This window comes from Rossellomorea sp. KS-H15a, from assembly GCF_024195245.1.
In the GTDB taxonomy this organism is placed as follows: Bacteria; Bacillota; Bacilli; order Bacillales; family Bacillaceae_B; genus Rossellomorea; species Rossellomorea vietnamensis.
In genome coordinates, this window is sequence record NZ_CP096886.1 from 600001 (window position 1) to 657671 (window position 57671).

The 57671-nt window shown below is 44.1% G+C and carries 56 protein-coding genes, 2 tRNA genes and 3 rRNA genes (2 of these 61 only partly in view); 58 read left to right on the forward strand and 3 right to left on the reverse strand.

Going from position 1 to position 57671, the window contains the following annotated elements:
- The 12 genes from M1J35_RS02905 to rsmI form a co-directional block, all read left to right on the forward strand.
- A 23S ribosomal RNA gene (locus M1J35_RS02905) occupies positions 1–2001 on the forward strand (it extends 934 nt beyond the left edge of the window).
- Between the two features lie 103 nt (positions 2002–2104).
- A 5S ribosomal RNA gene (gene rrf, locus M1J35_RS02910) occupies positions 2105–2221 on the forward strand.
- 561 nt (positions 2222–2782) lie between these two features.
- Positions 2783–2983, forward strand: coding sequence for a sigma factor G inhibitor Gin (locus M1J35_RS02915; protein WP_224522392.1), 201 nt, complete (start codon positions 2783–2785; stop codon positions 2981–2983).
- A 166-nt stretch (positions 2984–3149) separates the two neighbouring features.
- The gene (locus tag M1J35_RS02920; RefSeq protein ID WP_254652740.1) at positions 3150–4565 is read left to right on the forward strand and encodes an aminotransferase class I/II-fold pyridoxal phosphate-dependent enzyme; all 1416 of its coding nucleotides are present in this window, start codon (positions 3150–3152) and stop codon (positions 4563–4565) included.
- Between the two features lie 15 nt (positions 4566–4580).
- Positions 4581–5213 (forward strand): dTMP kinase, encoded by a 633-nt coding sequence (tmk, locus tag M1J35_RS02925; protein ID WP_224522390.1) that lies wholly within the window; start codon positions 4581–4583, stop codon positions 5211–5213.
- A 135-nt stretch (positions 5214–5348) separates the two neighbouring features.
- Positions 5349–5678 (forward strand): cyclic-di-AMP receptor, encoded by a 330-nt coding sequence (locus tag M1J35_RS02930; RefSeq protein ID WP_034762933.1) that lies wholly within the window; start codon positions 5349–5351, stop codon positions 5676–5678.
- Between the two features lie 17 nt (positions 5679–5695).
- Positions 5696–6136 (forward strand): YaaR family protein, encoded by a 441-nt coding sequence (locus M1J35_RS02935; RefSeq protein ID WP_229597134.1) that lies wholly within the window; start codon positions 5696–5698, stop codon positions 6134–6136.
- A gap of 17 nt (positions 6137–6153) precedes the next feature.
- Positions 6154–7137, forward strand: coding sequence for a DNA polymerase III subunit delta' (gene holB / locus M1J35_RS02940; protein ID WP_224522388.1), 984 nt, complete (start codon positions 6154–6156; stop codon positions 7135–7137).
- Between the two features lie 7 nt (positions 7138–7144).
- Positions 7145–7972, forward strand: coding sequence for a PSP1 domain-containing protein (locus M1J35_RS02945; RefSeq protein ID WP_098438567.1), 828 nt, complete (start codon positions 7145–7147; stop codon positions 7970–7972).
- A gap of 14 nt (positions 7973–7986) precedes the next feature.
- On the forward strand, positions 7987–8361 hold the full coding sequence (gene yabA / locus M1J35_RS02950) for a DNA replication initiation control protein YabA (RefSeq protein ID WP_061810606.1): 375 nt from the start codon (positions 7987–7989) through the stop codon (positions 8359–8361).
- Positions 8362–8610: 249 nt separating this feature from the next.
- Positions 8611–9372 (forward strand): tRNA1(Val) (adenine(37)-N6)-methyltransferase, encoded by a 762-nt coding sequence (locus tag M1J35_RS02955; protein ID WP_224522387.1) that lies wholly within the window; start codon positions 8611–8613, stop codon positions 9370–9372.
- 20 nt (positions 9373–9392) lie between these two features.
- Positions 9393–10265 (forward strand): 16S rRNA (cytidine(1402)-2'-O)-methyltransferase, encoded by an 873-nt coding sequence (gene rsmI / locus M1J35_RS02960; RefSeq protein WP_254652741.1) that lies wholly within the window; start codon positions 9393–9395, stop codon positions 10263–10265.
- A 56-nt stretch (positions 10266–10321) separates the two neighbouring features.
- Here rsmI and M1J35_RS02965 read toward each other — a convergent pair whose 3' ends face one another.
- Positions 10322–10603: a transition state genes transcriptional regulator AbrB gene (locus tag M1J35_RS02965; protein WP_034762946.1), complete on the reverse strand. Its 282-nt coding sequence runs from the start codon at positions 10601–10603 to the stop codon at positions 10322–10324.
- A gap of 491 nt (positions 10604–11094) precedes the next feature.
- Between M1J35_RS02965 and metG the strand changes: the two genes are divergently transcribed.
- From metG to M1J35_RS03100, 27 genes are all read left to right on the forward strand, one after another.
- Positions 11095–13056, forward strand: a complete 1962-nt coding sequence (metG, locus tag M1J35_RS02970; protein WP_254652742.1) for a methionine--tRNA ligase — start codon at positions 11095–11097, stop codon at positions 13054–13056.
- Between the two features lie 315 nt (positions 13057–13371).
- Positions 13372–14139, forward strand: coding sequence for a TatD family hydrolase (locus M1J35_RS02975; protein ID WP_061810601.1), 768 nt, complete (start codon positions 13372–13374; stop codon positions 14137–14139).
- 250 nt (positions 14140–14389) lie between these two features.
- Entirely contained in the window at positions 14390–15625 is a 1236-nt protein-coding gene (locus tag M1J35_RS02980) for a G5 and 3D domain-containing protein (protein ID WP_244886941.1), read from the forward strand.
- A 118-nt stretch (positions 15626–15743) separates the two neighbouring features.
- Positions 15744–16304, forward strand: a complete 561-nt coding sequence (gene rnmV, locus M1J35_RS02985; protein WP_229597140.1) for a ribonuclease M5 — start codon at positions 15744–15746, stop codon at positions 16302–16304.
- Complete coding sequence (rsmA, locus tag M1J35_RS02990; RefSeq protein WP_224522382.1) at positions 16297–17175, forward strand: 16S rRNA (adenine(1518)-N(6)/adenine(1519)-N(6))-dimethyltransferase RsmA; 879 nt, start codon at positions 16297–16299, stop codon at positions 17173–17175. Before rnmV ends, rsmA begins: the two co-directional genes overlap by 8 nt.
- A 231-nt stretch (positions 17176–17406) precedes the next feature.
- A complete protein-coding gene (gene yabG, locus M1J35_RS02995; protein WP_079534934.1) occupies positions 17407–18300 on the forward strand; it encodes a sporulation peptidase YabG in 894 nt (297 codons plus the stop codon).
- Positions 18301–18600: 300 nt separating this feature from the next.
- On the forward strand, positions 18601–18870 hold the full coding sequence (gene veg, locus M1J35_RS03000; RefSeq protein WP_032085220.1) for a biofilm formation stimulator Veg: 270 nt from the start codon (positions 18601–18603) through the stop codon (positions 18868–18870).
- A gap of 119 nt (positions 18871–18989) precedes the next feature.
- Positions 18990–19172: an alpha/beta-type small acid-soluble spore protein gene (locus M1J35_RS03005; RefSeq protein WP_034762960.1), complete on the forward strand. Its 183-nt coding sequence runs from the start codon at positions 18990–18992 to the stop codon at positions 19170–19172.
- A gap of 230 nt (positions 19173–19402) precedes the next feature.
- Positions 19403–20257 (forward strand): 4-(cytidine 5'-diphospho)-2-C-methyl-D-erythritol kinase, encoded by an 855-nt coding sequence (gene ispE, locus M1J35_RS03010; RefSeq protein ID WP_254652743.1) that lies wholly within the window; start codon positions 19403–19405, stop codon positions 20255–20257.
- A 71-nt stretch (positions 20258–20328) separates the two neighbouring features.
- Positions 20329–21165, forward strand: coding sequence for a pur operon repressor (gene purR, locus M1J35_RS03015; protein WP_224522381.1), 837 nt, complete (start codon positions 20329–20331; stop codon positions 21163–21165).
- 15 nt (positions 21166–21180) lie between these two features.
- Positions 21181–21555, forward strand: coding sequence for a RidA family protein (locus tag M1J35_RS03020; RefSeq protein WP_224522380.1), 375 nt, complete (start codon positions 21181–21183; stop codon positions 21553–21555).
- A 171-nt stretch (positions 21556–21726) separates the two neighbouring features.
- A complete protein-coding gene (gene spoVG, locus M1J35_RS03025) occupies positions 21727–22020 on the forward strand; it encodes a septation regulator SpoVG (RefSeq protein WP_032085215.1) in 294 nt (97 codons plus the stop codon).
- A gap of 413 nt (positions 22021–22433) precedes the next feature.
- Positions 22434–23807 (forward strand): bifunctional UDP-N-acetylglucosamine diphosphorylase/glucosamine-1-phosphate N-acetyltransferase GlmU, encoded by a 1374-nt coding sequence (gene glmU, locus M1J35_RS03030; protein ID WP_254652744.1) that lies wholly within the window; start codon positions 22434–22436, stop codon positions 23805–23807.
- A gap of 13 nt (positions 23808–23820) precedes the next feature.
- A complete protein-coding gene (locus tag M1J35_RS03035; RefSeq protein ID WP_034762970.1) occupies positions 23821–24780 on the forward strand; it encodes a ribose-phosphate diphosphokinase in 960 nt (319 codons plus the stop codon).
- Positions 24781–25024: 244 nt separating this feature from the next.
- Entirely contained in the window at positions 25025–25678 is a 654-nt protein-coding gene (locus M1J35_RS03040; protein ID WP_034762972.1) for a 50S ribosomal protein L25/general stress protein Ctc, read from the forward strand.
- 85 nt (positions 25679–25763) lie between these two features.
- Complete coding sequence (gene pth, locus M1J35_RS03045) at positions 25764–26321, forward strand: aminoacyl-tRNA hydrolase (protein ID WP_254652745.1); 558 nt, start codon at positions 25764–25766, stop codon at positions 26319–26321.
- 115 nt (positions 26322–26436) lie between these two features.
- Positions 26437–26667, forward strand: a complete 231-nt coding sequence (locus M1J35_RS03050) for an anti-sigma-F factor Fin (protein ID WP_034762976.1) — start codon at positions 26437–26439, stop codon at positions 26665–26667.
- An 85-nt stretch (positions 26668–26752) separates the two neighbouring features.
- On the forward strand, positions 26753–30283 hold the full coding sequence (gene mfd / locus M1J35_RS03055; RefSeq protein WP_224522378.1) for a transcription-repair coupling factor: 3531 nt from the start codon (positions 26753–26755) through the stop codon (positions 30281–30283).
- 295 nt (positions 30284–30578) lie between these two features.
- Entirely contained in the window at positions 30579–31115 is a 537-nt protein-coding gene (gene spoVT, locus M1J35_RS03060; protein ID WP_034762981.1) for a stage V sporulation protein T, read from the forward strand.
- Positions 31116–31271: 156 nt separating this feature from the next.
- Positions 31272–32888: a putative polysaccharide biosynthesis protein gene (locus M1J35_RS03065; RefSeq protein ID WP_254652746.1), complete on the forward strand. Its 1617-nt coding sequence runs from the start codon at positions 31272–31274 to the stop codon at positions 32886–32888.
- Between the two features lie 13 nt (positions 32889–32901).
- Positions 32902–34362, forward strand: coding sequence for a bifunctional methyltransferase/pyrophosphohydrolase YabN (gene mazG, locus M1J35_RS03070; protein ID WP_254652747.1), 1461 nt, complete (start codon positions 32902–32904; stop codon positions 34360–34362).
- Positions 34363–34384: 22 nt separating this feature from the next.
- On the forward strand, positions 34385–34651 hold the full coding sequence (locus tag M1J35_RS03075; protein WP_034763029.1) for an RNA-binding S4 domain-containing protein: 267 nt from the start codon (positions 34385–34387) through the stop codon (positions 34649–34651).
- A 98-nt stretch (positions 34652–34749) separates the two neighbouring features.
- The gene (yabP, locus tag M1J35_RS03080; RefSeq protein WP_034763030.1) at positions 34750–35046 is read left to right on the forward strand and encodes a sporulation protein YabP; all 297 of its coding nucleotides are present in this window, start codon (positions 34750–34752) and stop codon (positions 35044–35046) included.
- Positions 35043–35696, forward strand: coding sequence for a spore cortex biosynthesis protein YabQ (yabQ, locus tag M1J35_RS03085; RefSeq protein WP_034762986.1), 654 nt, complete (start codon positions 35043–35045; stop codon positions 35694–35696). Before yabP ends, yabQ begins: the two co-directional genes overlap by 4 nt.
- 43 nt (positions 35697–35739) lie before the next feature.
- Entirely contained in the window at positions 35740–36129 is a 390-nt protein-coding gene (locus tag M1J35_RS03090; RefSeq protein ID WP_034762988.1) for an FtsB family cell division protein, read from the forward strand.
- A gap of 74 nt (positions 36130–36203) precedes the next feature.
- The gene (locus tag M1J35_RS03095) at positions 36204–36629 is read left to right on the forward strand and encodes a S1 domain-containing RNA-binding protein (RefSeq protein ID WP_034762990.1); all 426 of its coding nucleotides are present in this window, start codon (positions 36204–36206) and stop codon (positions 36627–36629) included.
- A 164-nt stretch (positions 36630–36793) separates the two neighbouring features.
- Entirely contained in the window at positions 36794–37264 is a 471-nt protein-coding gene (locus M1J35_RS03100) for a DinB family protein (protein ID WP_254652748.1), read from the forward strand.
- 52 nt (positions 37265–37316) lie between these two features.
- Here M1J35_RS03100 and M1J35_RS03105 read toward each other — a convergent pair.
- Together M1J35_RS03105 and M1J35_RS03110 are read right to left on the reverse strand one after the other, a co-directional pair.
- Positions 37317–37388, reverse strand: a tRNA-Glu gene (locus M1J35_RS03105).
- Positions 37389–37397: 9 nt separating this feature from the next.
- Positions 37398–37474 (reverse strand) — tRNA-Met (locus M1J35_RS03110).
- A 290-nt stretch (positions 37475–37764) separates the two neighbouring features.
- On the opposite strand from M1J35_RS03110, the gene spoIIE reads away from it, so the two are divergent.
- The 19 genes from spoIIE to M1J35_RS03205 all read left to right on the forward strand — a co-directional run.
- On the forward strand, positions 37765–40251 hold the full coding sequence (gene spoIIE, locus M1J35_RS03115; protein WP_254652749.1) for a stage II sporulation protein E: 2487 nt from the start codon (positions 37765–37767) through the stop codon (positions 40249–40251).
- Between the two features lie 91 nt (positions 40252–40342).
- Positions 40343–41083 (forward strand): VWA domain-containing protein, encoded by a 741-nt coding sequence (locus tag M1J35_RS03120; RefSeq protein WP_034762994.1) that lies wholly within the window; start codon positions 40343–40345, stop codon positions 41081–41083.
- Positions 41052–42059 carry a serine/threonine-protein kinase gene (locus M1J35_RS03125; RefSeq protein ID WP_254652750.1) on the forward strand — a complete coding sequence of 336 codons (1008 nt, stop codon included), beginning with the start codon at positions 41052–41054 and terminating at the stop codon, positions 42057–42059. Before M1J35_RS03120 ends, M1J35_RS03125 begins: the two co-directional genes overlap by 32 nt.
- Positions 42060–42127: 68 nt before the next feature.
- Positions 42128–43531, forward strand: a complete 1404-nt coding sequence (tilS, locus tag M1J35_RS03130; RefSeq protein ID WP_254652751.1) for a tRNA lysidine(34) synthetase TilS — start codon at positions 42128–42130, stop codon at positions 43529–43531.
- Positions 43532–43534: 3 nt separating this feature from the next.
- A complete protein-coding gene (gene hpt / locus M1J35_RS03135; protein WP_034762998.1) occupies positions 43535–44083 on the forward strand; it encodes a hypoxanthine phosphoribosyltransferase in 549 nt (182 codons plus the stop codon).
- Between the two features lie 103 nt (positions 44084–44186).
- Entirely contained in the window at positions 44187–46148 is a 1962-nt protein-coding gene (gene ftsH / locus M1J35_RS03140; RefSeq protein ID WP_254652752.1) for an ATP-dependent zinc metalloprotease FtsH, read from the forward strand.
- A 398-nt stretch (positions 46149–46546) separates the two neighbouring features.
- Positions 46547–47314 carry a type III pantothenate kinase gene (locus M1J35_RS03145; protein ID WP_229597151.1) on the forward strand — a complete coding sequence of 256 codons (768 nt, stop codon included), beginning with the start codon at positions 46547–46549 and terminating at the stop codon, positions 47312–47314.
- 19 nt (positions 47315–47333) lie between these two features.
- Positions 47334–48215: an Hsp33 family molecular chaperone HslO gene (hslO, locus tag M1J35_RS03150; protein WP_254652753.1), complete on the forward strand. Its 882-nt coding sequence runs from the start codon at positions 47334–47336 to the stop codon at positions 48213–48215.
- A gap of 25 nt (positions 48216–48240) precedes the next feature.
- The gene (locus M1J35_RS03155) at positions 48241–49122 is read left to right on the forward strand and encodes a peptidyl-prolyl cis-trans isomerase (RefSeq protein ID WP_254652754.1); all 882 of its coding nucleotides are present in this window, start codon (positions 48241–48243) and stop codon (positions 49120–49122) included.
- Positions 49123–49353: 231 nt separating this feature from the next.
- Entirely contained in the window at positions 49354–50283 is a 930-nt protein-coding gene (cysK, locus tag M1J35_RS03160; protein WP_159360924.1) for a cysteine synthase A, read from the forward strand.
- 159 nt (positions 50284–50442) lie between these two features.
- Positions 50443–51843, forward strand: coding sequence for an aminodeoxychorismate synthase, component I (gene pabB, locus M1J35_RS03165; RefSeq protein WP_254652755.1), 1401 nt, complete (start codon positions 50443–50445; stop codon positions 51841–51843).
- Entirely contained in the window at positions 51840–52424 is a 585-nt protein-coding gene (gene pabA, locus M1J35_RS03170) for an aminodeoxychorismate/anthranilate synthase component II (RefSeq protein WP_254652756.1), read from the forward strand. The genes pabB and pabA overlap by 4 nt, the downstream gene beginning before the upstream one ends.
- Before the next feature lie 3 nt (positions 52425–52427).
- On the forward strand, positions 52428–53297 hold the full coding sequence (gene pabC, locus M1J35_RS03175; RefSeq protein WP_254652757.1) for an aminodeoxychorismate lyase: 870 nt from the start codon (positions 52428–52430) through the stop codon (positions 53295–53297).
- A 52-nt stretch (positions 53298–53349) separates the two neighbouring features.
- Positions 53350–54123: a dihydropteroate synthase gene (gene folP, locus M1J35_RS03180; RefSeq protein ID WP_254653678.1), complete on the forward strand. Its 774-nt coding sequence runs from the start codon at positions 53350–53352 to the stop codon at positions 54121–54123.
- Positions 54116–54475: a dihydroneopterin aldolase gene (folB, locus tag M1J35_RS03185; protein ID WP_224522366.1), complete on the forward strand. Its 360-nt coding sequence runs from the start codon at positions 54116–54118 to the stop codon at positions 54473–54475. The genes folP and folB overlap by 8 nt, the downstream gene beginning before the upstream one ends.
- 1 nt (position 54476) lies before the next feature.
- Entirely contained in the window at positions 54477–55001 is a 525-nt protein-coding gene (gene folK, locus M1J35_RS03190) for a 2-amino-4-hydroxy-6-hydroxymethyldihydropteridine diphosphokinase (RefSeq protein ID WP_224522365.1), read from the forward strand.
- Positions 54953–55177, forward strand: a complete 225-nt coding sequence (locus M1J35_RS03195) for a helix-turn-helix domain-containing protein (protein ID WP_254652758.1) — start codon at positions 54953–54955, stop codon at positions 55175–55177. Before folK ends, M1J35_RS03195 begins: the two co-directional genes overlap by 49 nt.
- 239 nt (positions 55178–55416) lie before the next feature.
- Positions 55417–56913 (forward strand): lysine--tRNA ligase, encoded by a 1497-nt coding sequence (gene lysS, locus M1J35_RS03200; RefSeq protein WP_229597157.1) that lies wholly within the window; start codon positions 55417–55419, stop codon positions 56911–56913.
- Positions 56914–57346: 433 nt separating this feature from the next.
- Positions 57347–57671: ribosomal RNA gene (locus tag M1J35_RS03205) — 16S ribosomal RNA — on the forward strand; it runs 1227 nt beyond the window's last position.

Consider the following 57671-nt stretch of genomic DNA (forward strand, 5'->3'; position numbering starts at 1 on the left):
TCATCGGGTTACCGAATTCAGACAAACTCCGAATGCCAAAGACTTATCCATGGGAGTCAGACTGCGAGTGATAAGATCCGTAGTCGAAAGGGAAACAGCCCAGACCACCAGCTAAGGTCCCAAAGTATACGTTAAGTGGAAAAGGATGTGGAGTTGCTTAGACAACCAGGATGTTGGCTTAGAAGCAGCCACCATTTAAAGAGTGCGTAATAGCTCACTGGTCGAGTGACTCTGCGCCGAAAATGTACCGGGGCTAAACGTATCACCGAAGCTGTGGATTGACACCTCTAGGTGTCAGTGGTAGGAGAGCGTTCTAAGGACTGCGAAGCTAGACCGTAAGGACTGGTGGAGTGCTTAGAAGTGAGAATGCCGGTATGAGTAGCGAAAGATGGGTGAGAATCCCATCCACCGAATGCCTAAGGTTTCCTGAGGAAGGCTCGTCCGCTCAGGGTTAGTCGGGACCTAAGTCGAGGCCGATAGGCGTAGACGATGGACAACAGGTTGATATTCCTGTACCACCTCTTTTCCGTTTGAGCAATGGGGGGGACGCAGGAGGATAGGGTAAGCGCACTGCTGGATATGTGCGTCTAAGCAGTTAGGCTGATGATGAGGCAAATCCCATCATCGTGAAGGCTGAGCTGTGATAGCGAGCGAATTATAGTAGCGAAGTTCCTGATTCCACACTGCCAAGAAAAGCCTCTAGCGAGGAAAAAGGTGCCCGTACCGCAAACCGACACAGGTAGGCGAGGAGAGAATCCTAAGGTGAGCGAGAGAACTCTCGTTAAGGAACTCGGCAAAATGACCCCGTAACTTCGGGAGAAGGGGTGCTCTGGTAGGGTGCAAGCCCGAGAGAGCCGCAGTGAATAGGCCCAGGCGACTGTTTAGCAAAAACACAGGTCTCTGCGAAGCCGTAAGGCGAAGTATAGGGGCTGACGCCTGCCCGGTGCTGGAAGGTTAAGAGGAGTGCTTAGCGCAAGCGAAGGTGCGAATCGAAGCCCCAGTAAACGGCGGCCGTAACTATAACGGTCCTAAGGTAGCGAAATTCCTTGTCGGGTAAGTTCCGACCCGCACGAAAGGCGTAACGATCTGGGCACTGTCTCAACGAGAGACTCGGTGAAATTATAGTACCTGTGAAGATGCAGGTTACCCGCGACAGGACGGAAAGACCCCGTGGAGCTTTACTGTAGCCTGATATTGAATTTTGGTACAGCTTGTACAGGATAGGTAGGAGCCTTGGAAACCGGAGCGCCAGCTTCGGTGGAGGCATCGGTGGGATACTACCCTGGCTGTATTGAAATTCTAACCCGCGCCCCTTATCGGGGTGGGAGACAGTGTCAGGTGGGCAGTTTGACTGGGGCGGTCGCCTCCTAAAGAGTAACAGGCGCCCAAAGGTTCCCTCAGAATGGTTGGAAATCATTCGCAGAGTGTAAAGGCACAAGGGAGCTTGACTGCGAGACCTACAAGTCGAGCAGGGACGAAAGTCGGGCTTAGTGATCCGGTGGTTCCGCATGGAAGGGCCATCGCTCAACGGATAAAAGCTACCCCGGGGATAACAGGCTTATCTCCCCCAAGAGTCCACATCGACGGGGAGGTTTGGCACCTCGATGTCGGCTCATCGCATCCTGGGGCTGTAGTCGGTCCCAAGGGTTGGGCTGTTCGCCCATTAAAGCGGTACGCGAGCTGGGTTCAGAACGTCGTGAGACAGTTCGGTCCCTATCCGTCGTGGGCGCAGGAAATTTGAGAGGAGCTGTCCTTAGTACGAGAGGACCGGGATGGACGCACCGCTGGTGTACCAGTTGTCTTGCCAAAGGCATCGCTGGGTAGCTATGTGCGGAAGGGATAAGTGCTGAAAGCATCTAAGCATGAAGCCCCCCTCGAGATGAGATTTCCCATCACGTAAGTGAGTAAGATCCCTAGAAGATGACTAGGTAGATAGGTCAGAGATGGAAGCATGGCGACATGTGGAGTTGACTGATACTAATCGATCGAGGACTTAACCACAAAGAGTCATTATTTTAATGAACAACAATTGGTCGATATTCGGCTTTCTTGACATCAATCCTTTATCTAGTTTTGAAGGAACAATCCTTCAACAGAATATTCGTCTGGTGATAATGGCGAAGAGGTCACACCCGTTCCCATGCCGAACACGGAAGTTAAGCTCTTCAGCGCCGATGGTAGTTGGGGGATCTCCCCCTGTGAGAGTAGGACGTCGCCAGGCAAATAGGAAAAAGAGTAGCTCTTAGGAGTTGCTCTTTTTTGGTTTGATTTGAAGTTCGAAGAACATGATTGTTTTATTAGATCTCTCCTGGACCGCAGTGCGAGGGTAGGGAGGAGCAAGAAGGTCGAGGACGCGAGGGAGAGAAGACCTTCGTTCAGGCTCCCACAGGAGGATCTGAACGAGTGAAGCGGACGAAGAGATTCGCCGCTCATCACTAGCCGCAGCCTTCAGTGCCGATGGTGGTTGGGGGCTCCCCCTGTGAGAGTAGGACGTCGCCAGGCAAATAGGAAAAAGAGTAACTCATTGGGAGTTGTTCTTTTTTTGTTTTAATTAAATTTGTTCGAAAAACCTCTCCATCTCTCAACCTAATACACTCATAATCTCAAGTCACCAATATACCAACATCTTTTCACAATCTTTTTTATAGAGACATACACAGACACGTTAACGGCAACATAAGATTAGAGTACACTTGATTATTCTGTCAGTTGAAATGTTTATAATTATGTATACAATTAGTGGTTTTGAGGCAGAATAGGTTGTATGGAGGTGGAGGGCCCGATGGTAAATCAGGAACGTAAGGCGGCTTTGGAAGAGTGCATCGTTTGTCACGTTGAGAAGAAGGTTGGAATCCATCTATACACATCGTTTATCTGCACAGATTGTGAAAAGGAAATGGTTCACACAGAAACGAATGATCCTTTGTACAAAACGTTCATACAAAGACTGAAAAAAGTGAATACTCCTCAAATCTACTCATAACCAGAAGGTATACATGGTTATGATTTTTTTTGCTTTCAGCGTTTCAATGGTTTATGAGTTTCGTTGATTCACCTTTATCCAAATAAGATTTGAATTCTCCGAAGCATGGTGCCGCATGGTTGTGATACGATATGGATGGATATTTTACTTTAAGGAGATAGATGGAATGAAGCGAGATCATACAAGAACCCCGCTGATTGAGGCGATCGAGAGGCATCGGTCTATACAACCCATTTCATTTCATGTACCAGGGCATAAGAACGGTTTGTTGGTCCAGGATCAGCCGTTTTATCAATCGGATCTTACAGAGTTAAGTGGTTTGGATGATTTACATGATTCCCATGAGGCGATTCGGGAAGCGGAGGAATTGCTTGGGGATGTATATGGGTCTTTAGTGAGTCATTTTCTGGTGAATGGAAGTACGGTAGGGAATATTGCAGCGATCCTTGCTTCCTGTGAACCTGGGGATACTGTATTTGTTCAACGGAATTGTCATAAGTCGGTGCTGAACGGCATCAGGCTAGCCAAGGCTGTTCCGGTTTTCATTGAAACTGAGTGGGATGAAATGGGGACCGCCCTTGGGATACGGTTGGAGGATATAAAGGAAGCGATGAACGTATTCCCTCATGTGAAAGCTTGTGTATTCACGTATCCGACTTATTATGGCTTTACATACAATCTTAAAGAAATCATAGATGAGTGTCATAAGCATGGTGTCATCTGTATCATTGATGAGGCTCATGGTGCTCATTTTAAATTGGGCATGCCTTTTCCCGAGTCTGCCATGGAGTGCGGGGCAGATATTGTGGTTCATTCCGCTCATAAGATGCTTCCGGCTATGACGATGGGATCTTATTTACATATTGGAAGTAGCCGGGTGGATGCGCATAAGGTAAAAGACTATTTAACTATGCTACAATCAAGTAGTCCTTCGTATCCGATTATGGCATCTCTTGATTACGCGAGATCCTATGTCGGGACGTTTTTAAAAGAGGACTTGGATCAAACACTTGAGCATATTCGCGAATTTATAGATGGGATTGAACGGATCCATCCTCAGCTCATTGTTCGACAGGCACATGATCCATTAAAGCTGATGATGAAGTTCGCAGGGCGGACGGGTTATGTTCTAAAGGAGCTGTTAGAATCTGTAGGTGTCTACCCTGAACTTGCTGATCCGAATCAGGTACTTCTGATCCTTCCTTTAGTAAAGAAGGGTTTTTCGTTTCCGTATAAGGAAGCGATCGCTAGGATAAAAAAGGCGCTCGAGGATGAGCCTGTGGTAGAAGTCCTTCCTATGGAGGGAATAATCAGCCCGAGAAGGACAACCCCTTTTTCCAGCCTTGCATTAACCCTGGAGGAAATGAACGGGAAAGTGGAAGTGTTGATTTCCCTGGACGATGCAGAAGGAGAAGTTTCCGCTGGAATGGTGACACCTTATCCACCGGGCATCCCCTTACTGGTGCCGGGGGAACGGATCACTGCCGATGTAATCCGGCGTTTGAACGAATATATAAGGAATAAGGCAAACATACAGGGGCACCACCGATTGGCTGACCACTGTGTGTATGTGTATCGATAAAGCGGAGGGAAACAGATGACAAGAGGATTGTTCATTACCGTTGAAGGCCCCGAGGGAGCCGGGAAGTCAACGATATTATCAGAGTTATATCAACAACTGCTGCAGGATGGCCTGGATGTTGTCCAGACGAGGGAGCCGGGAGGTATTTCCATAGCTGAGCAGATCAGGGAAGTCATATTAAATACAAAGAACACGGAAATGGATAAGCGGACGGAAGCACTGTTATATGCAGCTGCGAGACGTCAGCATCTGGTGGAGAAAGTGATCCCGGCCCTTGAGGCAGGCAGGATCGTCATTTGTGACCGGTTTATCGACAGTTCCCTTGCTTATCAGGGGAATGCCCGTGGAATCGGGATGGAAGAAGTCATGGACATCAATCAATTTGCGATTGAGGATAAGATGCCGGATCTCACGCTGTATTTTGACATTGATCCCGAAGAGGGGTTAAAGAGAATTGCCAAGCATAATGGCAGAGAAGTGAATCGATTGGATCTCGAATCGGTTGAATTTCATACTCGCGTCCGGGAGGGGTATCAGAAGTTGATCAAACAATATCCGGATCGCATTCAAGTCATCGATGCCAGTAAGAGTAAGGAAGCGGTATTTGCTGACGCGTATGAAATCGTGACGGGTTATTTAAACAGGTGAGACTAGTAGAAGAGACGGACTGCCGGGCAAAAATTCGCTGCCTGGTCCTCCGTCTCTTTTTTAGATGAAGCATTGGAGTCTTTTCAATGATATAATAGAAGGAAGTAAATGGCTTTATAACGGAGGAGTTCATTCATGAAGGTAATTATGGCAGTTGTACAGGATAAGGATAGCAATCGTTTGTCTAATGCCCTGATGGAACATAATTTTCGTTCGACAAAATTAGCGAGCACCGGCGGTTTTCTGAAGTCAGGAAATACGACGTTCATTATTGGTACTGAGGATATTCGTGTGGAAAAAGCCTTACAGGTCATTAAGGAAAACTGTCAGTCACGGGATCAAATGGTAGCACCGGTGTCCCCTATGGGTGGAAATGCAGATTCCTATGTGCCTTATCCCGTAGAAGTGGCTGTAGGCGGGGCGACGGTATTCGTTCTCCCTGTAGAACAATTCCATCAGTTTTAAAGTGAGGTTGGATCACGATGAAAATTAATCAGGACCACCGTGTGTCCTTGGATAGCGTGGCGAAAGATCAGAGAACTGGCAGTACCGGCCAAATGAAGTTCGGTCAGCTCGTCCAGAAACATGATCAGAAAATGCAGATGGATCAGCTTAATAAGCTTCTTGGGACGATAGAGGACGCCGGCACCCGATTAGCCCAGTCAAGGACATTCAAAGATCTTGCCAAATATAAAACATTGGTCAAGAAGTTTGTACGGGAAGCAGTCGACTTCGGAATGGACCTGAAGCAGTCCCATACCTGGAATCAATATGGTGAGGGACGAAAGCTGAATATCGTCGAAACGGTGGATCAGCATCTTGTCGGATTAACGGAAGATGTATTGGATAAAGAAAAGAAGTCAATTGATATATTAGGGAAAATCGGGGAAATAAAAGGTCTGCTTATTAATCTTTATATGTAAGAGAGTGATGTTAAGACATGTTGTTTGAAGAGATACAACCATTTCAGCCAGTCGTCCTTCAGATGCTGCAGAATAGTATATTGAAGGATCGTGTCGCTCATGCTTATTTATTCGAGGGTGAAAAAGGGACACGAAAGAAAGAAATGAGCATGCTGTTCGCCAAGGCCTTATTATGCCTGAACCGGGTAGACGGAAAGCCATGTGAAGACTGCTCCAACTGCAAAAGGATCAATCACGGGAATCACCCGGACCTACATGTAGTGGAGCCTGATGGTCTATCTATCAAGAAGGATCAGATTAAAAGTCTGCAAGAAGAATTTTCGAAAACGGGTGTAGAATCTAAGAAGAAAATCTACATTATCGTTCACGGAGATAAGATGACGGCGAATGCTGCTAACAGCCTATTAAAGTTTCTTGAAGAGCCGTTAGCGGATACAACCGCGATTCTCATCACAGAAAATATTCATCGGATCCTGCCGACCATTCTTTCCAGGTGCCAGACGGTTTCATTTAAACCGTTACCGAAAGAACAGCTGGCCAAACAGTTATTGGAAGAGGGGATCCCACCTCACTTTGCCACTCTTGCAGCCAACTTGACGAACCATTATGAGGAAGCTGTAGAAATATGTCAAAATGAGTGGTTTGCACAAGCAAGAATAATAGTGTTAAAATTATATGAAGTCCTCCAAAAAAGTCCCTTCCAAGCAATGGTCAAAATACAAGAGGATTTTGTACAGCACTTCAAAGAAAAAGATCAAGTCGATCGAGCATTGGATCTTTTACTTCTAATATATAAAGACTTACTTCATATCCAGTTAGGAAAAGAAGAGCAGCTCGTGTACCCGGACCAAAAGGAAAACTGGAAATCCAACGCACTTCAAGTATCAACCAATCGTCTTTCTACTAATATGACGGTGATCCTTGAAGCAAAACGCAAGTTAAACGCCAATATGAATTCGCAGCTGCTAGTAGAACAGCTTATGCTAAAACTGCAGGGGTGATGGTCCTTTGTACGATGTTGTAGGAGTTCGCTTTAAAAAAGCGGGTAAAATCTATTATTTCGATCCGGGTGATTTGGACATTCAAAAAGATTGTTATGTAATCGTTGAAACGGTCCGCGGAGTCGAATTTGGAAAAGTAGTCGTAGAGAGAAAGCAAGTCGGAGAAAATGATGTAGTTCTTCCGTTGAAAAAAGTGATTCGGATTGCCGATCAAAAAGATCGATTGATCGTGGACGAGAACAAGTCGTCTGCAACGGAAGCCTATAACGTATGTTGTGATAAAATTAATCAGCATCAATTGGATATGAAATTGGTGGATGTAGAATATACATTTGATCGTAATAAAGTCATATTCTATTTTACGGCTGATGGACGTGTTGATTTCCGGGAGCTGGTGAAAGATCTGGCCTCCATTTTCCGTACGCGCATTGAACTTCGTCAGATTGGCGTTCGAGACGAAGCAAAAATGCTGGGTGGTATTGGTCCTTGTGGCCGCATGCTGTGTTGTTCAACCTTTTTAGGGGATTTTGAACCTGTGTCCATCAAAATGGCGAAGGATCAAAATCTATCCCTTAATCCCACGAAGATTTCAGGTTTATGCGGACGTTTGATGTGCTGTCTGAAATACGAGAATGACGAGTATGAAGCAGCGAAAGAAGAACTACCTGATATCGGAGAAGTGATTAAGACACCTCATGGAAAAGGTAAAGTGGTAGGTCTTAATATTCTGGAACGTATTCTTCAGGTGGAAATCAAAGAAGAAGAGCGGGTTCTGGAATTCACATTAGATGAAATTATGAACGAAGGTGCCGTATCATTCCAAGCCACAGAGTAACGGGGTGTAGTGTCGTGGATAAGAAAGAGTTCTTTGATTCAGTCAGTAACATGGAACAACAAATTGGTGACTTGTATCATCAATTAGGTGAGCTCAAACAATGCCTAGCTGAAATGTTAGAGGAAAATAATTCTCTAAAGTTAGAAAATGAACATTTGCGCCGTAGACTGGAACAAACAGAGAACTCACCAAAAAAGGTACAAACAAACAACGATGCGGGTACGACGAGTGAGTCAGACTTAGAAGATAAAACACTGGATATTGGAGAAGGCTATGACAACCTTGCTCGACTATACCAGGAAGGATTTCATATTTGTAACATACATTTCGGAAGTCCCCGGAAGGATGAAGACTGCTTATTCTGCCTTTCTTTCTTAAATAAGAAATAAAGGTTACTTCATTCTTCTGAACAGAATACAGATAAAAAGGACTGATCCACGATATAGTGGGATTGGTCCTTTTTATTCGAAAAGCGCAGGCGGCTTGAACAGGCCCGACAAGCATAAGATGAATGGGCTGAGAAGGCGTTCTTTGCCTTCTTGGACCATTTAGCTTATGACCTCGAGGGACTAGCCGCCGGAGCTGGACAATCGAAAAGCAAAAACAACATATAATAGAAGAAAAAATGGAGGAAAGGCATGGTCGAGTTAAAAGAAGATGAGCGTTTAGATTATTTATTAGCTGAAAACATGAGGATCATTCAGAGTCCTTCCGTTTTCTCTTTTTCAACAGATGCGGTCCTATTGGCCCACTTCAGCTATTTGCCGATTCATAAGGGTAAGGTGGTTGATTTATGTTCAGGGAACGGCATCATCCCCTTATTGCTGAGTGCAAGAACCAATGTCCAGATAACAGGAGTGGAAATTCAAGAGCGGCTATTTGATATGGCACAGCGGAGTGTCGAGTATAATGACCGTCAGCATCAGATCACGATGAAAATGGGGGATGTAAAGGAAATTGATCAACTCCTCCATCATTCTCACTATGATGTGGTTACATGCAATCCTCCCTATTTCAATACGCCGCCAGGAGATAAACGAAATGTGAACGAGCACTATGCGATTGCCCGTCACGAAATCTTATGCACCCTTGAGGATACCATCAAAGCGTCCAGCTATTTGCTGAAACAGGGAGGCAAGGCTTCCTTCGTTCACCGCCCCGGCCGATTGATGGATATCCTTTCACTGATGAGAAAACATCGTCTCGAGCCCAAACGATTGCGCTTTGTGTATCCAAAGCCCGGGAGAGAAGCCAACACGATATTAATAGAAGGAATAAAAGATGGGAAACCGGACCTAAAGATCCTTCCCCCTTTATATGTATACGATGAGCAGAATGAGTACTCTAAAGAAGTACATGATATGCTATTTGGAAAACATAAAACGAACCACCAAACATGAACCAGGAGGTGATATTCACCATGAAGCAGCAGAAAAGTTTTCAGGACAGTGAAAAAGGAAGCCTGTATCTTGTCCCCACGCCGATCGGAAATCTCGAGGACATGACGTTCCGTGCCATCCGAATGATGAAGGAAGCGACGGTGATTGCAGCGGAGGATACGAGGAATACCAAGAAACTGTGCAATTACTTTGAAATTGATACACCAATCATCAGTTACCATGAACATAATAAAGAAACGAGCGGACAGAAACTGATTGAGCGAATGGAGAAGGGAGAGCTCGTGGCCCTTGTCAGTGATGCAGGAATGCCATCGATCTCAGATCCAGGTTATGAATTGGTGAAAGAAGCAATCGAACACAACATTGCCGTCATTCCACTGCCTGGGGCAAATGCCGCCCTTACGGCTCTCATCGCTTCAGGTTTAGCTCCTCAGCCATTTTACTTCTATGGTTTTCTGCATAGAGGAAAAAAAGACAAAAGAGCTGAGCTTGAAACCCTAAAATCCTTGGAGGATACATTTATCCTTTACGAATCACCCCACAGATTAAAAGAAACATTAAAAGAATTATATGCGGCTTTGGGAAATAGACAAATCGTCATCTGCCGAGAGCTCACGAAGAAGTTCGAGGAGTTTATACGAGGTTCAATCGAGGAAGTAATCGAATGGGCGAATGAGGGAGAAGTGCGGGGGGAATTCTGCTTGTTGATCGAAGGGGCAGGTCCACAAGAGAAAGAGGAGGAAGACGCTTGGTGGAGCAGTTACTCCCTGCAAGATCATGTCCAACACTATGTAGATGAAGAAAGCATGTCCTCAAAGGAAGCCATCAAACAAGTCTCCAAGGAGAGATCCCTCCCTAAACGGGAAGTATACCAGGCTTACCACGTGGAATAACTGCCAAACAAAAAGGCCTGAGTCGAATGGACTCAGGCCTGTCATATAGCAAAGGATTATTTTGATTGTAAAGATTCCTGAATTTCTTTCAGTAACTGATCTGCACCTTCACGGCTAAGAACTAATTTACCATTCGCAAGCTTGATGTTGTCATCAGAAACTTCACCAGTGATTTGGCAAGTCATGCTTGGCTTATATTTCTTTAAGATAATTCTTTCGTCATCCACATAAATTTCCAAAGCATCCTTCTCAGCGATACCTAATGTACGACGTAGTTCGATTGGAATAACGACACGGCCCAGTTCATCAACTTTTCTTACAATACCTGTAGACTTCATTTGAGAATCTCCTCCAAATAAATATGATTATTTATCTCTATCTGTTTCGTCAATATTCGACAAATTTCATTAACTGATACTATCATACCAACGATTAGGAATCTCGTCAATAATTAAATCTGTAAATTATTAATAATAAATGGATGTTTAAGTCTTGTTATAATAAGCTTTACGCTTTGTTGTAAAAAATTGTATTACCAATTGAATATTATTGTAATGAAAGTAATATTAAATAAGATTGTCGAATTTTCTTTACCTAATGCATAAGTTCGACATATTTCGACAAAATTCAATGTCGTTTTCGACAAAACTTACAATCAACATTGTTTAGTTGCAGAAACCCTTTATTTTAGGTATATTTTGATGAGATAAGAGGTTAAGATGATAGGTAAGGTCAAGGATGGATGTATATAACAGACCTGCCGCTATAAACCATACGGAGTCTGATTTGGGTTTATGGGGGTAAGTGAAAAAATGAGGAGGAACAGGAAGTGGAAGAAAAGTTGAACACCTTCTATATTACAACGCCGATTTATTATCCAAGTGGAAATTTACATATTGGACATGCATACACCACGGTTGCCGGTGATGCCATGGCCCGTTATAAGAGAATGCGTGGATTCGATGTCATGTACCTTACCGGGACGGACGAACATGGCCAAAAGATCCAAAGAAAAGCCGAGGAAGAAGGGATTACACCTCAGGCATATGTTGACGGAATTGTAAGCGGCATTAAAGACTTGTGGGAGAAGTTGGATATATCCTACGATGACTTTATCCGGACGACGGAGAAGCGTCATAAGGATATCGTAGAAAAAATCTTCAACCAGCTTGTCCAGCAGGGCGATATTTATCTGGATCAGTATGAAGGATGGTACTGTACCCCATGTGAATCCTTCTTTACGGAAAGACAATTAGAAAACGGGAATTGCCCTGATTGTGGACGCCCCGTTGAAAAAGTAAAGGAAGAGTCGTATTTCTTCAAAATGAGTAAATACGTGGATCGCTTACTTGCTTATTATGAAGAGAATCCTGAGTTCATTCAACCAGAATCAAGGAAGAATGAGATGGTGAATAACTTCATTAAACCAGGTTTGGAAGACCTTGCTGTTTCACGTACCACTTTTGATTGGGGAGTGAAGGTACCTGGTGATCCGAAGCACGTCATTTATGTTTGGATCGACGCCCTTTCCAACTACATCACGGCTTTAGGATATGGCAGTGAACAAGACGCAAACTACTTGAAATATTGGCCAGCCGATGTCCATCTGGTAGGAAAGGAAATCGTCCGTTTCCATACGATCTACTGGCCGATCATGCTGATGGCTTTGGATCTTCCGCTTCCAAAGAAAGTCTTCGCTCATGGATGGCTTCTGATGAAAGACGGAAAAATGTCCAAATCCAAAGGGAATGTCGTGGATCCTGTTACCCTTATTGATCGATATGGCCTTGATTCTCTTCGCTACTATTTATTAAGAGAAGTGCCATTTGGATCGGACGGTGTCTTTACGCCGGAAGGATTCGTAGAGAGGATCAATTTTGACCTGGCCAATGACCTTGGGAACTTATTGAACCGGACAGTGGCTATGATCAATAAATACTTCGATGGGGTCATTCCAACGTATGTTGATTCTGACGGTGAATTTGATCAAGCACTCCTGGATATGAACAATGAGACGGTGAAGAAATATGAAGAAGCCATGGAAAATATGGAGTTTTCAGTTGCACTGTCCAGCCTTTGGCAGTTAATCAGCCGTACGAATAAGTACATTGATGAAACACAGCCATGGGCCCTTGCAAAGGATGAAAGCAAGAAGGAAGAGCTTGGCAGCGTGATGAGTCACTTGGCTGAATCATTAAGAAGAGTGGCAGTCCTCTTACAGCCTTTCTTGACAAGAACACCTAAGAAGATCTTCGAGCAGCTGAATCTGCATGATGAAAACATGCACACATGGGAAAGCCTTGAGCGTTTCGGAGCCATTCCGGCAGGCACCGAAGTAGTCAAAAAAGGGGAGCCCATCTTCCCGCGTCTTGAACTACAGGAAGAGGTAGCCTTTATTAAAGAAAAAATGCAGGGATCTGCTCCTGTCGTGGAAGAGAAGAAGGAAGTTTCCGCACCGGAAGCTTCAGAGGAAATCGGGATTGACGATTTCATGAAAGTCGAGCTTCGCGTAGCCGAGGTGATTGGAGCAGAACCGGTTAAAAAAGCCGATAAGCTGCTAAAGTTGCAATTGGATCTAGGCTATGAAAAACGTCAAGTTGTATCGGGAATTGCGAAATTCTATCAGCCGGACGAGCTCGTTGGGAAAAAAGTGATCTGCGTAACGAATCTGAAGCCGGTAAAACTTCGCGGGGAACTTTCCCAAGGAATGATTCTTGCCGGAGAAGAAAGTGGAACGTTATCTCTTGCTTCCATCGATCAGTCTTTACCAAATGGAACAAAAGTTAAATAAATGATTCTTTGTGATAGATGAAATAAAGGGATGTTCCACGTGGAACATCCCTTTATTATATGCATATAATGAATTCGATGAATGGTAGTTTTTAATTAAGAAAATTAATTATATCAGTATAGTTAAAAAAGAGGGGTAAACAGATGATTTTGGTTCTGTCACTAAAATAGATAAAATGAAGTGTGACTGTAATGGGAACTCTGTAAATAAAAAATATCCAAGTAAACCATAATATGTAATATGAATGTTACATGAATGTGATGCTTGTCATGCGTTTTTATATTAAACTTATCTTTATTACAAGGAGTGTCTTATATGCTATTTGATACACATGTTCATTTGAATGCTGAACAATTTGACGAAGATCTGGAGGAGGTATTGTCAAGGGCAAGAGAAGCTGGAGTCGAAAAAATGGTGGTTGTCGGCTTTGACCGTCCGACCATTAATCGGGCCATGGAACTCATTGGTCAATATGATTTTCTATATGCCGCAATCGGGTGGCATCCAGTGGATGCAATTGATATGAATGATGAGGATTTAGCTTGGATAGAAGAACTTTCACAGCACCCTAAAGTCGTTGCTATAGGGGAGATGGGGCTTGACTATCATTGGGACAAATCCCCCAAGGATGTTCAAAAAGAAGTATTCCGAAAACAGATTCAACTAGCTAAGAAAGTAAAACTCCCGATCGTCATACACAACCGTGAAGCCACACAGGATATCGTGGATATTCTCAGGGAAGAAGGAGCGGAGGAAGTAGGAGGGATCATGCACTGCTTCAGTGGAAGTCCTGAAATCGCTCAAGAATGTGTAGAAATGAATTTCTATATTTCCCTTGGAGGTCCCGTAACGTTCAAGAATGCCAAGAAACCTAAAGATGTGGCTAAAGAAATCCCGCTTGAGAAGCTTCTAATTGAAACCGATTGTCCTTATCTCGCTCCTCATCCGTATAGAGGGAAGAGAAATGAACCGGCTTACGTGAAGCTTGTAGCGGAACAAATCGCGGAATTGAAAGAAGTGTCTTTGGAGGAAGTAGAAAGGATCACAACAGAAAACGCAATAAAATTATTCAACATAAACTGACATCAGATATTGTCGAGAATTGAGAGAGCTTGTCTTAATAGTTAAGTAAAACAAAAAGTTCTACATAGGAATCGTGTTTCATAGGATAAACGTGTCGATAACTCTCTCTTTTCTTTTTCTTGCATTTTCTGCATAATATGTTTTGTGTTCCCCGGGTTGTAATATTTTGCTAGATTAGGTTAGAAGAAGCAAGGGTTGACAGTCACTGGATAACTCTATATAATCACTCCGAGAAAAGGAGGCGTTTTTCATGAACTTTAAAGCCATGAAAAGCCTGTTTTCCAAGTCTTTGAGTCGAAGGAAATGGATTGTTACAATCGGAACCATCGTAACATCGGCAGCTGTATTCGGAATTCTTTTTTATGAAGGATCGAAGAACACTGTAGCATTGACCTTAGACGGCGAGCAAAAAGAGATTAGGACGCATGCAAACACGATTCAAGATATATTAAAAGAATTAGAGATTTCACCCCGCTCAGAAGACTATTTGTACCCCTCGGGGAATACGAAGGTTTCAAATAACATGAATATCGTTTGGGAACCGGCAAAACAGGTAGGGATAGCAGTAGGTGGCCAGGAGAAAAAAATCTGGACGACTGCTGAAACAGTAAAAGAGTTACTCTCCGAAAATGAAATCCAAGTAGGAGAACATGATAAGGTCCAACCCGGCTTATCAGAAAAAGTAACAGGGAACATGAATGTAAAGATTGATACCGCATTTTCACTTAAGCTTGTAAACGGTGGAAAAGAACAAAAGGTATGGTCTACTTCGACTACGGTCGCTGACTTTTTAAAGCAACAAGGAATTACACTAAAAGATTCAGACCGTGTTGAACCAAGTTTAGACAAAGTTGTTAAAGCAAATGATGTCGTAAATGTCGTTCGAGTTGAAAAAGTCACCGATGTAGTGGAAGAGACAAAGAATTTCACCGTTATTTCCAAGAAGGACTCCGACCTTTCAAAAGGAAAAGAGAAAGTCGTTCAAGAAGGCAAAAACGGAAAAGTTGAAAAGAAGTATGAAATCGTAAAAGAGAATGGTAAAGAGGTTTCCAGAAAATTAGTGAGTGAAAAAGTCGTGGAAGAAAGTCAGGATAAAATCGTCAATGTCGGAACAAAGGTTTTAGTGGCCCAGGTTTCACGTGGACGTTCTTCATCCTCATCATCCAGTGCAGAAGCATCAGCCGCTCCTAGTGGCGGACGGGAATTCTATGTCAGTTCTACTGCGTACACAGCTTCATGTAATGGATGCTCCGGCCATACGGCTACAGGCATCAATCTGAAATCGAATCCTAACGTTAAAGTGATCGCAGTCGATCCTTCCGTTATTCCTTTAGGTTCAAAGGTCTATGTGGAAGGCTATGGATATGCTGTTGCGGCAGATACAGGCGGAGCGATCAAAGGGAATAAAATCGATGTATTCTTCGCATCCAAATCAGACGCTTATCGTTGGGGAAGAAAAACAATCAAAGTGAAAATATTGAACTAGGAGCAGGGTGTTTTCCTGCTTTTTTTTATTTCTCGGTTAAAACCGTTATAATAGCTTTAGGTCTTCATTTATTAGACGAATTGAAGTGCAAAAATGTTTCAACTTTTTTGGAGGAATTATGAAAATCAAAGAAATCATTGTGGTGGAAGGAAAGGACGATACGGTAGCCATTCAGCGTGCCGTCGATGCAGATACGATCGAAACGAATGGTTCTGCGGTTTCTCCTGTTACTATAGAGAAAATTAAGCACGCCCAGGAAAAAAGGGGCGTTATCATATTTACGGATCCCGATTATCCGGGAGAACGAATTCGGAAGATTGTGAGTGAAGCGGTACCCGGATGCAAGCATGCCTTTGTACATAAGAAAGACGCGCTGCCGAAATCAGGCAGGGGGATAGGTGTCGAACATGCAAGCCCGGACGTCATAAGGGAGTCCTTGAAGGAAGCTCATTTATTGGATGTCGATCAGGTGGAAATCATTTCGAAAGAAGATCTGATCGATGCCGGTTTGATCGGAAGCCCGCAGTCGAAGGACAGGCGAATAGCCCTTGGTGAGAAGCTTAGAATCGGATACACTAATGGAAAACAGCTGCAGAAACGTTTACGGATGTTTAATATTCAAAAAGAAGAATTTAAAAAAGCGTTAATGGAAATCATTCAGGAGGAAGAACATGCATAAAGATATTGCAACCCCGATACGAACAAAGGAAATCCTTACAAAGTACGGATTTTCATTTAAGAAGAGTCTTGGTCAGAATTTTTTAATTGATCCCAATATTTTAAGGAACATAACGGAATATGCAGGACTATCCGAGAAAACAGCGGCTATTGAAATCGGACCTGGAATCGGAGCCCTGACAGAACATCTTGCCCGTACTTCGGGAAAAGTTGTAGCCTTTGAGATCGATCAGCGACTGATCCCGATCCTGGATGACACCCTGTCTCCTTATGATAATGTGAAAATAATAAATGAAGATATCCTTGAAGCGGATGTTGAAGCGATCATAAACAGAGAATTTGAAGGATTCGACGATATTATGGTGGTAGCCAATCTTCCGTATTACGTCACCACGCCCATCATCCTGAAATTATTAATGGAACGTCTCCCGATCAGGGGAATATGCGTCATGCTCCAAAAGGAAGTAGGGGACCGTATTTCAGCTCAACCGGGAACAAAGGCATATGGATCACTTTCCATCGCCATTCAGTATTATACAGAGGCTGAGATGGTCATGACTGTCCCTAAAACGGTCTTTATGCCCCAGCCGAATGTAGACTCTGCCGTCATCCGCCTGACGAAGCGTGAGAAGCCTCCTGTAGAGGTTATCAGTGAAGACTTCCTATTTACCGTTACACGCTCGTCCTTCGCTCAAAGAAGAAAGACGATTTTGAATAACTTAACGAGTCAACTCCCTCAGGGGAAGGAAAAGAAAGAGCTGATCCTGGAGGCATTATCCCAAGCTGGCGTCGAACCTACCCGCAGGGGGGAGACACTGACGATACAGGAATTCGGCCGCTTAAGCGATGAGTTGTACCCGAATTTCAACTAAAGCATGCATAAATGGCTAAACGTGAAGGAGCGTTTAGCCATTTTTTTGTATATGTTAACTGATCAGTCCACTCCCATTTTATTGACACGGAATATTCCGGGAGTGCATAGGTTATCACAGGGAATATTTACTTAATGGATGATAAGGAAGGGCTTTGAGAAGGGCAGGCGGATGCAGACCCTCCTCGGCTTGTTGATTTCCTATTTTGTTTTATCAACCAATGTTTAGCCCATGGGAGTGACTGATGTGAATATCGAAATCAATGATGTCGTAGGTCGCCTTTCATATCGATGTGATATTTTATTCAGGGTAATAGATATCCGCATGATAGATGGTCATAAAACGGCAGTACTGTATGGTGAAGATTTTCGATTAATAGCGGATGCTCCTTTTCATGATTTGAAGAAGATGGACCCTAGAGAACAGGACCGCATTGCGCAGGAATTTCGTTCGAAAGAAGAACAATCCCTCGACCTGTTCCGACAGGATATAGAGCTTCTCAAGTATAAGCAGGAATACAGGGTCACGAATGCTTATCGAGACGATTACAACTATTTCCAAGTCCCGGGGAAAGTGCTTCATCTTGATGGAGATCCCAGCTATTTAAGAAAATGCCTAGATCTTTATGAGAAAATCGGTGTCCCGGTTAAAGGCGTACACTGTAGTGAAACAGAAATGCCTAACCAAATCGGATCCCTTATCGATAAATATAGACCGAATATTATTGTATTAACAGGTCACGATGCCTACTCCAAGTCGAAAGGGGCCAAGGCTGATATCAACGCGTACCGCCATTCGAAGTATTTTGTTCAGGCAGTAAGGGAGGCCCGCAGCAAATCCCCCCACCTGGATCAGCTTGTGATCTTCGCCGGCGCCTGTCAATCCCACTTTGAATCTCTGATCCATGCAGGTGCCAACTTCGCGAGTTCCCCCTCAAGAGTCAATATCCATGCCCTCGATCCTGTTTATATCGTAGCAAAGATCTGTTTCACGGGATTTAAAGATTCGGTGAATGTCTGGGATGTCATCCGCAATACACTGACAGGAGACAAAGGATTGGGTGGAATCGAGACGAAAGGTGTACTTCGGACGGGAATGCCATACAAAATCACAGAAGAAGAATAGGGAAGGTTCGACAAAACCTTCTAAGACCTTACAATTACTTGTAGGGTCTATTTCCTTTTTAGGTGACATATACTGGTTGGGTGGTGATTTTTTAACCTTGTCGCGACTTGTCAAGCCGCCTCCGCTTTTATTGTTTACATAATTTTTCATTCATTGGGGAATGTTAGGGTTGTAGAAAAAACGTACTTTTTGTTGAATAAAATATATTGACAGGTGTTCATGATTCTTGTTAAAATAATAAATTTATTTGACTAAAATTACATAATGTGTTATATTTAATAACAGTGAGGTGGAAGCGAAATGCCAAAAACATTAGCCGACATTAAAAGATCCCTTGATTCTAATCTGGGGAAACGTTTAATGCTTAAAGCAAACGGTGGACGTCGAAAAACAATTGAGCGTTCAGGTGTTCTAGCCGAAACGTATCCTTCTGTATTCGTGGTTCAGCTGGATCAAGAAGAGAATGCGTTCGAACGAGTTTCTTACAGCTATGCAGATGTTCTCACTGAGACAGTTCAATTAACATTTTATGATGAAGCAACAGGAAATATCATCTTTAGCCAGCAGTAGACAATTGTTTGCTGCTTTTTTATTTGTTTATAAATACATGATTTACATATGATCTTTCAACATTATTTAACCTTTCCGTACACATACTAACCATGTGGTGCAACTAAAGGAGGTAGACAATGAGTAGAAGAAGAGGGATCATGTCTGACCAATTAAAAGAGGAAATCGCTCAGGAATTAGGGTTCTATGACGTTGTTCAGAAGGATGGCTGGGGTGGGATCACGTCCCGGGACGCAGGGAATATGGTAAAGCGTGCAGTTGAGCGCGCAAGCCGGCAGCTGTCCGAACATCATACTCACTAACTCTTTTACACATATGGATTACATCTTTTATCAGTACCATATACAAAAGGTCGCCTAAAAAGTGTCATGCTTTTCCGGCGGCCCTTTTTTATAAGAGGCAACGCCATCTTTCCTATCAGTACTTTACGTGATAAAATAACATACTTATATGAGTATGTTTAGAAGTTAACACTCTCTATAATAAGTGTATGATACAATATAACAAAGAGTATTGGTAAGAAGGTGATGATATGAGGTTATTAGTAAAGGCGCCGGCAAAAATTAACCTATCACTTGATGTTTTACATAAACGTTCAGATGGTTACCATGAAGTTGAGATGGTTATGACGACAATCGATTTAGCGGATAGAATTGAACTGACGAATCTTTCAGACGATACGATCAAAATTCTTTCCCACAATCGATTTGTGCCGGATGATGGAAGAAACCTTGCCTATCAGGCTGCACATCTGTTGAAAGAGAAATTAAACATCAAGAAGGGTGTAGCCATTTCCATCGATAAAGTGATCCCTGTGGCAGCAGGGTTGGCAGGGGGAAGCAGTGATGCGGCTGCGACCTTGAAAGGGCTGAATCGTTTATGGGATTTAGGTCTGAGTATGGACGAACTGGCAGAGCTGGGTGCTGAAATCGGTTCTGATGTATCCTTCTGTGTTTATGGAGGGACAGCCCTGGCGTCGGGAAGAGGAGAGAAGATCAAACATCTTCCTGCTCCCCCGAACTGCTGGGTGATCCTGGCCAAACCGACGATAGGCGTTTCAACAGCGGATGTGTATAAAAATCTGGACTTGAAAAACATACAGCATCCGGATACCAGCGCAATGGTATCAGCTTTAGAACATGGGAATTATCGTAATATTTGCTCCAATCTCGGGAATGTACTCGAATCGGTTACATTGGATATGCATCCGGAAGTATCCCAGATTAAAGATCAAATGGAGCGGTTCGGTGCCGATGCCGTTCTGATGAGCGGAAGCGGCCCGACAGTATATGGATTGGTGCAATATGAATCAAGACTTCATCGAATCTACAATGGTTTAAGAGGTTTTTGTGATCAAGTTTTCGCAGTGCGCATGCTTGGAGATTAAGAGCTCTTGCCGAAATCCGTATATTAATGATATATTTACTTTATAATATTCGGATTTAGGAGGTTTCTTTGGTGAAGTTTAAGCGCAGCGAACGATTGATTGATATGACGCACTATTTATTAGAACGGCCCCACCAACTTGTGCCCTTGACTTTTTTCTCTGAACGGTACGGTTCTGCCAAGTCTTCTATCAGTGAAGACTTGACGATTGTAAAGGAAACATTTGAGGGACGGGGTGTCGGAACGGTACAAACGGTTCCCGGGGCAGCAGGTGGAGTGAAATATGTACCAAAGGTAAACAGTCAGGAAGCGAAGGCTATGATTGAAGAGCTATGTGTCCACCTGGAAAGCTCCGATCGACTATTACCGGGCGGTTACCTTTATATGACCGATCTGCTTGGTAACCCTCAGCTCATGAAGAGTGTCGGCAAATTACTGGCATCCGCATTTGCTGAAAAAGATATAGACGTCATTATGACGGTCGCAACGAAGGGGATCCCGATTGCCAATGCGATTGCCTCATATTTGAATGTACCAGTGGTCATTGTCAGAAGGGACAGCCGTGTAACCGAAGGATCGACAGTGAGCATCAATTATGTGTCCGGTTCATCGAAGAGAATCCAATCCATGGTTCTTTCTAAAAGAAGTTTGAAGGAAGGGTCCAAAGTATTGGTTGTCGATGATTTCATGAAAGCTGGCGGGACCATCAATGGAATGAAAAACCTGTTGGAAGAGTTTTCTGCCACCTTGTCGGGGATCGGGGTTCTGGTTGAATCCAATAGCATGGACGGACGATTGGTGGATGATTATGTTTCATTGTTGAAATTGTCTGATGTAAATGAAAAGGATAAGCAGATTTCCTTAACGGAAGGAAATTACTTTCAATCCGATCTAACATTTTTACCATAAGGGGAGGCATTTACTATGCGTGTAGTTTCTACTAAGGAAGCACCGGCAGCAATCGGGCCATATTCACAAGGTATTGTCGTAAATAATTTGTTCTACAGTTCAGGACAGATTCCTTTAACGGCCGAGGGTTCAATGATCGAAGGAGATGTAGTGGAGCAGACGCATCAAGTGTTCCGCAATCTTCAAGCTGTACTATCGGAAGCTGGGGCTTCCTTCGAAACAGTGGTCAAAGCAACGGTCTTCATCAAGGATATGAATGATTTCGGGGCAATCAATGAAGTGTATGGGGAATATTTCAGCAACCACAAGCCGGCCCGTTCTTGTGTGGAAGTAGCCCGCTTACCTAAAGATGCTCAGGTTGAAATTGAAGTAATCGCACTCGTGAAGTAATCTTCACGGGTGTTTTTTTGTATCAAAAAAGAAGCGTAGTTCAAATGGAATGGTTGAATGAATGGAAAAAATAAAACTTTTCAAAAAATTTTACAATTTAAGAAGGAATATCTAAATAATTCGTTGAATACATAGAGTAGATTTCATCTAGGGAAAAAGGTGGTGAACAGAATGGAAGTAACAGACGTAAGATTACGCCGAGTAAACACCGATGGTCGCATGAGAGCTATCGCATCTATTACGCTGGATAATGAATTTGTTGTTCATGACATTCGCGTGATTGATGGGAACAATGGCTTATTTGTAGCGATGCCAAGTAAGCGGACTCCGGATGGAGAATTCCGTGATATTGCTCATCCAATCAATTCGGGTACCCGCGGCAAGATTCAAGACGCCGTTTTAGCTGAGTACCACCGTTTAGGAGAGCTGGAAGAAGTTGAGTTAGAAGAAGCTGGGGCTTCCTAATAGGATCTATAGCATCAAGAGCCTACTTTTTGTAAGGCTCTTTTTTTTTGTCTTCTGGAGCCCCTTTTTAAAAAGCGCTGGTTCTTACGTTTTTTGTATACCCAGGCTTATAGAAAGGCGAAACCTCTAAATGAACATTTTTTGTTTTTTTGTGGGAAAGAAAATTCGACATTGTGCCTTCCGCTTTTCTGCGCTGTCCAGCTCCGGCGGCTAGAGGCTCGAGGTCATAAGCTAAATTGACCAAAAAGGCAAAGAACGCCTTTCCGGTCAATTCATCTTATGCTTGTCGGGCCTGGGCAAGCCGCCTCCGCTTTTCTGTTTGTCAAATATATGTACTTTTACATGAATCCTTGAAATGGTAGAGTTTTTAGGATATATTCGTTATGGATAAAAAGGTTATTGGAGGACCAAAAATGACAAATCGATATGCCGTTATATTAGCTGCCGGGCAAGGTACGAGAATGAAGTCGAAGCTTTATAAAGTTCTTCATCCTGTGTGTGGCAAGCCGATGGTGGAACATGTGGTCGACCAAATTTCAACACTACATATAGAGAAGACTGTCACGATCATCGGTCATGGTGCTGAGCTTGTGAAGTCGCATTTAGAAGGCAAGAGTGATTTCGCTCTTCAGGCTGAGCAGTTAGGGACAGCTCATGCTGTGATGCAGTCTGAAGATGTCCTGGGTGACTTGGAAGGAACGACTTTAGTGGTATGTGGCGATACGCCGCTCATTAAAGGAGAAACGATGGAAGCACTGGTGCAGCATCATGAAGGACAGGGTGCCAAAGCGACCATTTTGACGGGCCATACGGAATTCCCTGATGGATATGGACGGATCATCCGTAACCAGGATGGATTAGTGGAACGCATTGTGGAACATAAAGATGCAAGTGAAGAAGAACGAAGCGTGAAAGAAATTAATACCGGAACGTATTGTTTTGATAATAAAGCGTTATTCGATGCCCTGAAGAAGGTTTCGAATGATAACGTACAAGGTGAATATTATTTGCCGGATGTCATTGAGATCCTTCAATCGGAAGGTGAAATCGTCAGTGCCTATCAGACAAGTGACTTTGATGAGACGCTTGGTGTCAACGATCGCGTGGCCCTTTCTCAAGCAGAGATCACAATGAAAAAGCGCATCAATGAATTCCATATGCGCAATGGTGTAACGATCAAAGATCCCAACAATACGTATATCGATGCAGATGTAACGATCGGAAGAGATACCGTGATCCTGCCTGGCACAGTGCTTCAAGGCAGCACATCGATCGGTGAAGATGCCATGATCGGACCGAACTCCGAGGTGAAGGATTGTCAGATCGGGGACCGTACAGTCTTGAAGCAGTCTGTGGCTCATGACAGTTCGATCGGAGCGGATGTTCAAATCGGGCCATTTGCTCATATCCGCCCTGCTTCTACCATTGAAGATGAAGTGAAGATCGGTAACTTTGTAGAAATCAAGAAAGCAACATTCGGTAAAGCGAGTAAGGCCTCACATTTAAGCTACATTGGTGATGCTGAAGTCGGACGTGACGTCAACATCGGGTGTGGATCGATCACCGTGAACTATGATGGGAAGAATAAGCACCTGACAAAGATTGAAGACGGTGTATTTGTAGGCTGCAATTCTAATCTGGTTGCCCCTGTCAGCATAGGGAAAGGTGCCTACATTGCCGCTGGTTCTACCATTACTGAGGATGTTCCCGGTGAGTCTCTTTCCATTGCAAGAGCTCGCCAAGTAAATAAAGAAAATTATGTTCAAAATCTAAATCATAAGAAATAATGGGAGGTCCACAATGCCAAACTCTTATATTAATTCCAAGTTGAAAATCTTCTCTCTTAATTCTAACTACCATCTTGCAAAGGAAATTGCAGATGAAGTAGGAGTGGAATTAGGTAAATCGTCCGTGAAACGTTTTAGTGACGGTGAAATCCAAATCAACATTGAAGAAAGTATCCGTGGTTGTGACGTATTTGTCATCCAATCCACTTGTCAGCCGGTAAATGAAAACCTGATGGAGCTTCTGATCATGGTGGATGCCCTGAAACGTGCTTCTGCCAAGACGATTAACATCGTGATGCCTTATTATGGTTATGCCCGCCAAGACCGTAAAGCTAGAGCGCGTGAGCCGATCACTGCTAAATTAGTGGCGAACCTTTTAGAAACAGCCGGTGCTACACGTGTCATCACACTGGATCTGCATGCTCCTCAAATTCAAGGTTTCTTCGATATCCTGATCGATCACCTCATGGGTGTGCCGATTTTAGCGGATTACTTTGAAGAAAGAGGATTCAATACGGAAGATCTTGTTATCGTATCTCCGGACCATGGAGGGGTGACGAGAGCACGTAAGCTTGCAGAACGTCTGAAAGCGCCTATCGCCATCATTGATAAGCGTCGTCCAAAGCCGAATGTGGCAGAGGTGATGAACATCGTCGGTAATATCGACGGGAAAATCGCGATCTTGATCGATGATATCATTGACACTGCCGGTACGATTACACTGGCAGCCAATGCATTGGTTGAAAACGGAGCGAAAGAAGTCTTTGCCTGCTGTACGCACCCGGTTCTTTCTGGTCCTGCCATCGAGCGCATTGAAAACTCCAACATCAAAGAATTGGTTGTGACGAACTCCATCCCATTGGGTGAAGAGAAAATGATCGGTAAAGTGAAGTCCCTGTCAGTGGCTCCTTTGATCAGCGAAGCGATCATCCGCATCTACGAGCAACAATCTGTCAGCACGCTTTTTGATTAAGAATTAATATTTGTAGTTTGTGCATAGAAAGAAGAGCTTGTCCTTTTAATCTTAGGACCAGCTCTTCTTTTTTCGTTTTCCGGCTCCTGTCGGAAAGTCTTGAGACCCTTATCTGCCAACATCCTTGAAGCACTCTTCCTGTAATGAATTGATTTTTCTATGTTTATTTCAAATCACATTAGGGTAATTACTATATATAGAACTTTAACTAACATAAAAGATTAGGGAAGGTGTTGGATTAGACATGGCAACAGAATTAAAAGCAAATACCAGGAAAGATTTTAAACGATCTTCATTAACAAAGCTGAGACATGAGGGGAATATCCCGGGAGTCGTGTACGGCTACAAAGCAGATAATACACCGATTATGGTAGATGCCATTACATTCATTAAAACCATCCGTGAAGTAGGAAGAAACGGTATCATTTCTTTAAATGTAGATGGCAATAAACAAAACGTTATTTTAAGTGATTACCAGCAGGATCATCTGAAGGATGCTGTCACGCATGTGGACTTCCTTGCTGTGAATATGTCAGAAGAAATCGATGCGGATGTTCGTATTGAGCTTGTAGGAGAAGCGGCCGGCGTGAAAGACGGCGGCGTAATGCAGCAACCTCTGCATGAGGTATCTGTAACAGCGAAACCAAATGATATCCCTGAATCCATCGAAGTGGATGTAACCGAGCTCCAAGTGGGAGAAACGGTAACGATCAGTGATATCCGTGATAAGTACAGCGTCACTCTCAATGAAGAAGATGACCGCACCATTGCTTCCATCCTTGCTCCAAGACAGGAAGAAGAAATCGACAGTGGTGAAGAGCAGGAAGCTGGCACACCTGAGAATGAAGAAGGAAGAGAATCGGAAGCCAGTGATGAAAGCGAATCGAAGGAAGAGTAAAAAATCAATATTTTTTGGCGTAACCTTTTGCAGGTTGCGCTTTTTACGTTATTCTAGAGGTATAAGGTCAGAAGAGGTGTGAGAAATGAAATTAATCGTTGGGCTCGGGAACCCGGGATCACAATATGAGAAGACGAGACATAATATCGGTTTCGTTATTATAGATGCATTAGCCGATCGACTGGGCGTTTCGTTGAACCAGTCCAAATTTAAAGGGGTTTACGGCACATATCATCATAAAGGTGAAAAGGTCGTGCTGTTAAAGCCCCTTACGTATATGAATCTGTCAGGGGAAAGCATTGTACCCCTGATGGATTATTTTGAAATTGAAGATGAGGATTTACTTGTCATTTATGATGACCTGGACTTGCCTGTAGGAAAATTAAGATTAAGGCAAAAGGGGAGTGCCGGGGGGCATAATGGCATTAAATCGACCATTGCCCATTTAGGTTCCCAGCAGTTTAATCGTCTGCGGGTGGGCATCGACCGTCCGACCAACGGAATGAGCGTGCCGGATTACGTCCTGGGCAAATTTTCGAAGGAAGAGCAGCCTGAACTGGATAAAGCTATTTCTTCAAGCGTGGAAGCATGTGAAACCTGGTTGGATAGACCATTCCTTGAGGTCATGAATAAATTCAACTGACCATGTCATATACTGAATGTCCAGGGTCCCTTTATCGTCAATCCTTTCCTGGGTCTGAATAACTCCCTTCTAACAGGTTCATACTAACAGTATAAATGTGTATGGAGGGAAAGATATGGCGATCCATTATCAGTGTCGGCATTGCGGAACGAATGTCGGGACTCTTTCAAATGTGTCCGTTCATTCCGAACAGCTTGGGATTCATATGCTGACGGATGAAGAGCGGCTACATATGGTTCACTATCAGGACAACGGGGACATCCAAGTGAAAACGATCTGTGAAGATTGTCAGGAGAGCCTGGAGAGAAATCCGGACTACCATGAATTAGATCATATCATTCAGTAAGAACGCTTTGGTGAAGAGCCAAAGCATTTTTCTGTTTATACTTTTAGATCATTTATAGAAAGAACCACAGGGGAGGAGCGTACACTTGAAAGGTATTTTAAAGCAGGTTCACCAAAGTGAAGAACTACAGTCCATCATCGCTGGAGTGGAGGAGCGTCTGTCTGAACAACTTGTGGCAGGATTATCGGGCTCATCCCGGACAGCTTATATAGCAGATGTCTATCTACAAACGAATAAATCTACCCTAGTGGTGACGCATAATTTGTTTCAGGCACAAAAAGTTTATGATGACCTCATTCAATTTTTGTCTGAGGACGAAGTATATTTATATTCTGCTAATGAGCTGATCGCAGCAGAGCTAAGTGTGGCAAGTCCCGAGTTGAGGGCACAACGGATCGAAGTATTGAATAAGCTTTCCAATCATCAAAAGGGTGTCTATATTGTACCTGTTGCCGGATTGCGAAAAATCCTTCCACCTCAATCGATGTGGGCAACGAATCAGATCCGTTTTCAAATGGGTGAAGATATCGACTTGGATGAAATCTTAAATCAGCTGGTGCAAATGGGCTATCAACGGACAGGGATGGTTAGCACACCTGGTGAATTCAGCCTTCGCGGGGGGATTGTCGACATTTTTCCGTTAACCACTCAGAACCCTGTCCGGATTGAATTATTCGACACTGAAATTGATTCGATCCGCCTTTTTTCGGTTGAAGATCAGCGTTCGATTGATAAACTCAATGAGATTGAAATAGGCCCTGCCACAGAGGTCTTATTGAAGTATGAAAATATGGAGAGGCTTATTCATGAAATCAACGCAGGTCTTTCCACAAGCTTGAAGAAGGTCAAATCGGCGGCCGTAAAAGAGAAGATGACAGAGTACATAGGGTATGAGGTGAGTCAGCTCGAAAATGGGCAGGTTCCTGAGCAAATCTTTAAGTACCTGTCCCTCGCATATGAAAAGCCTAGTAGTTTGCTAGATTATTTACCAGATGACGGGGTTCTATTCTTTGATGAATACAGTCGCGTCCAGGAAATGAGTGAATCCCTGGAGAAAGAGGAAGCGGAATGGTTTACCTCCCTGCTTCAGGAAGGACAAATCATTCAAGACGTTCCTGTGTCCCACACGTTTTCTTCGTTAGTTAGTAAGACGAAGCTGCCAAAGGTGTATTTCTCATTGTTCCTGCGCCATATTCCGAATACCAGTCCACAAAACATCTTCAATGTTTCAACGAAGCCCATGCAGAATTTCCATGGGCAGATGAACGTATTGAAGGCAGAGTTGGATAGGTGGAAAAAAGGAAGATATACCGTTGTCTTGTTAGGACCGGATGAAGAACGCGTAAAGAAGCTTCAAAGGGTACTGGACGATTACAAGATTGAGATTGCCTTTGTCGAAGATGGAGATAAGCTCCTGCCGGGAACGATCCAGATGATCAATGGAAGCCTGACAAGCGGATTTGAGCTCCCTCTTCAGAAACTTGCGGTTATTACAGAAGAAGAATTGTTCAATAAGAAAACCCAAAAGAAGCCGAGAAGGCAGAAACTTTCAAACGCAGAGAGGATCAAAAGTTACTCTGAGCTGAAAGTCGGGGACCATGTGGTTCATGTGAATCACGGGATCGGTAAATTCCTTGGGATCGAAACATTGGAGATCAACGGGGTGCACAAAGATTATCTCCATGTGAAGTATCAGGGGAATGACAAACTTTATGTACCGGTCGATCAAATTGAACTGGTCCAGAAATATGTTGCCTCGGAAAATAAGGATCCAAAGCTTTATAAACTGGGTGGAAGTGAATGGAAGAAGGTCAAGTCGAAGGTTCAATCTTCCGTTCAGGATATCGCCGATGATTTGATCAAGCTTTATGCTGAACGGGAAGCTGCAAAAGGCTATGCCTTCTCTCCTGATGGGGACATGCAGAGAGAATTTGAAATGGCTTTCCCTTATGAAGAAACAGATGATCAACTGCGCTCTGTCAGTGAAATCAAGCACGATATGGAAAGAGAACGTCCGATGGACCGGTTATTGTGTGGGGACGTAGGATATGGAAAGACCGAGGTTGCGATCAGGGCTGCCTTCAAGGCGATTGCAGATGGGAAACAGGTGGCCATCCTCGTGCCCACCACCATCCTTGCTCAACAGCATTATGAAACCATCAAAGAGCGTTTTCAGGACTTCCCAGTGGAAATCGGTTTATTAAGCCGTTTCCGCACGAGGAAGCAGCAGCAGGAGACAACGAAGGGACTTAAGACCGGAACGGTGGATATTGTAGTGGGAACCCACCGACTTCTCTCAAAAGACATTCAATACCGTGATATAGGACTCTTGATCATCGATGAAGAACAAAGGTTCGGTGTCACGCATAAAGAGAAGATCAAACAATTAAAAACGAATATCGACGTTCTGACCTTAACGGCTACGCCGATTCCCCGCACCCTTCATATGTCGATGCTCGGTGTAAGGGATTTATCGGTTATTGAAACGCCGCCTGAAAACCGGTTCCCGGTTCAGACCTATGTAATGGAGTACAACGGTGCCCTGATTAAAGAAGCGATTGAAAGGGAAATGGCAAGGAATGGCCAGGTGTATTTCCTCTATAATCGTGTCGAAGATATTGAAAGAAAAGCCGATGAAATCTCCATGCTCGTACCGGATGCCCGGATTGCCTATGCTCATGGTCAAATGAGCGAGAATGAGCTCGAAGCCGTCATACTAAGCTTCCTTGCAGGAGAATATGATGTGCTAGTCACAACCACGATAATTGAAACCGGTGTAGACATTCCGAACGTCAATACGTTGATTGTGTTTGATGCCGACCGGATGGGCTTATCCCAGTTGTACCAATTAAGAGGACGGGTAGGGCGTTCAAACAGGGTTGCCTATGCCTATTTTACTTATCGTAAAGATAAGGTCCTGACAGAAGTGGCAGAAAAGCGATTGCAGGCGATCAAAGAATTCACGGAACTGGGATCCGGGTTCAAAATTGCCATGCGTGACTTGACGATCCGTGGAGCGGGTAACCTCCTCGGGGCGCAGCAGCACGGATTCATCGATTCTGTCGGATTCGACCTGTACTCCCAAATGCTGAAAGAAGCCATCGAAGAACGAAAAGGAGATCTTCCGAAGCAGCCTGAATCAAGCTTTGAAGTGGACATTGAAATCGACGCTTATATTCCGGATGATTATATTAAGGATGGTCATCAAAAGATCGAAATGTATAAACGGTTCCGATCCCTTTCTTCCCTTCCTGAAATCGAGGAACTCGAAGAAGAGATCCTGGACCGGTTCGGTGAATATCCGGAAGAGGTGGGCTACTTATTCCTCATCTCTGAAATGAAGATCTATGCGAAGAATACAAAGCTCGAATCCATCAAGCAGGATAAGAAAACGGTGAATATCTTTATGTCGCCGGAAGGAACGGCACAGATCGACGGTTCCAAAGTATTCAATCTTTGCAATAAACACGGCCGTGCAGTCGGACTTGGAATGGAAGGATCCAAGCTCAAAATCTCGATTAACACAACACGCTTGGAACCGTCCAAATGGTTTAACATGGCATATGACATCATCAAACATCTGGATGAAGCGGTAAAAATAGAAGAAAACGTGTGATCATTTCATCAATTCGACACAAACCAGTGGCATTTCTTCCCTTCGTTATAATAATGTAACCAAAATGTAAACGCGTGGATTGTTTCACTCTACTATGATAAGGGTATTAGTATTTATGCAGCTGCCAACAATGGAAAAAGATACCTGCATTAGAATTTTAGTGAAATTACAGAAAAAATAACTGAATGTGTATAGAACTTCTAAGTTGTAAGATACTAAACTCAACAATGGTAAAGTATTCAACAAGGATGCATTGCCAAATAAAAATCATCTGATGAAAGTGAGGCAACTATAGATGAAAGCAACTGGTATTGTTCGTCGTATTGATGATTTAGGACGTGTCGTCATTCCGAAAGAAATTCGCAGGACATTAAGGATTCGCGAGGGAGATCCCCTGGAAATCTTCGTTGATCGTGACGGAGAAGTCATCTTAAAGAAATATTCCCCAATCAGTGAACTTGGTGACTTTGCTAAGGAATATGGCGAAGCATTGTACGACAGTTTGGGAAGTGCCGTGTTAATTTGTGATCGGGATGCAGTCATCGCCATCTCCGGCGCTTCAAAGAAAGAGTATTTAAATAAGAACATCAGTGAACTCATCGAGAAGGTAATGGATGACCGCACGTCTCTATTACACACTCAACAGGGACAAGCTGAGCTTGTAGAAGGACACGGTGAGGATCTTGCTTCCTATACGATCGCTCCGATTGTCGCAAATGGAGATCCGATTGGTGCCGTTGCGATTTTCTCAAAGGACCGTACAGTAGGCGAAGTGGAACAAAAGGCAGTAGAAACGGCAGCTGGCTTTTTAGCAAGACAAATGGAGTCATAACGTAAAGGAGTGGCAAATCGCCGCTCTTCTTTTTTTGTCGTCATCCCCATTCGAGAAAACATACAACCCTTTATGGTAAAATGACCAGTATATAAATGATTTTTCTTCGGTCTGTCAAGACTTGAAGTAAGAGGTAAAGAAAGGCAGGAAAACGGGTTGAGTCAGAAGTACTCCTCCAGCCGATTTTTGAAAGGGGCCATGGTATTAACGGTTGCGGCATTGGTAACCAAATTATTAAGTGCCGTTTATCGGATCCCTTTTCAAAATATTGTTGGAGATATCGGGTTTTATATATATCAGCAGGTGTATCCGTTCTACGGAATTGCCATCGCTCTATCCACCTATGGATTCCCTGTCATCATTTCAAAGATGGTTGCAGAGAAATTAGAAGGAGAGGATGAAGAGGGTGCAAAGAGAGTGGCCGTCACCTCCTTTTTATTCCTTTGTTTCGTTGGTTTTTCCTGGTTTCTGCTCGTCTACTTCGGTTCAGGCGTGATCGCACGTTGGATGGGAGATCCCCTGCTGAAGCCGTTACTTCAAGTGATTTCTTTATCGTTCCTATTATTAGCCCCCCTCTCTGTCATCAGGGGGTATTATCAAGGGAAAGAAGATATGGTGCCAACGGCTGTTTCTCAAGTGACGGAACAAGCAATCAGGGTGGCGACGATTCTGATTTTTTCGACCATCCTTGTATCTCAAGGGTACTCTTTATACATGACAGGGAAAGGTGCGCTGTTCGGGTCGATTACCGGTGGTCTGGGCGGACTTCTTGTTCTTCTTACTTTCCTTACTGCGCGGAGGGAAAAGCTGTTTTCACGTAAATATCTTTCTCTTCCTGCCGATTACGTACAGATCTGGTCCCGGTTATTCAAGAACGGAACAGCTATCTGTGTAAGTGCCATGTTGCTCGTCTTACTCCAATTTGTGGATTCATTAAATGTATACTCCCTTCTTCTGTCATCAGGGATGGAAGCGGAAAGCGCGAAAACGTGGAAGGGGATTTATGACCGGGGACAACCCTTTGTCCAGCTCGGGACGGTAGTGGCTACCTCCATTTCACTGACCATCGTTCCATTGGTGACAAATGCCTATCTCAAAAGAAGAGAATCTTTAGTAAGGGAGTACAGTCAGCTTTCCCTTAAGATCAGCATCACCATCGGATTCGCTGCCACGCTGGGAATCATCAATATCATGGTGCCGACCAATACGATGCTATTTGAAAATGCCCTCGGTTCCAAGGTCATCGCTGTCTTCTGTCTATCGATATTCTTCAGCTGCCTTATTTTGACGTTTGCAGGCATCTTTCAGGGAATCGGGAGAATTTATTACCCGGCATTCTGTATCCTGATGGGGATTTTCGTGAAATACCTCGGAAATGCCTGTCTCATCCCAGTGATGGGAGTCATGGGGGCATCGGTCTCGACTGTTGGCTCTTTAAGTATCATTGCCATCATGATGGTGATCAAGCTTAGAAAATGGTTTCCGATCCGATTCTTTACGTTCTCTTTTTATAAGACATTGCTGCTGAGCGGAGCGGCCATGACGATTGGATTACAGGGGCTGATGTGGATATATGATACACTTTTGGATAATGGAATGCCCGGGCGTCCGCTTTCCGTCCTTTTTTCAATAGGAGGCGTTTGTATCGGCGGCATCCTTTTTTTGATCGTGTTTTTAAGAGGGAATGTCCTTTCAAGAGAAGACATCAGTTTCTTGCCCTTTGGGAGTAAATGGGTGTGGTTGATGAATAAAGTTCAGCCGAATAATAAGTAGCGAGGAGATTAACATGAATACGATAACGATCGTCGGGTTAGGCGCAGGAGATATAGAACAGTTGCCATTGGGAGTATACAGGAGGATTAAGAACAGTTCACACCTTTACTTGAGGACGGATCAGCATCCCGTCGTAAATGATTTAATAGCAGAAGGGATCACCTATCATTCTTTCGATGCTGTCTATGAAAAACATGATCAGTTCGATCTCGTATATGAAGAGATTGTTCAAAACCTGATCACGGCATCAGAAGAGCATTCCCTTGTCTATGCCGTTCCGGGTCACCCATTGGTTGCAGAAAAGGCTGTCCAAATGCTGTTGGACCTACATAAAGAAGGGACAATCCACGTTGAAATCGGCGGTGGACAGAGCTTTATCGATGCCCTGTTTGCTTCTGTGGGAGCGGATCCGATTGATGGATTCCAGCTCCTTGATGGTACCAGCTTAAAGCTTCATGATATCCAAATGAACCAGCAGCTCATCATCGGGCAGGTGTATGATGCCTTCATCGCTTCTGAAGTGAAGCTCACTCTGATGGAGCTTTATCCGTATGATTATGAGGTCTCCCTTGTAACGGCTGCCGGAAGTACGGAAGAAAAGGTGGAGCGGATCCCGCTGGTGGAGCTTGACCGGGTTGCTGATCTCAGTAATTTGACAAGCCTCTATGTTCCGGCTGTCGAGGAAATGGAATCCTCCTTTAAGCAATATGCGACATTAAGGGAAATCATTTCGACGCTTCGCGGACCGAATGGCTGCCCATGGGACAAAGAACAAACCCACCATTCACTCAAGAAATATCTCCTTGAGGAAACATATGAGCTACTGGAAGCCATCGAGGAAGAAGATATTGATCATATGATCGAAGAGATGGGGGATGTCCTCCTTCAAATCATGCTCCATGCACAAATAGGCGAGGATGAGGGCATGTTCACCATGGAAGAAGTCATCGAAGGACTGGCGTCCAAGATGGTCCGGAGACATCCTCATGTATTCGGAACCGTTCAAGTGGAAAACACGGAGCAGGTGAAAGCAAACTGGGACGAAATCAAGAAACGTGAAAAACAGGACAACAAGGAACCGATGCTTAAGAATGTGGCAAAAGGTATGCCTGCTCTCATGAAGGCATTTGAATATCAGAAAAAAGCTGCAAAAGTGGGCTTTGATTGGGCAGACCCTAAAGGTGCCTGGGAGAAAGTATGGGAAGAATTAAAGGAATTTGAAAGAGAAGTCGAGAATAATAGTGAACACGACATGAAAAAAGAATTTGGAGATGTGTTATTCGCTCTGATCAATGTGGCCAGATTTTATAAGATTTTCCCTGAGGAAGCATTAGCCATGACGAACACGAAGTTTTACCGCAGGTTTTCCTATGTGGAAGAACAAGTAATGAAATCGGGTAAGAGTTTTGAAGATTTTACATTGGAAGAGTTGGACCGATTTTGGAACGAAGCGAAAAAGATGAATATCGAATAAGGGGAAATGTACAATGGTATCCATGAGATTAGATAAATTTTTAAAAGTATCCAGGCTCATAAAAAGAAGAACCCTGGCGAAAGAGATTGCCGACCAGGGACGTATCACTGTGAATGGGCAACAGGCCAAAGCAAGCTCCAATGTAAAAGTAGGGGATGAACTAAGCGTAAGGTTTGGCCAGAGAATTATGAGGGTAAAGATTGAAAGGCTTCTTGAAACAACGAAAAAAGAAGAAGCAAGCGGGCTTTATTCCGTCCTTTCAGAGGAAAGGGTCGAGGAAACGGAGTAAGGGATACATAGCATTTGGTCTGTTATTTGGTTCTATTTTTCCTCTATACACATAAACATAGTTACAAAGCTTGTACTATGGGAATGTGAGGGATGGATATGAATCAATATGATGGAAACAAAGATAAAACCTTTCAGGAACATGATGTAATGATGAGGGGCCGCAAGCTGCTTGATATTACAGGAGTGAAGCAAGTGGAAAGCTTCGATAACGAAGAGTTCCTCCTTGAAACCGTCATGGGATTCCTCTCCGTCAGGGGCCAGAATCTTCAAATGAAAAATCTGGATGTGGATAAAGGCATCGTCTCTATAAAAGGAAAGGTGTTCGATCTCGTCTACCTGGATGAACAAAACGGGGAGAAGGCTAAAGGCTTCTTTAGCAAGCTGTTTCGATGACCCTCTCGACCCAGTTCTATACCATGCTCTCCATGATCGGCATGGGGGCACTATTTGGTATGACGTTGGACACGTATTCCCGGTTCTTACACCGGTCCGAGAGAAAACGGTGGCTTGTATTCATCAATGACATCATGTTTTGGGTTTTGCAGGCACTGGCGATTTTTTATATTTTATTCGTCGTGAATTTCGGTGAGATCCGCTTTTATATTTTCATTGCGCTATTATGCGGTTTTGCCGCTTACCAGGCGTTGATCAAGCAACATTATTTGGCGTTCCTTGAACGCCTGATATTGTTTTTTATCTCCCTGTATAATTTCGGAGTGAAAATGGTGAAAAGATTGATTTATTCACCGATAAAATGGATGATTGTGCTTCTGATCACGATTGTATTATCTATAGGAAAAGGGCTTTTATCCGTCATATTATTCTTTTTAAAGGTGATCATGAAAGTGATGCAATGGGCGATTAAGCTCGTAATCACACCGATATGGTGGATATTGAAGGGTATTTGGAATTTATTGCCGAAAAATCTTACAAAAAGAGTCGAGAAGTTATATAATAAAGTGGCAGGAATTTTTAAAGCGTACATCAAAAAAGTATATAGAGTGGTAGAAAAGTTCAAAAAGAAACCTAAAGATAAAGAATAGGGCTTAAGGCTTTGCCACTCCATATTGTAAAGGAGGTTTGGGAATGAGAAAAAACGTGACACCAATGGAAAATGAATATGTCCGCCATCAGGAGCATATGCATAAATCTTCTTCTAAGAGAAAAAAGCGTTTGGTCCGTCGATTAGCAGTTTTCTTTGTTTTAGTGTTGGCAATTAGTGGATTTTTAATCTCGACCCTCATTTCCAGAGCCCAGGTTTTAGAAGATAAACAAACGGAAAAAGCACAATTGGAAAAAAAGTTAGAAAACCTGAAAGATAAGCAATCAGCCTTGGAAGAAGAGATTGTGAAGCTTAACGATGATGAATATATAGCCAAACTGGCGCGCCGGGATTACTTTTTATCAGATGAAGGTGAGATTATTTTCAACATACCTGAGACAGATAAAGAGAAAGAAGAAGAGGTGTCTTATTGACACTCTTTTTTTTAATTGGCTATAATATATAGTAAGGTTTATCTTTTATAATTTTAAGGAGGAGCATTTCTTTTATGTCAATCGAAGTAGGCAGCAAGTTACAGGGTAAGGTAACAGGTATTACAAATTTTGGAGCGTTCGTGGAATTATCGGAAGGTTCAACAGGATTAGTTCACATTAGTGAAGTTGCAGACAACTATGTTAAGGATATTAACGAACACCTTAAAGTCGGCGACGAAGTAACGGTTAAAGTTATTAATGTTGAGAAAGATGGAAAGATCGGTTTATCCATCCGTAAAGCGAAAGATCAACCACAACGCCCGCAGCGCCCTCAGCGTCCTCAGCGCCCGCGTACTAATAATAAACCGAACGACACTCGTACGAAAGAAAGTTTCGAACAAAAGATGGCACGTTTCTTGAAAGACAGTGAAGATCGTTTATCATCTTTAAAGAAAAATACTGAGTCTCGTCGTGGTGGAAAAGGGGCGAAAAAAGGTTAACTTGCTGTCTATTAACCCATATAGCAGGTTGTGAACGGAAAACAGGCATACCCATTCTGATGGGTATGCCTGTTTTTTTATATTATTGATGGACATCAACACAGGAAAATCCCCTGCTCCTATCGAATAGGTAAAGATAAATATCGTGAGTGGGGGCAGAATGGATGAAATACGAACAGATTATCGATCACTATGAGTCATTTAAGATGTGGTTGGAGGAATTGAAGCTGCTAAGTGAAGTTGAATGGTTCAAGCCTATGGAAGAAGATAAATGGTCGATCGCTGCCAATATAGCCCACATCATTAAATGGGATCAATATTCTTTACAGGATATTCTCCCTCATGTTTCAGAAGGAGCAGAACTACCACCCTTTCCTGATTTCCAGAAATTTAATGGAGAAGCGGAAGACTATGCCCATCATGTAGTGAACCAGGGAGATTTGATCAAAGAAGGGATCAGAACAAGGGATCTGATGATCACTTATGTAAAAAACGTACCGGAAGATGATTTCGGGCAATCGTTCAAAGTCGGGGATCAAAGCTTCACCCTGGAAGAATTTTTCGAAGACTTCATCAGTCACGATAAGCACCACCAAGAGCAGATCGAAGAATTGGTATCTGCCGAAAAGGTTTGACGGGAAAATAGAATAAACAAAAAAGACTATCATCATGATAGTCTTTTTTCTATGACCCGTACGGGATTCGAACCCGTGTTACCGCCGTGAAAGGGCGGTGTCTTAACCGCTTGACCAACGGGCCGACACAATATGGTAGCGGCGGAGGGGATCGAACCCCCGACCTCACGGGTATGAACCGTACGCTCTAGCCAGCTGAGCTACACCGCCATATGGATATGCGCCTTTTTGGCACAAAAACTATGATACCGAGAAAGGGTTTGCTTGTCAATATACAAACCTAAAGAAATTGTCAAAATTCCCTTAAGCAACGATACGTAAGGAATTTGAAAGAAAAAACACGGGAATATACGGGGAACCCTCATGAATATTCTGAATATTTTACCAGAAACCATAGAAAGACGTCGAAACATTCTTGGAATGCATTCCCTCATTTTGACAAAGTTTTGAGCTTGTACCCTTTATACTGAACAAAAAAAGAAATGGGGAGTGTTTCATACATGGGGAAAGTCGATCAGTCGATCATCGAACCAGTTCAGAACGTAGACATTGAACACACGAGGGTGGAACTGTCCAAGGGGATCCGGTCCATTTATTCAAAGCTTGAGTGGTTATTCGTAGAAAAGGGGGTTGCTCTATTCGTCATCGGGTTTCTCCTCGGAAGAGCTTTAATCCTTTCACATCTGACACCTTTTGCTCTGCCATTCTTTGCGTCGGTTTATATCATACGGAGAGAGAAGTCGCCGATCGCACTCATGGGATTGCTGGCAGGAGCGCTCACCTTATCCATTCCTAGTATCAGTTATACGTTTGTCAGTGCGGTATTATTCCTGTTAACGTATCGATTATCGCAAAAATATCACAAGAATAATGTGAGGGTTGTCGCCTTCTATGTGTTCTTTACGGTGATGGCTGCCAAGCTTGGGTTCGATTATATCCAACAGGGACAGGCCTTGACGATCTATAACGGGGTCATGGCGGTCATTGAAGCAAGCCTTGCGTTTCTCTTAACCTATATCTTCATCCAGAGCGTCCCCCTTGTTACGGTACAGCGTAGAAGGAAATCACTGAAAACAGAAGAAGTGGTGAGCTTGATCATCCTCCTGGCCTCGATCATGACGGGAACGATCGGATGGTCCGTATACAATCTGTCTGTAGAACATGTGTTATCAAGATATCTGGTACTGCTGTTCTCCTTTATCGCAGGGGCCACAGTGGGATCGACGGTAGGGGTCGTGACCGGCCTCGTCTTCAGTTTAGCCAACGTTTCAAGCTTTTATCAAATGAGCTTGCTTGCTTTTTCCGGACTTCTGGGCGGACTCATGAAAGAAGGGAAGAAATTCGGAGCGGCAATCGGTTTGTTAATCGCTACACTGCTAATGGGTATGTACGGGGATACGGATACAGTCTTAACGAAAACCCTTTATGAATCGGGGGTAGCGATATTACTCCTATTTCTCACTCCTCAAAGTTTAACGTCTAAAATTGCTAGGCATATACCGGGTACTGCTGAATATCAGCAGGACCAACAGGGGTATATGCGCCGGGTGAGGGATGTGACCGCCAATCGGGTCACTCAATTCTCGTCAGTGTTTCAGGCTCTTTCGAACAGCTTTCAACAAATAGAAGACCGGTTTGAAGAGGAGGAAGATAAAGAATTTGACTATTTTCTCAGCAATGTCACGGAGAAGACGTGTCAAACCTGCTTTAAGAAGGATCAGTGCTGGGCGCGGAATTTTGATAAAACCTATAATCTCATGAAAGAAGTGATGACTGAGTATGATCAGGGAAGGGTCCCCCTTTCCCCGAGACTTGCAAGAGAAGTAGAGAAGCATTGTACGAGAGAGAAGAAGTTGAAGGATACGATCTATCAGGAGCTCACTTTCTATCAGGCCAATCTGAAATTGAAGAAACAGGTCCAGGAAAGCAGGAAGCTTGTGGCTGACCAGTTGCTTGGTGTGTCCGAAGTCATGGGGAATTTCGCGAAAGAAATCCAGAGAGAAAGGGAGAATCATCATATTCAGGAAGAACAGATCCTGGCGAGTATCGGAGAGTTCGGGATCGAAATTGAAAATATAGAAATCTATAATCTGGAGCAAGGGAATGTCGATATCGATATGACCATGCCTTATTGCGGGGGTCACGGACAGGGGGAAAAGCTCATCGCACCCATGTTATCGGATATTCTAGGGGAAAACATCGTTGTACAAAAGGAGGAGTGCGCTCAATTTCCGAACGGTCAGTGTCACGTAACCTTTCAATCTGCCAAGAAATTTGTCGTCGATACAGGGGCCTCCCATGCGGCAAAAGGAGGCGGACTGGTTTCGGGAGACAGTTACTCCATGATTGAATTGGGAAGGGGGAAGTATGCCGTTGCGATCAGTGACGGGATGGGGAACGGTGAACGGGCCCATTATGAAAGCAATGAAACACTGAGGCTATTGAAAAAGATTCTGGAATCGGGGATCGAAGAACAGGTGGCGATCAAGTCCATCAATTCGATTCTTTCCCTCAGAACGAATGATGAAATTTTCTCCACACTGGATTTAGCCATGATTGATCTTCAGAATGCGTCTTCGAGGTTCTTAAAAATAGGTTCGACCCCAAGCTTCATTAAGCGGGGGGATAAAATCCTCAAGGTGGAAGCCAGTAACTTGCCGATGGGGATGCTTCAGCAGGACTTTGATGTCGATGTCGTCTCGGAGCAGCTGAAAGCGGGAGATCTTCTCATCATGATGAGTGACGGTGCCTTTGAGGGACCGAAGCATGTAGAAAATTATGACCTGTGGATGAAGCGGAAGATAAAAGAACTTGAAACCGATGATCCACAGGAAGTGGCAGACATATTAATGGAGGAGGTCATCCGGTCGAGCTCCGGATTAATAGAGGATGATATGACGATTGTGGTATCGAAAATCAAACATAACATACCGAAGTGGTCATCCATCCCCATGCAAAAATCAAAGAAGAAAGATAAAATTTCCTAGGGTTCGCACCCTTTAAAATAGTTAACTAGAGTATAAATCCCTCCTTATTCGGCGAAGATGATATCAACTTTAGAATGAGGAGGGGAGTCTGATGAAGCCAGGTACACTTCGTCAAATTCTTTTAATTACGGATGGTTGCTCGAATCAAGGAGAAGATCCAATTGCGATGGCGGCCCTTGCCAAGGAGCAGGGAATATCGGTCAATGTAATTGGTGTGATGGACAATGATGTCATAGATGATAATGGAATGCAGGAAATCGAAGGGATTGCTCTATCGGGGGGTGGGGTGAGCCAGATCGTATATGCACAACAGCTTTCCCAAACGGTACAGATGGTTACGCGTAAAGCCATGACCCAGACCTTGCAGGGAGTTGTGAATAAAGAGTTGAAACAAATCCTCGGGAAATCTGCCTCCATGGAAGAGCTTCCTCCCGAACAGCGTGGAGAGGTTATGGAAGTCGTGGATGAACTCGGTGAGTCCGTCGATATGGAAGTGTTGATTCTTGTCGATACGTCAGCAAGCATGAAGCACAAGCTTCCGACGGTTAAAGAAGCCTTACTGGATCTATCATTGAGCTTAAATGCACGTATGGGAGATAACAAGTTTTCTGTGTTTGTATTTCCCGGGAAACGACAAGATGTCGAAAAATTGCTGGATTGGACACCAAGACTCGAAACACTGACGAGTATTTTCTCTAAATTGTCTCCAGGCGGTATCACTCCAACCGGGCCGGCGATCTCAGAGGCCATTACACACTTTAAGAAAAAACGTTCATTAAGGGGATTGCTCTCTCGTGGCGATGATGAACAATACTTCGAAGAAACCATTTAGTTTTCCCCCTGGAACAGTTATAAGAGGCAAGTGGTATAAACATATCTATACGATAGTAAAAGAATTGGGGTATGGAGCGAACGGGATTGTCTATCTTGTGCAAGGGTCCTCAGGTTTCCAGGCGTTAAAAATGAGTGACAGCAATGTATCGATCACATCTGAAGTCAATGTATTAAAAGCTTTCTCAAAGGTCCAAGGTTCCCCCCTTGGGCCCAAGCTTCTTGATGTGGATGATTGGGAGGTAAGGGGTCAAAAAATCCATTTCTACGTGATGGAATATATACAGGGAACCGATCTCCTGTCGTTTGTTCAATCAAAGGGATTCTCCTGGACAGGTGTCCTCGTCGCCCAGCTCCTGACAGACCTGGAGCGGATTCATAAGGAAGGCTGGGTCTTTGGGGATTTAAAGCCAGAAAACTTAATTGTGACGGGTCCTCCTTACAGAATTCGCTGTATTGACGTCGGGGGGACGACCATCAATGGCCGGGCGATCAAGGAGTTTACGGAGTTTTTTGATAGAGGATATTGGATCGGGGGATCCAGGAGGGCAGAACCTTCCTATGATCTTTTCTCAGTAGGGATGATTCTTATCAATTTGGCCCATCCAACGCGTTTCACCAAGACCGGGGAAGGGAATATAAAACAACTGAGGCAGGCTGTGGATTCCAAGGACCAGCTGAAAAAGTTCGCAGGGACGATCCTTGCTTCCCTCGAGGGCAAATTTCAATCTGCCAATGAAATGAGAGAGAGTCTTTTACATGGACTTTCTCATGCCCAGCCGGTGCAGCAGACGAAGCCTAAACCGAAGGCCCAAAGATCCGTTCCGCAAAGCTCTACTGTAAGAACATCTTCCCCCCACCAAAGCAGATATCAAAATCAACGGAATAAAAATTCTAGTCACTTTCTGGAGACTGTGCTTGTAGTGATCATTGTATCGCTCCTGTACGTTTTGTATATTTATGGAGAATTGCTGTAGCGTAACGGTGTGAGAAACCAGTATAAATTGATACAATGGGGAAAATGGTTTTAGGAAGAGGAAGCACAATGTTAGAGCATACGATAAAACGATTCATTCAAGATCACCGGCTCATTCAAAAGGGCGACCGCATTCTGGTAGCCGTATCAGGCGGTCCTGATTCCCTGGCGCTGCTGCACTTTCTTGACTCGAACAAAGGAGAGTTAGGGGTGGAAGTGGCGGCGGCCCATCTGGATCATATGTTCAGGGGGGACGAATCCTTTCAGGAGCTTCAGTTCGTCCGGGATTTCTGTCATCAGCGGAATATCCCCTTTTACGGAGAAAGAGTGGATGTTTCGAAGGAAATCGAAGCGGTAAATGGAAGCATGCAGGATATGGCCCGAAAGATTCGTTATGGGTTTCTTGAGGGTGTCATGAGAGAGATGTCAGCCACTAAGCTTGCCCTGGGTCATCACGGGGATGATCAAGTCGAAACCATCCTGATGAAATTGACAAGAGGGGCATCGGGGGCGAGTAGAGCCGGCATCCCCCTGAAACGATCATTTGCTGACGGTGATATTATCCGGCCTTTCCTGACTGTGACGAAACTGGAGATCGAGAACTATTGTGAAAGACATGATCTTGAGCCGCGAAGAGATCCCAGTAACCAGAAGGAAGTTTATACAAGGAATCGGTTTAGAAAGAGAATCCTTCCATTCTTAAAACAGGAAAACCCTCATGTTCATCTTCAATTCCAACGATTTAGTGAAGAATTGGCAGAAGATGAGGCATATTTAGAGGAATTAACAAAGGAAAAGTTGAATAAGGTATGGAATAACACGGGGGATTACTCCTCCATACATATCGATGGTTTTCTTGCAATGGCTCAGCCTTTACAAAGAAGAGGGATTAATCTAATATTAAACTATCTTTACAAACTAAGACCATCTTCCTTATCGTCTATACATATTTACGATGTATTGGGTATTTTAAAAGGAAAAGCGCCGAATGCCAGCATAGACTTACCAAAGGGGCTTAAGGTAACACGTGCGTATCATACATGCTATTTTCACTTTGGAGAATTAGCCTTAACCGAGGTTCCCTATTGTTATGAGCTGCAGGTTGATAAGGGGCTGGACATTCAAGGTGAATATCAGTTTCATCTCTATTCTTCCCCGCACACCCCGGACTGTACCAGTGATGTGATCTATCTTGATCCAAGCGCTGTGTCCCTTCCTCTTTACGTGCGAACGAGAAGAAAAGAGGATAGAATGAAAGTGAAGGGGATGGAAGGCTCAAAGAAGCTGAAAAACCTCTTTATCGATCATAAACTTCCCGCTCACCTTCGTGAGGAGTGGCCGGTTGTAGTGGACGCTGAACAACATATACTGTGGGTTCCGGGCATGAAGAAGTCTATTTACGATTTGGGAGAAGAGCAGGAAAATAGTTTAGTACTACAATTTACAAGCAATCATCTTCTAGGAGGCAGTTGAACATTGTTAAACCAAGATATTGAGAAAGTGTTAATTTCAGAAGAAGAACTTCAAGAAAAGATCAAAGCGTTAGGTGCACAATTAACAGAGGAATATCAAGATCGTTTTCCTTTGGCAATTGGCGTTTTAAAAGGTGCGATGCCCTTTATGGCTGACCTTTGCAAGCGCATGGATACCCATATGGAAATGGATTTCATGGATGTATCCAGCTACGGGAACTCTACTGTCTCTTCCGGAGAAGTAAAGATTGTGAAAGATTTAGATACCAAGGTGGAAGGCCGGGATATCCTCATCATTGAAGATATCATCGACAGCGGATTGACATTAAGCTACTTGGTGGAGCTATTCCGCTATCGCAAGGCAAAATCCATCAGCATTGTGACTCTGCTTGACAAGCCAACCGGTCGTAAAGCAGATATCAAAGCGGACTATGTGGGCTTTATTGTTCCTGACGAGTTCGTGGTCGGATATGGTCTCGATTACGCGGAAAGATATCGTAATCTGCCGTATATCGGTGTTTTAAAACCAAGAGTGTATACAACGGGAGAATAAGTATATTCTAAAGAGGAATCTTGCAAGTGCAATTTGTTGTAATGCCATGATTTTCTATGATACTATTTTACTTAGTTTGTTTACCCGTGGGAGGAGGTAAGGGATGAACCGGATCTTTCGAAACACCATATTCTATTTACTAGTCTTTTTAGTGATTATAGGTGTGGTGAGTTATTTCAGTAACAACAACGAGCCAACCAAAAATATCGAGTACAGTACATTTATTAATAACCTTGAAGACGGAGATGTTTCTTCTTTTTCAATTCAGCCTGGCAGAGGTGTTTATGAAGTAAAAGGACAAATGGAAGGGGCTAAAGAAGGAGAGTACTTCTTGACCTATGTCCTTACCACAGATGGAAAGCTGATGGATAAGATCAATGCAGCTGCGTCAGAGCAGGGCATCGATGTGGAAGTATTACAGGCCAAGGAAACAAGCGGCTGGGTATCTTTCTTCACAACCATCATTCCGTTTGTCATCATCTTCATTCTGTTCTTCTTCTTACTTAACCAAGCTCAAGGCGGCGGAAGCCGTGTCATGAACTTTGGTAAGAGTAAGGCAAAGCTTTACAGTGAAGAGAAGAAGAAAGTCCGCTTTAAAGATGTAGCGGGCGCAGATGAAGAAAAGCAGGAGCTTGTAGAGGTAGTGGAATTCTTAAAGGATCCACGCAAGTTCTCTGAAGTGGGTGCCCGCATTCCGAAGGGTGTCCTTCTAGTGGGACCTCCGGGTACAGGTAAAACCTTACTTGCACGAGCGGTAGCTGGAGAAGCGGGAGTTCCATTCTTCTCAATCAGTGGTTCCGACTTCGTTGAGATGTTTGTCGGTGTCGGTGCATCTCGTGTACGTGATTTATTCGAAAACGCGAAGAAGAACGCGCCTTGTATCATCTTCATTGATGAGATTGATGCAGTCGGTCGTCAGCGTGGAGCAGGCTTGGGCGGAGGTCACGATGAGCGTGAGCAAACCCTGAACCAGTTACTTGTTGAGATGGATGGTTTCGGAGCGAACGAAGGAATCATCATCGTCGCTGCAACGAACAGACCAGACATTCTGGATCCGGCATTATTGCGTCCGGGACGTTTCGACCGTCAAATCACAGTAGATCGTCCAGACTTAAAAGGTCGTGAAGCTGTCCTTAAAGTACATTCTCATAACAAACCGCTTGATGATTCAGTCGATCTAAAAGCGATTGCCATGAGAACACCAGGTTTCTCCGGAGCCGATTTGGAAAACCTTCTGAACGAAGCGGCACTTGTTGCGGCCCGTGAGGACAAAAAGAAAATCGATATGCGTGATATCGACGAAGCAACGGACCGTGTCATTGCAGGTCCTGCTAAGAAGAGCAAAGTCATATCTGAAAAAGAACGTAAAATTGTGGCATTCCACGAAGCGGGTCACACCGTGATTGGATTAGTCCTTGATGAAGCTGACATGGTACATAAAGTGACCATCGTTCCTCGTGGGCAGGCTGGCGGCTACGCTGTCATGCTTCCTAAGGAAGATCGTTACTTCATGACGAAGCCTGAGCTTCTTGATAAGATTACTGGATTACTTGGTGGGCGTGTGGCAGAGGAAATCATCTTCGGAGATGTATCCACTGGTGCGCATAATGACTTCCAACGTGCAACTGGAATCGCCCGTAAAATGGTCACTGAATATGGTATGAGTGATAAGCTCGGACCACTTCAGTTCGGTCAATCCCAAGGTGGTCAAGTGTTCCTTGGACGTGACATCAATAGTGAACAAAACTATTCAGATGCCATCGCGTATGAAATTGACTTGGAAATGCAGCGTCTGATTAAAGACAGCTATGAGAGAGCGAAGCGGATTCTTACTGAGAACCGTGACAAGCTTGAACTCATTGCCAAAACATTGTTGGATGTAGAAACATTAGACGCAGCGCAAATCAAGTCTCTAATGGATCACGGCAAATTGCCTGAACGCACATATGAATCCGATCAGGATAACAGTGACGTGAAGGTCAACATCCAGAAGAAAAATGAAGAAACTGCGATTGTAGAAGACACGACTTCCAAAGAAGACGACTCTAACTCAGATCGCACGTAATAGTGAAGGATGCACTCATTTATGGGTGCATCCTTTTTTGATTTCTGAATCAAAATGGTACCAAAAGGCAATTAATAACTAGGAAGTCACAGCCACAATGGAGAAGCACAGAGTGGATTGTAGCGGAAGGCACTTGACTCCAGCGGGAAAAAGAGGAAAGGTCGAGACCCCGCAGGGCGAAGCCCGAGGAGGCTCGACTTCCTCCCCGTGGAAAGCAAGTGCCTGGAGCGGAAAGGAACGGTCAAAGTTTTTTCGCTATCACGTATGTAAATATGTTTTTTTGAAGTTATACAAAACAAATGGACCAAACTAAGCCGGTTCCGCTTTTGTACCTATTCTAAATAAATTATGGTATGATGTTGGCAGTGTGAAAACAATTGGCTTAGTAGGTGAGGATATTGATTTTTGTAATGGATGTAGGGAATACCAATATTGTGTTTGGTGTATATGAAAATGACCATTTAAAATATCATTGGAGAGCTGAAACGAATCGACATAAAACGGAAGATGAGTTCGGGATGCTTGTAAAGAATCTGTTTGAGCATGTGAACCTGACGTTTGAAGAGATTGACGGGATCATTATTTCTTCTGTTGTTCCTCCAATCATGTTTAGTTTGGAACGTATGTGTGAGAAGTATTTTCATATTACTCCACTGGTTGTTGGTCCAGGGATCAAGACTGGTTTAAATATTATGTATGAAAACCCAAGGGAAGTCGGAGCGGACCGGATCGTCAATGCTGTCGCAGGCATTCATGAATATGGAGGACCTCTCATCATCGTGGACTTCGGAACTGCCACAACGTATTGCTATATCAATGAAGAACGACAATATATGGGTGGAGCGATCGCCCCGGGAATCGGCATATCAACGGAAGCTCTTTACTCGAAGGCGGCCAAATTACCAAGGATTGAAATCGCTCGTCCTGAGCAGATCATTGGAAAGAATACCGTTACAGCCATGCAGGCTGGTATTCTTTATGGGTATGTCGGACAAGTCGAAGGTATCGTTCAAAGAATGAAAGCACAAAGTAAGAAAGAGCCAACGGTCATTGCAACGGGAGGATTGGCCACGCTGATCTCGAAAGAATCCAATAGCATTGACGTAGTAGATCCATTCTTGACGTTGAAAGGGCTAAAATTAATCTATAAGAGAAACATGAACTAGAGTGAAAGGAGCTACAACCATGAGTGACTATTTAGTAAAGGCGTTAGCCTATGACGGGCAGGTACGTGCGTATGCTGTCAAAAGTACGGATACAGTAGGAGAAGCACAAAGAAGACATGGTACATGGCCGACTGCATCTGCAGCACTTGGTCGAAGCATCAGTGCCGGTGTGATGATGGGGGCTATGCTCAAAGGTGAAAATAAATTGACGATCAAAGTAGAAGGCGGCGGTCCGATCGGAGCCATCCTTGTGGACAGCAATGCAAAAGGTGAGGTCAGAGGATACGTGACCAATCCCCATGTCCACTTCGATTTGAATGAGCACGGAAAGCTTGATGTCCGCCGTGCGGTCGGTACGGAAGGTATGTTATCGGTTGTGAAAGATATCGGTATGAGAGACCATTTCTCTGGTCAGGTACCCATTGTATCAGGAGAACTCGGGGAAGACTTCACCTATTATTTCGTCACGTCAGAACAAGTGCCTTCTTCTGTAGGGGTGGGAGTGCTGGTCAATCCAGACAACTCGATACTTGCTGCAGGAGGATTCATCCTCCAGCTTATGCCTGGTACGGAGGATGAAACGATTACAAAGATTGAGGAACGCTTGGCGAAAATCCCTCCAATCTCTAAATTGATTGAAAAAGGTCTAAGTCCTGAAGAGGTATTGGAAGAAGTACTTGGAAAAGGGGAAGTCAAAGTACTTGAAACACTTCCAGTAGCATTTAAGTGCCAATGCAATAAAGAGCGTTTCTCGAATGCCATCATCAGCTTAGGGGAACAGGAAATTCAAGAGATGATCGATGAAGACGGCAGTGCGGAAGCAAGCTGTCATTTCTGTAATGAAACCTATCTATTTTCTAAAGAAGAATTAGAAGAACTGAAAGAAAGCGCTAAGGAATAAATTACATTCAGGGAGAATGGGAGAAATGAGAATTAAACGGTCTGTACTCATGGTGATCATCGGGGTACTGCTTGTCACGAATCTGATCACACTTGTGTGGAACTGGTCCTCGGGGAAAGTCGGTACCCCTGAAGTGGTGGCATCGGTTGGCGGGGAATCCGTGACCCGGGAGGATTGGTTATACGCACTGGAACAACAACATGGTAAAGAAGAATTGAGGGCCATGGTCAATCAAAAAGTGATCGACCACCTGGCGAAGAAATACGATATTTCTGTTTCAAATAAAGAAGTAGAACAGGAATACTACCTGATTCAATCCGTTTATAATGCCTATGATGAAGAGAATCTTGAAGATGAAGATACGCTGAAAGAGCAGATCAAATCTGAATTATTATTAGAGGAGCTCATCACGAAGGACGTTCAGGTTCCCGAAAAAGAGATGAAGAAATTCTATGCCCAGAATGAGGAGCAGTATTCAATCCCTAAAATGTATAAGCTGAAGCAATTGAAGGTAGCGGATCAAACAGAAGCGGATCAGGTTCTGAAGGAACTCGATGGCGGATCTAACTTTGAAGCACTGGCCATGGAACGGTCTACCGATGAGCAAAGCGCACATCTAGGAGGGGACATTGGGTATGTTCCCATTGATGGGGATATTCTTTCTCCGGAAGCGAAGTCGGAGGTAGAACCCTTATCGCAGGGTGAATGGACATCACCGATTCAACAGGATTCAGACTATGTGATTTATTATGTCGACGGTATCCTGAAGGAGAGGGATTTTTCGTTTAAGGAAGTAAAATCACAAATTCGCAGACAGATTGCTTTAGAACAGGTCGAAACACCGCTTAAGCCTGAATCCTTTTGGGATGAAGTGGACGCCGAGTGGTTTTATGGCAAGCAAGAGTAATGAAGGAGCTGACTTTCGGTCGGCTCCTTTTACATAGTTCGAACCCTTTCAACGTAACATAGGATAAGTGTAAGGTGCATATAAATGTAGGTGAGTGAAGAGGGTGTGCCATCGGTGTATGCCGTATAGCAGTGCCCGGAAAAGAAAAGCAATATCGTTGACAAATATATTGAATATTGTTACATTTTATTAAAACCAACAAATTTACTTGGAATTAGGAGTGATGAACGAATGGTGAGAGTAGCCAATTCAATTTCAGAATTAATAGGTCAGACTCCAGTGGTAAAACTGAATCGATTAGTGGATGAGAATAGTGCGGATGTTTATTTGAAATTAGAATACATGAATCCGGGCAGTTCCGTGAAAGACCGGATCGCCCTGGCCATGATTGAGGCAGGGGAAGCTGCAGGTACGATCAAACCCGGAGATACGATCGTTGAGCCGACAAGCGGCAACACGGGTATCGGTCTTGCCATGGTCGCTGCCGCTAAAGGTTACCGTTCTTTGCTCGTTATGCCTGACACGATGAGTACAGAAAGGCGTAACCTGTTACGGGCCTACGGAGCAGAACTTGTATTGACACCGGGTTCTGAAGGAATGAATGGCGCCATTCGCAAAGCGGAAGAGCTGTCGAAAGAAAAAGGCTTCTTCATGCCGCAGCAATTCAAAAACGAAGCTAATCCCAAGGTTCATCGTGAAACGACCGGACCGGAAATCGTGGAACAGATGGGTGATCAGCTTGATGCCTTCATCGCAGGTATCGGTACTGGCGGAACGATTACAGGCGTTGGTGAAGTGTTGAAAAAACATTATCCATCGGTTGAATTATACGCAGTCGAGCCTTCGGATTCCCCTGTCTTATCAGGAGGAAAGCCGGGACCTCATAAAATTCAGGGAATCGGAGCCGGATTCATTCCTGAGATTTTAGATACAGATGTGTATGACCATGTTATACAGGTGGATAAGGATTCAGCTTTTGAGTATGCAAGAAGAGCAGCTAAAGAAGAAGGGGTCTTGGGCGGGATTTCCTCCGGGGCAGCCATCTATGCAGCCCTAGAAGTAGCGAAGAAGTTAGGGAAGGGCAAAAAAGTGCTCGCCATCCTTCCTAGTAATGGGGAGCGCTATTTAAGCACTCCACTTTACCAATTTGATGAAGAATAAAATGTGAATGCCGGATCCTGAAGTGCACGTTGCTTCAGGATCCATTTTTTATGTTTGAAAAACCTCTCAGCCCTGCATAATTTCAATTTTTTAACGATGAAACCTTCCTGAAGTTCATGTATCATGAAAGGAGATAAACATTAGGAGTGTGAGGGGTCTGTGCAGCACCTGTATTTTCATAAAAACCATACAACCAAAGAACAATTTTTCGCAGCATATGAACAGCTCAGTCAGCATCAAACACATCACATTTTGTTAGAAAGCGGACGGGGTGGTCGTTATAGTGTGGCTGGACTGCAACCTGACGTCATTTTACAAAGTATTCCGGAAGGTTTGAGAATACAAGACTCTACTGGAGCTGAAGTGATACATGGAGATCCATTGATCCAATTGGAAAAATGGATGACCCCCCATCGAACGGAAAGAAGAGAGGATCTCCCTGACTTCCAGGGGGGAGTGATCGGTTTTCTTAGTTATGACTATGCAAGAAAGATCGAGAAACTTCCTTCGCTGGGACGTGATGATCTGGAGATTCCCGACCTTTATTTTTACTACCTGAAAGAGTGGGCGGTCTTCGATCATCAGGAGGATTGTTTATGGACAATGATGTTATCCGAGCAAGATCCGGAATCGGCAGAGGCGAAGCTTTCACAGTGGACTGCCTCCTGGGAAAATGCCCTGTCATCCAAGAATGAAACGAAGAAGGATCCTAATGACGACATGGCGGATGTTGAAGTGTCGATGGATGAGGAAGAATTCTCAGCAGCAGTGAAAAGAATTCAAGTTTATATCTCACAGGGGGATGTCTTTCAGGTGAATTTATCTGTCCGGCAGTCTCAACAGTTGAGAACAGAGCCGTATGCGGTTTATAAAAAGCTTCGGGAATTAAATCCCTCACCTTATATGAGTTATATCCACAGCCCGGACTTCCAGATTGTTTCCGGGTCACCTGAACTGCTCGTGAAGAAAAAAGGAATGGAAGTAAGTACGAGGCCGATTGCGGGTACCCGTTCCCGTGGGAAGGATACGGATGAGGATGAGAGACTTGCCCTGGAACTGATCCATAATGAAAAAGAGAGAGCCGAGCATGTGATGCTTGTAGATCTGGAGCGTAATGACCTGGGGAAGGTATGCCAGTACGGGACAGTCGAAGTCAACGAGTTCATGGTGATCGAAAAATACTCCCACGTCATGCACATCGTATCCAATGTCAGGGGCAAACTGGATGAAACCAAAACAGGGGCGGACGTCATTCGATCTGTTTTTCCCGGGGGAACGATTACCGGGGCGCCCAAAGTGAGGACGATGGAGATCATTGAGGAGCTTGAACCGGTCAGGCGGGGCATTTACACAGGCTCCATTGGCTGGATCGGTCTCAATGGCGATATGGAATTGAACATCGTCATACGGACGATGCTTGTCAAAGAAGGAAAAGGTCACATCCAAGCAGGAGCGGGAGTGGTGATCGATTCCAATCCGGCGTACGAATACAAGGAATCCCTCAAAAAAGCGAAAGCCCTCTGGGTCGCAAAGGCAATGGCGGAAGGAGAAAATCTATGATTCTCATGATTGATAACTATGATTCATTCACCTATAATCTTGTACAATTTTTAGGGGAGCTTGGGGAGGAACTGATCGTGAAGCGAAACGATGAGATCACCCTCGATGAAATTGAAGCTATGTCCCCGGATTATTTGATGATTTCTCCCGGTCCGTGCAGCCCGAACGAAGCGGGTGTAAGTCTTGAGGCGATCAGGACATTTGCCGGAAAGATTCCGATCTTCGGCGTCTGTCTCGGACATCAGTCAATCGCCCAGGTTTTCGGAGGAGATGTCATTCGTGCCGAACGGTTGATGCACGGAAAGGTCTCCCCGATGATCCATGACGGGAAAACCGTATTTGAAGGGATGCCGAATCCTTTCAATGCAACGAGGTATCATTCCCTGATCGTTAAACGGGAGACCCTTCCGGATTGCTTCGATATTTCAGCGGAAACGGCACAGGGAGAGATCATGGCGATCAGACATAAATACCTTCCCGTGGAGGGAGTGCAGTTCCACCCTGAATCCATCATGACGGAGCAGGGGAAGCGGCTGCTCCTTAACTTTCTGAACGCGTATAAAAAAGTAGGGATGGCCTGACCCATGTATCTATATATAAACGGGGACATCATACACCAGTCAGAAGCGGCCATTTCTCCATTCGACCACGGCTATTTGTACGGCATGGGAGTATTTGAAACCTTTCGTACCTATGACGGTCATCCCTTTTTACTAAAAGATCATCTGAACAGACTGTCACTTGGGTTAAAGGAATTAAATATTGAAGCCGACCTGGATGAGGAAACGATCAGGTCGACCATCTCGGAGCTATTAAAGAAAAACGACCTTAAGGATGCATATTGCCGGTTTAATGTGTCAGGCGGACCAGGGGAAATCGGCTTGAAGACGACTCCTTACGAGAACGCAACCGTCATTCTTTTTCAAAAGGAATTACCTCCTTCCGCCCCCTTAAAGGAAAAGGAAGGAGTGTTCCTGAAGCTTAGAAGAAACACTCCGGAAACGGGAGAGCGTCTCAAATCCCATCATTACCTGAACAACATGGCGGCAAAAAGGGAACTCGGAGCAACCGTGGATAAAGAAGGGATCTTTCTGACAAAAGAAGGGTTCCTCTGTGAAGGGATCACCTCCAACCTCTTCTGGGTAAAGGACGGGAGATTATATACCCCGTCGGTGGAAACCGGTTTGTTAAACGGGATCACCAGGCAGTTCATCCTGGCTCTTGCCGATCGATTGAATATACCGGTACAGGTCGGGATGTTTGAAAAAGTGGACATGCTTGAAGCGGATGAAGTGTTTTTCACGAATTCCGTTCAAGAGATCATACCGGTAAACAAAATGGATTCTTTACGATTACCGGGACGACATGGAAAGTACGTAGGGCTACTCAATGAGCAGTACACGAAATATACACGACACTTGAATTCCATACAGGAAATGAAAAGAGGGGGATGACGCAGTGAAGTGCGGAACATACGAACTTGATTTTACAGAGAAGACCCTTATCATGGGGATACTGAATATCACTCCCGATTCATTCTCGGACGGCGGGTCTTTCAATGAGTTAGACCGGGCTGTGGAACGGGCGAAAGAAATGGTGGAGATGGGTGCAGATATCATTGATATAGGTGGTGAGTCTACCCGGCCGGGCCACGAGGTCGTACCTGCCGAAGAAGAGATTTCACGGGTTGTGCCGATTATTGAAGCGATCTCCCGGGAAGTGAACGTACCAATCTCCATTGACACGTATAAGGCTGCGACGGCAAGAAAAGCGCTTAAAGCGGGCGCAAGTATTATTAACGATGTATGGGGTGCGAAAAAGGACCCTGAAATGGCACGGGTAGCGGCAGATACCGGTGCTCCGATCATTCTCATGCATAACCGGGATAATCGGGAATACAACCACTTCGTCAGGGATGCGATTCAAGATTTGCAGGAGAGCATCTTCATTGCCAAGGGGTCGGGTGTAAAAGATGAACAGATCATCCTCGATCCTGGCATTGGTTTTGCCAAAACAGTACAATTGAACATAGAAATGATGAGGCATCTGGATGTCATCGTCTCCCTTGGCTATCCGGTCCTGCTCGGAACGTCACGGAAATCCATCATCGGACATGTCCTTGATCTCCCTGTTGAGGAGAGGATGGAGGGGACGGGGGCGACAGTTTGCTACGGTATTCAAAAAGGCTGTCACATCGTCCGTGTTCATGATGTAAAGGAAATGGCACGCATGGCAAAAATGATGGATGTTCTCGTTGGAAAGGAGAAAAGATATGGATAAGATTCTATTGAACGAAATGGAGTTTTACGGCTATCACGGTGTTTTCCAGGAGGAGAACAAACTTGGACAACGTTTTCGTGTTAGTGTAGAGTTGCATTTAGATTTAAGGAAGTCCGGTCAAAGCGATCAGCTTGAAGACTCCGTAAACTATGCGGAGATCTATTCCATCACCAAAAGTGTTGTGGAAGGAGAGCCAAGGAATCTGGTCGAAGCTGTGGCTGAAGACATCGCTTCCCGGATTCTGGAAACATTCAACGCTGTCAAGAGCTGCAAAATCACACTAATCAAGCCTGATCCACCCATTCCTGGTCATTACCGGTCGGTGGCGGTGGAGATTAATAGGAGTCGATAGGATGAATACTGCATATATTTCCCTTGGTTCCAATATGGGGGACAGGGCGGGTTATTTAGAAAAAGCCATAAACATCTTAGGCAGTCATGGTAAGATAGAGGTAACGAAACGATCCTCTCTGTATGAAACAGACCCGGTAGGATTTACAGAACAAGATCAATTTTTGAACATGGTCATCGAAATTCGTACCAGTTTAAGTCCAGAAACTCTATTACATCAGTGCTTGCAGGTGGAAATCGACCTTGGAAGGGAAAGGGAGTTCAAATGGGGTCCGAGGATAATCGACCTCGATATCTTACTCTTTAATCACGAAACGATCGAAGCAGTGAATCTTCTCATCCCTCATCCAAGAATGCAAGAAAGAGCATTTGTATTAATCCCGTTATTAGAGGTGGCTCCGAGTATCGAGCACCCGTCTTTTAATGCCCCGTTGGCTGAATTTCTGGACGAAATACCTGACAAAGAAGGAGTTCGGTTATGGAAACAGATAAATGGGGAAGACGCATTCGTGCATTCAGAAAGCTAAAAGGATTTACTCAGGAAAGTTTGGCCAAGGAACTTTCCATCTCCGTTTCGGTCCTTGGAGAAGTGGAAAGAGGGAGTCGGATACCGAAAGAGGATTTCTTGGAGAACGTTGCGGAAGTCCTGGACATTTCACTTAACGATCTGATCCCTCAAGAAGAATCTGACCGTAGTGAGTAAAAGCCGCTTGATTCACCTGTATTCCTTTTTATGTTATTCTAGATAAGGCTGTAACCAATATGTGACCCTGTCACCCAATTGGATCGGCCTTTTTTAGATTTTTTCAATAGGTTTTCGGGCACCTCGACGTACGTTTCTGAAATTACTCATACTTTAGGGGTGTTACAAACATAGATATTGTGTAAAATAGTATGGTATATAACCGTATTAGTCTACTAAAGCAAGCAGATAGAATAGGAGTGAAACACATGAGTCACGAAGAAATCAATGACCAGCTTCGCGTCAGACGCGAAAAGATGGAAGCCATCCGTGAAAAGGGACAGGATCCATTCGGTAAACGATATGATCGTACACACAGTTCATCAGATATCAAATCTCAATTCGATGAGTTTTCTAAAGAGGAACTGGAAGAGAAAGATATCACTGTCACGATCGCAGGTCGTATCATGACGAAGCGCGGAAAAGGGAAAGCGGGATTTGCCCATCTTCAGGATCTGGCTGGACAAGTTCAAATCTATGTTCGTAAAGATGCCATCGGTGAAGAAGCGTATGAGGTTTTCAATACAGCAGACCTTGGTGATATCGTAGGGATCACGGGTACTGTATTCAAAACAAAGGTAGGGGAACTTTCTGTTAAAGCGAAAGAATTCCACCTGCTGACGAAAGCACTTCGCCCGCTTCCTGAAAAATTCCACGGTTTAAAAGACGTTGAACAGCGTTATCGTCAACGTTATCTGGACCTGATTACAAGTCAGGAAAGCAAAGAAACATTCATCGCGCGCAGCCGCATCATTCAATCTATGAGAAGATACTTGGACAATAACGGTTACCTGGAAGTAGAAACACCAATGATGCACGCAATCGCAGGTGGGGCTTCTGCCCGTCCGTTCAATACACATCATAACGCTCTTGATATGCCGCTTTATATGCGTATCGCAATCGAGCTTCATCTAAAACGCCTGATCGTTGGCGGACTTGAAAAAGTATACGAAATTGGACGTGTATTCCGTAACGAGGGAGTTTCAACAAGACATAACCCTGAGTTCACAATGATCGAGCTTTACGAAGCGTATGCGGATTACCGTGATATCATGGCTCTGACTGAAAATCTTGTTGCCCATATCGCAAAGGAAGTATTCGGATCTACTACGGTTCAATACGCTGACAATGAAATCAACCTTGAGCCGGAATGGACTCGTCTTCATATGGTAGACGCCGTTAAAGAGCACACAGGTGTAGACTTCTGGCAGGAAATGTCCGATGAAGATGCCCGTGCCCTTGCCAAAGAACACGGCATCGAAATCAAAGACAACATGCAATATGGTCACGTCGTCAATGAATTCTTCGAACAAAAGGTAGAAGATAAGCTGATTCAGCCTACCTTCATCTATGGTCATCCCGTGGAAATCTCTCCACTTGCGAAGAAGAATGATGAAGACCCGCGCTTCACGGATCGCTTTGAACTATTCATCGTTGGCCGTGAACATGCCAATGCCTTCACCGAGCTGAATGATCCGATCGATCAAAGAGAACGCTTTGAGGCACAATTGAAAGAAAGAGAAGAAGGAAACGACGAAGCCCACATGATGGATAATGATTTCATCGAGGCTCTTGAATACGGAATGCCGCCAACGGGTGGCCTGGGTATCGGCATCGACAGGCTTGTTATGCTGTTAACCAATTCCCCATCCATCCGGGACGTACTATTATTCCCATTAATGCGTCATCGTGACTAATAAGATATGTAAAAACAGCCGAGGGTTCAGCCTTGGCTGTTTTTTTTGAATCATATCAAAAAGGATGGTAGATAATAATTTGGTGCAAACACTCAATCGGGACTAAAGGAGCTCATTCTTTTACGTAAAAATGAAAGGAAACAATGTCATTTGACTGATATTATATAGAAGTTAAAAAAGTATCATAAAAACTCTTGCGCCAGGGTTTTTATGGTGGTATAGTATTATCTGTTGCCGCAAAACGCGACACACAACATGAAAAACTTGATCAAAACTTCTTTTAAAAAGTTGTTGACAACAAGTTAACGATCATGTAACATAGTAAGGGTCGCTTCAAACAGAAGCACTTACACATTGAACCTTGAAAACTGAACAAAACAAGACAATACGTCAACGTTAATTCTAGATTTATTTTAAAGAGCTATTCAAACTTTTATCGGAGAGTTTGATCCTGGCTCAGGACGAACGCTGGCGGCGTGCCTAATACATGCAAGTCGAGCGGATTGATGGGAGCTTGCTCCCTGATATCAGCGGCGGACGGGTGAGTAACACGTGGGTAACCTGCCTGTAAGACTGGGATAACTCCGGGAAACCGGGGCTAATACCGGATAACTCATTTCCTCGCATGAGGAAATGTTGAAAGGTGGCTTTTAGCTATCACTTACAGATGGACCCGCGGCGCATTAGCTAGTTGGTGAGGTAACGGCTCACCAAGGCAACGATGCGTAGCCGACCTGAGAGGGTGATCGGCCACACTG

Coding starts and splice junctions, on each gene's coding strand:
- veg (WP_032085220.1), top strand. CDS start 18,601: ATGCCAAAAACATTAGCCGACATTAAAAGATCCCTTGATTCTAATCTG.
- tmk (WP_224522390.1), top strand. CDS start 4,581: ATGACAAGAGGATTGTTCATTACCGTTGAAGGCCCCGAGGGAGCCGGG.
- pabA (WP_254652756.1), top strand. CDS start 51,840: ATGATTCTCATGATTGATAACTATGATTCATTCACCTATAATCTTGTA.
- M1J35_RS03075 (WP_034763029.1), top strand. CDS start 34,385: ATGAGATTAGATAAATTTTTAAAAGTATCCAGGCTCATAAAAAGAAGA.
- spoVT (WP_034762981.1), top strand. CDS start 30,579: ATGAAAGCAACTGGTATTGTTCGTCGTATTGATGATTTAGGACGTGTC.
- M1J35_RS03120 (WP_034762994.1), top strand. CDS start 40,343: ATGAAGCCAGGTACACTTCGTCAAATTCTTTTAATTACGGATGGTTGC.
- ftsH (WP_254652752.1), top strand. CDS start 44,187: ATGAACCGGATCTTTCGAAACACCATATTCTATTTACTAGTCTTTTTA.
- folP (WP_254653678.1), top strand. CDS start 53,350: ATGGGGATACTGAATATCACTCCCGATTCATTCTCGGACGGCGGGTCT.
- M1J35_RS02955 (WP_224522387.1), top strand. CDS start 8,611: ATGGTCGAGTTAAAAGAAGATGAGCGTTTAGATTATTTATTAGCTGAA.
- mazG (WP_254652747.1), top strand. CDS start 32,902: ATGAATACGATAACGATCGTCGGGTTAGGCGCAGGAGATATAGAACAG.
- M1J35_RS02975 (WP_061810601.1), top strand. CDS start 13,372: ATGCTATTTGATACACATGTTCATTTGAATGCTGAACAATTTGACGAA.
- M1J35_RS03050 (WP_034762976.1), top strand. CDS start 26,437: ATGGCGATCCATTATCAGTGTCGGCATTGCGGAACGAATGTCGGGACT.
- glmU (WP_254652744.1), top strand. CDS start 22,434: ATGACAAATCGATATGCCGTTATATTAGCTGCCGGGCAAGGTACGAGA.
- M1J35_RS03095 (WP_034762990.1), top strand. CDS start 36,204: ATGTCAATCGAAGTAGGCAGCAAGTTACAGGGTAAGGTAACAGGTATT.
- M1J35_RS03100 (WP_254652748.1), top strand. CDS start 36,794: ATGAAATACGAACAGATTATCGATCACTATGAGTCATTTAAGATGTGG.
- M1J35_RS02935 (WP_229597134.1), top strand. CDS start 5,696: ATGAAAATTAATCAGGACCACCGTGTGTCCTTGGATAGCGTGGCGAAA.
- rnmV (WP_229597140.1), top strand. CDS start 15,744: ATGAAAATCAAAGAAATCATTGTGGTGGAAGGAAAGGACGATACGGTA.
- folB (WP_224522366.1), top strand. CDS start 54,116: ATGGATAAGATTCTATTGAACGAAATGGAGTTTTACGGCTATCACGGT.
- folK (WP_224522365.1), top strand. CDS start 54,477: ATGAATACTGCATATATTTCCCTTGGTTCCAATATGGGGGACAGGGCG.
- M1J35_RS03020 (WP_224522380.1), top strand. CDS start 21,181: ATGCGTGTAGTTTCTACTAAGGAAGCACCGGCAGCAATCGGGCCATAT.
- M1J35_RS03005 (WP_034762960.1), top strand. CDS start 18,990: ATGAGTAGAAGAAGAGGGATCATGTCTGACCAATTAAAAGAGGAAATC.
- M1J35_RS03125 (WP_254652750.1), top strand. CDS start 41,052: ATGATGAACAATACTTCGAAGAAACCATTTAGTTTTCCCCCTGGAACA.
- spoIIE (WP_254652749.1), top strand. CDS start 37,765: ATGGGGAAAGTCGATCAGTCGATCATCGAACCAGTTCAGAACGTAGAC.
- cysK (WP_159360924.1), top strand. CDS start 49,354: ATGGTGAGAGTAGCCAATTCAATTTCAGAATTAATAGGTCAGACTCCA.
- M1J35_RS03035 (WP_034762970.1), top strand. CDS start 23,821: ATGCCAAACTCTTATATTAATTCCAAGTTGAAAATCTTCTCTCTTAAT.
- M1J35_RS03155 (WP_254652754.1), top strand. CDS start 48,241: ATGAGAATTAAACGGTCTGTACTCATGGTGATCATCGGGGTACTGCTT.
- yabG (WP_079534934.1), top strand. CDS start 17,407: ATGGGAGTGACTGATGTGAATATCGAAATCAATGATGTCGTAGGTCGC.
- M1J35_RS03040 (WP_034762972.1), top strand. CDS start 25,025: ATGGCAACAGAATTAAAAGCAAATACCAGGAAAGATTTTAAACGATCT.
- M1J35_RS03195 (WP_254652758.1), top strand. CDS start 54,953: ATGGAAACAGATAAATGGGGAAGACGCATTCGTGCATTCAGAAAGCTA.
- yabQ (WP_034762986.1), top strand. CDS start 35,043: ATGACCCTCTCGACCCAGTTCTATACCATGCTCTCCATGATCGGCATG.
- M1J35_RS02920 (WP_254652740.1), top strand. CDS start 3,150: ATGAAGCGAGATCATACAAGAACCCCGCTGATTGAGGCGATCGAGAGG.
- M1J35_RS02980 (WP_244886941.1), top strand. CDS start 14,390: ATGAACTTTAAAGCCATGAAAAGCCTGTTTTCCAAGTCTTTGAGTCGA.
- spoVG (WP_032085215.1), top strand. CDS start 21,727: ATGGAAGTAACAGACGTAAGATTACGCCGAGTAAACACCGATGGTCGC.
- M1J35_RS02915 (WP_224522392.1), top strand. CDS start 2,783: ATGGTAAATCAGGAACGTAAGGCGGCTTTGGAAGAGTGCATCGTTTGT.
- ispE (WP_254652743.1), top strand. CDS start 19,403: ATGAGGTTATTAGTAAAGGCGCCGGCAAAAATTAACCTATCACTTGAT.
- hslO (WP_254652753.1), top strand. CDS start 47,334: ATGAGTGACTATTTAGTAAAGGCGTTAGCCTATGACGGGCAGGTACGT.
- pabC (WP_254652757.1), top strand. CDS start 52,428: ATGTATCTATATATAAACGGGGACATCATACACCAGTCAGAAGCGGCC.
- holB (WP_224522388.1), top strand. CDS start 6,154: ATGTTGTTTGAAGAGATACAACCATTTCAGCCAGTCGTCCTTCAGATG.
- M1J35_RS02930 (WP_034762933.1), top strand. CDS start 5,349: ATGAAGGTAATTATGGCAGTTGTACAGGATAAGGATAGCAATCGTTTG.
- rsmI (WP_254652741.1), top strand. CDS start 9,393: ATGAAGCAGCAGAAAAGTTTTCAGGACAGTGAAAAAGGAAGCCTGTAT.
- M1J35_RS03090 (WP_034762988.1), top strand. CDS start 35,740: ATGAGAAAAAACGTGACACCAATGGAAAATGAATATGTCCGCCATCAG.
- yabP (WP_034763030.1), top strand. CDS start 34,750: ATGAATCAATATGATGGAAACAAAGATAAAACCTTTCAGGAACATGAT.
- pth (WP_254652745.1), top strand. CDS start 25,764: ATGAAATTAATCGTTGGGCTCGGGAACCCGGGATCACAATATGAGAAG.
- tilS (WP_254652751.1), top strand. CDS start 42,128: ATGTTAGAGCATACGATAAAACGATTCATTCAAGATCACCGGCTCATT.
- rsmA (WP_224522382.1), top strand. CDS start 16,297: ATGCATAAAGATATTGCAACCCCGATACGAACAAAGGAAATCCTTACA.
- M1J35_RS02965 (WP_034762946.1), bottom strand. CDS start 10,603: ATGAAGTCTACAGGTATTGTAAGAAAAGTTGATGAACTGGGCCGTGTC.